We start from the raw sequence: 57,671 nt of genomic DNA, 5'->3' as shown, positions 1-57,671 counted from the left end.
ACGGGCAACCCATTTTTCCATTGTTTAAAAGTTATATAGGGACCTTTGTACTTGCTATATTTTTTATTGCAGCTGCGGCTGCGATTGAGGCGTATCTTTCTCCAACATTTATGAAATCAGTTATGAATTCAATAAATAATTTATAATTATTATTATATAATACAAGTTATTTATATTTGATGATAATAATTTTATTTTGAATCTCATTTGCCTTCTGTTATAATAAGATTTGATAGTGGGCGAGGGAGGTTCTTCGATATGGTCGATTTAGAAAACAGAATTGATAGAATAAAAAAACAGTTGCACTCATCTAGCTACAAGCTTACTCCGCAACGTGAAGCAACAGTAAGAGTGCTGTTAGAAAATGAAGAGGATCATTTAAGTGCAGAAGATGTGTACCTCCTGGTGAAAGATAAATCGCCTGAAATAGGTTTAGCAACTGTATATCGGACATTGGAATTACTAACAGAACTTAAAATAGTTGATAAAATTAATTTTGGTGACGGAGTATCAAGATATGACCTTCGACAAGAAGGGGCAGCACATTTCCATCATCATTTAGTTTGTATTGAATGTGGGGCTGTAGATGAAATACAAGACGACTTATTAGAAGACGTTGAAGCCATTGTTGAACGTGATTGGAATTTTAAAATTAAAGACCATCGTTTAACGTTCCATGGTATTTGTCATCGCTGCCAAGATAAAGTAGACGTAGAATAGTAAATGATATTATAAAAAGCCAAGTGTCTCATGGAATGCATTCGTGAGACTCTTGGCTTTTTTGTTAACAATTAATTCGCCCCTTTTAATTCTCTTTTTGATTGGAATAGGTATAAAACTCGTCCAAACTGGCATATCTTGTACTAGGTACGAAAGATGGAATTATGACATGTATGGGGGCAATAGGGATGGGTTCATTTTTTAAAATGCTCTTTCAATCTATGAAGGTGTTTATTATTTTTACAGGATGCACAATCCTTTTTTATTATGGTATCATTTGGTTAAATGAAGAGTATCAAGATTATCATCGATATGATGAGCCTGAAGGTTCAGCGGTAAAAGTTTCAACTACCGAAAGTACCGATGACATGTCAATGTTAGATAGATTAATCTTGTTTTACTTAAATGGGGAGTAATGCAACTTGATAGACAATCAATTGAAAGACTTTATTCACTTTCTGTTAGTCGAAAAAGGACTAGCACAAAACACGATTATCTCTTATGAAAGAGATTTAAAAAGTTATCTTCGTTATTTAAAAGATGTTGAAAATATAACTAATCTAAATGATATAAAACGTGTACAGATTATTCATTTTTTGGGTTATTTAAAGGACGAGAATAAATCGTCTAAAACGCTAGCTAGACACACTGCTTCCATTCGGGCTTTTCATCAATTTTTAATAAGAGAAAAAATAATGGAACATGACCCTACCGTACATATTGAATCACCACAGCTGGAACGTTCTCTGCCTAAAGTTTTATCGATGCAAGAGGTAGAAACCTTACTAGAGTCCCCAAAGTTAAATAATCATTTTGGTTACCGCGATAAAGCAATGTTAGAATTGCTTTATGCAACCGGTATGCGAGTAAGCGAGTTAATTGGATTAAACGTAGGTGATGTCCATTTAACAATGGGTTTTGTTCGATGTATTGGTAAAGGTAATAAAGAGAGAATCATTCCAATCGGAAACACCGCATCAACTATTATTCAAACTTACATTGAAAAAGCGCGTTATAAATTTTCATCAGGGAAACAAAGAGAAGAAGCTTTATTTTTAAACCATCATGGTAAAAGGTTAACTAGACAAGGATTTTGGAAAATATTAAAAAAACTAGTAGCTGAAGCAGGTATTGAGAAGGAATTAACACCCCACACATTAAGACATTCCTTTGCTACCCATTTATTAGAAAACGGGGCCGATTTACGTGCTGTTCAGGAAATGCTAGGTCACGCTGATATTTCAACGACACAGATTTATACCCATGTTACCAAGACTAGATTAAAAGAGGTATATACGAAATTTCATCCAAGAGCTTAATAGCTTCATAGAATTGTCATAAAAGCTGTCCTAATAGGATAGCTTTTATTCTTGAAATTTTGAAAAGTTGCAGTAAAATAGAGATGTCAGACTTCTGACATTGAAAAGGCTTTCTTCGATTGTAAGAAAGTACAAATAGACCTCTGATGAACAGTAACCATAATGGTTAATCCTTTCAGATGAGGGGAAATATAGATTAAAGGTATGGTATAGATTGTAAAAGGAGGATTTATTATGGCTTCGTATACATATAAAAGAATTTTTCTGATTGTTATGGACTCTGTAGGAATTGGAGAAGCACCTGATGCTGAAAAATTTGGAGATAAAGGTTCAGATACACTAGGACATATTGCTGAAAAAATGTACGGCTTAAAAATGCCGAACATGGGACAATTAGGACTAAGTAATATACGAGTAATTAAAGGGATTGAAAAGTCAGCAAAACCGTTAGCTTTCTATACAAAAATGCAAGAAGCATCAAATGGTAAAGATACGATGACAGGACATTGGGAAATCATGGGACTTAATATTCGAACACCTTTCAAAGTTTTCCCAGAAGGTTTTCCACCAGAATTAGTTTCTGAGCTGGAGTCAAGAACAGGAAGAAAAATAATCGGAAACAAACCAGCAAGCGGAACAGAGATTTTGGATGAACTTGGTGAAGAACATATGAAAACTGGCGCATTAATCGTTTATACATCCGCTGATTCTGTTCTACAAATTGCTGCACATGAAGAAATAATTCCAATTGAAGAACAATATAAAATTTGTAAGATTGCCAGAGAACTGACTTTAGATGAAAAATACATGGTAGGTCGCGTTATTGCTCGACCATTTATCGGTGAACCTGGAAGCTTTAAACGTACATCTAATAGACATGATTACGCACTAAAACCATTTGACCGAACAGTAATGAATGAGTTAGCTGATTCAGGATTAGACGTCATTGCAATTGGGAAAATTTCCGATATTTATGATGGCGAAGGGGTAACAGAATCCTTACGAACCGTTTCGAATATGGATGGAATGGATAAATTAGTTCAAACCTTGGATATGGATTTTACAGGTTTAAGCTTTTTAAATTTAGTTGATTTCGATGCACTTTATGGCCACCGTCGAGATCCAATAGGGTATGGTAAAGCGTTAGAAGAATACGATGCAAGACTTCCTGAGGTTTTTGAAAAGATGCAAGAAGATGATTTATTAATCATTACAGCAGATCATGGTAACGATCCCATTCATCCAGGCACGGATCATACCAGAGAATACGTTCCACTATTGGTATATTCTAAGGGAATGACAGAGGGGAAAGAACTGCCTATAAGAGATACCTTTGCCGATATTGGTGCTACAGTAGCTGATAATTTTAATGTGAAGCTACCGAACTATGGTACTAGTTTTATGAGTGAACTAACAAGTAAATAATTTTAGAATAGAAGGAGTAAGAAGATGGATTTTGCAAAAATTCAAAATGCTGCATCATTTTTAAAAGGAAAATACAATAATGTTCCAAAAATAGGATTAATCCTAGGTTCAGGGCTAGGAGTTCTTGCTGAGGAAATTAAAGATGCAGTAAAAATTCCATACAATGAAATACCTGATTTTCCAGTTTCTACAGTGGAAGGGCACGCTGGACAACTTGTTTTTGGTTCAGTTAATGACGTGAAAGTAGTTGCGATGCAAGGGAGATTTCATTACTACGAAGGTTATTCATTTGAAAAAGTAACATTCCCTGTTCGAGTTATGAAGGAATTAGGTGTCGATATTTTAATCGTTACTAATGCAGCAGGTGGGGTAAACGAAAGTTATTCTCCTGGTGACTTAATGATCATTTCTGATCATATAAACAATATGGGAACGAATCCGTTAATTGGTCCGAATGACTCTCGATTAGGGGTGCGTTTCCCGGATATGTCGGAAGGATATTCAAAACAATTAAGAACAATTGCTAGAGAAGTTGCCAAGAATTTATCTATTAAAGTTCAGGAAGGGGTTTATGTTGGTAATACAGGACCATCTTATGAAACCCCTGCTGAAGTTCGTATGCTACGTACTTTAGGTGGCGATGCAGTAGGAATGTCTACAGTTCCAGAGGTCATTGTAGCAAGACATGCAGGTTTAGAAGTAATGGGGATTTCATGTATCTCCAATATGGCAGCTGGAATTCTAGATCAGCCATTAAATCATGAAGAGGTCATTGAAACTACTGAAAAGGTAAAAGCAAACTTTCTATTATTTGTAAAAGAATTAATTAAAAAATATGGTGCTTTGTAAGCGAATTTAGAAAACGGGTGATTATTCATGAGAATGGTAGATTTAATTGAAAAGAAACGTGACGGTTTAGAATTAACAAAAGAAGAAATTCAATTTATTATCAACGGATATACAAATGGGTCCATTCCAGATTACCAAGTAAGTGCTTTTACCATGGCGGTATTTTTTAATGGTATGACTGAAACTGAGAGAGCAGAACTTACAATGGCAATGGTCGAATCAGGAGATCAAATTGACTTATCTCAAATTGAAGGTGTAAAGGTAGATAAACACTCAACTGGTGGCGTAGGAGATACAACAACCTTAGTTTTAGGACCATTAGTGGCAGCAGTTGGAGTACCCGTTGCGAAAATGTCCGGCAGAGGACTAGGGCATACTGGCGGAACAATCGATAAATTAGAATCAGTAGAAGGATTTCATGTTGAAATTGAAAATCAAGAATTTATTGATCTCGTGAACAAAAATAAAATTGCCGTTATTGGACAAAGTGGCAATTTAACACCAGCCGATAAAAAGCTATATGCCCTAAGAGATGTGACTGCAACGGTTGATAGTATTCCGCTAATTGCAAGTTCCATTATGAGTAAAAAAATTGCTGCGGGTGCAGATGCTATTGTACTTGATGTAAAAACAGGTGCAGGGGCATTTATGAAAACGTTAGAAGATTCAAGAGAACTTGCACGTGCAATGGTGCGTATCGGAAATAATGTAGGACGCCGAACAATGGCTATTATTTCTGATATGAGCCAACCATTGGGTTATGCAATTGGAAACTCTTTGGAAGTGAAAGAAGCAATCGATACACTAAGAGGAGAAGGTCCAGAAGATTTAAAAGAACTTTGTTTAGTACTAGGAAGCCAAATGGTATATCTAGCTAAAAAAGCAAATTCTTTACAGGAAGCAAGACAATTATTAGAGGATGCCATAAAAGATGGATCAGCCCTTGAAAAGTTAAAAGAGTTTTTAAGCTCTCAAGGTGGAGATGCTTCTGTTGTAGACGATCCTTCCAAACTGCCTCAAGCTAAATTCATTCTCGAATTAGAAGCAAAAGAGGATGGCTATGTGAAGGAAATTGTCGCAGATGAGATTGGAACCGCAGCTATGTTACTTGGAGCTGGAAGAGCAACCAAGGAGTCATCTATCGATTTAGCGGTTGGTCTTGTATTAAGAAAGAAAATTGGAGATCAAGTCCGTAAAGGTGAATCTCTTGCTACAATTTATAGCAACTTTGAAAATGTGGAAGAAGTAAAAGATATGTTATATAAAAATATCACCATAACATCAGAACCAACAAAAGCTCCTACTCTTGTATATGAAGAAATAACGGAATAAATGGAATGAAAAAACGTCTTAGGCAGAATTCAAAAGCAAACGCTTTAGGTTCACACCTAAGGCGTTTTTTTATTTAGTAAATTTTGTATAAAAGTATTTTATTTGGAAAAAATGGAAGCTATATAAGATAGGAGGGGTATGTTAATGAAACGATTTATTTCAATGATGATTTTAACATTTTTATTATTTTCCTTGATTAGCCCAGTTGCGATGGCGGAGGAGAAAAATAAAACAGACTTAGTTAATGAAGTAAAGTCCGCTATTTTAATTGAACGAGATACTGGTACTGTCATATATGAAAAGAACAGTCAAGAACAACTGCCACCAGCAAGTATGACCAAAATCATGACAATGCTTCTCATTATGGAAGCGATTGATGAAGGTAGATTGTCTTGGGAGGAAAAGGTAAGAGCAAGTGAATATGCGGCCTCTATGGGTGGATCTCAAATTTTCCTTGAGCCTGGAGAAGAAATGACGGTAAAAGAATTATTAAAGGGAATAGCCATTGGTTCTGGTAATGATGCATCTGTCGCGATGGCAGAAAGAATTGGCGGTTCCGAAGAAGCGTTTGTTGAAATGATGAATAAAAAAGCGAAAGAACTAGGATTAAAAAATACAAAGTTTCAAAATACGACTGGATTGCCCGCAAGTGATCATTATAGTACAGCATACGATATGGCAATGATGGCAAAGGAACTACTCAAATATGACAAAATTACGCAATTCACAGGTCAATATGAAGATTATCTAAGGGAAACAACAGATAAAAAGTTTTGGCTTGTAAATACAAATAAATTAGTTCGATTCTATCCTGGTGTAGATGGATTAAAAACAGGATTTACAAGAGAGGCAAAGTATTGTTTAACAGCTACTGCTGAAAAAAATGGTATGCGCGTAATAGCTGTTGTGTTTGGAGCGCCAACTTCAAAGGAACGAAATGCACAGGTAACTAAGCTTTTGGATTACGCTTACAGTCAATATCAAACACATCCAATGTATAAAAGAGGGCATGCCCTTGGAAAAGCAGCTATTAGTAAAGGTGATAAAAAGACAATTGATGCTGTTACTAGCGAACCCATTTCCTTACTAACCAAAAAAGGTGAAAACATTGAAAAAGTGAAAAAGGAAATCACTTTAAAGAAAAACTTAAAGGCTCCTGTTAATAAAGGAGATCAAGTTGGTACGATTAAACTTATTAAGGATGGAAAAGTATTAACTGAAAGTCCTTTAGTAGCGAATGTAGATGTGAAAAAAGCTGGTTGGTGGAAGCTATTTAAGCGTTCTTTTGGAATGTTTACAAAAACAAATTAACCTTTTGTCGAATAGCAAAAATTCTTTTCTACTTTTAGCGAATAAACACTAGTTTTGTCTATATAGAAGGATAATAAAGTGACCACATCGAATTGACTCACTATACCAGATTAAGGAGGCTGAGGATAGTGAGTCTTAACATTGACATGGAAGTGAAAAATGATGTTCTTTGTATTCGCTTAACAGGTGAACTAGACCATCATACCGCAGAAGACTTGCGTGAACTCGCTACAACCGCAATTGAAAAATATAATATTCGTCACATTCTATTAAATTTAGAGCATCTTACTTTTATGGATAGCTCTGGATTGGGAGTTATTTTAGGTAGATACAAGCAAATCAAACAACTTCATGGAGAAATGGTTGTTTGTGCGATCTCCCCTGTAATTCAAAGGTTATTTGACATGTCCGGTCTTTTCAAAATTATTCGTTTAGAACCGACAGAACAATTTGCTTTGGAAAGTTTGGGGGTGGCGTAGAGTTGAAAAACGAAATGAATTTACAGTTTAGTGCATTAAGTCAAAATGAGTCTTTTGCTCGTGTGACAGTAGCCGCATTTGTTGCACAACTTGACCCAACAATGGATGAGCTAACTGAAATAAAAACAGTTGTTTCTGAAGCTGTAACAAATTCGATTATACATGGATATGAAAATAATCCAGATGGAATCGTTTATATTAATGTCACGATTGAAGATGGCTTTATTGATATGACTATTAAAGATAAAGGAATCGGAATTTCTGACGTAGAAGAAGCTATGCAGCCATTATTCACTACAAAACCAGACTTAGAAAGATCTGGAATGGGATTCACGATTATGGAGAATTTCATGGATGAAGTGGAAGTATTTTCACAACCAGGTCGAGGAACCGAGATCAGATTACGAAAGCATTTACTAAACAGCAAAATGCTATGCAATTAAGGAGACTTGCCGATGGATGTGGAGGTCAAAAACGAAAAAACAACACAAACCTATTTAAAAGATCATGAAGTAAAAGAATTGATTAAGAAAAGTCAAGACGGAGACCAAGAAGCAAGGGATATGATTGTTCAAAAAAACATGCGCCTTGTTTGGTCCGTTGTGCAGCGTTTTATCAATCGCGGTTATGAACCGGATGACCTATTCCAAATTGGCTGCATTGGCTTATTAAAGTCAGTTGATAAGTTTGATTTGTCATATGATGTGAAATTTTCTACTTATGCCGTACCTATGATTATTGGAGAAATTCAGCGTTTTATACGTGATGATGGAACGGTAAAGGTTAGTCGTTCTTTAAAAGAAATGGGAAATAAAATACGCAAGGCCAAAGATGAGTTATCCAAAAATCTAGGCAGAATTCCGACAGTTTCAGAATTATCGGAGTATCTTGAGCTTTCACCAGAAGATATTATCCTTGCCCAAGAAGCAAGCCGAACCCCATCATCCATTCATGAGACAGTGTATGAAAATGATGGTGACCCTATTACCTTATTAGATCAAATTGACGATGGAAATGAAGGGAAATGGTTCGATAAAATCGCATTGAAAGAAGCAATTAGAGAATTAGATGAACGTGAAAGGCTAATTGTGTACTTAAGATATTATAAAGATCAAACACAATCAGAAGTAGCCGCTCGTTTAGGCATATCACAAGTTCAGGTATCAAGATTGGAAAAAAAGATACTTCAGCAAATGAAAGACCGTATGGATCTATAAGATTCATACGGTTTTTTTTTTTTAGGCTCTGTTACCAATCCACTATCGTTAATCAGCAAGGTTTTTTCCGTTCCCACTTTAATTAGCAATTATTGGACTTCATGAAAAAAATGTCCTCGAGAAATAATACTTATACAAGGAAATCAATGTGTAGGAAGTGAATGTTTTGGAAAAAACAATTTACATTCGCATGAGACATCGTGTCATTGTACATCCGTTTATTACTGTCAAATTAGGAGACATTGCTCAAGTAATTACTGACGATGAGGTTTATCAAGAAATAATCGCCATTCCTATACACACGATTACGAAGCAGGATAACAATATTATTATTATCGATGTTATGCAGGTAATAAACTTGATTGCTTCATCTTATGAGACGGCTGATATTCAAATAGTGGGTCCCTCACAAACGATTATTGAAGTTGCCTATAAGAAAAGAGGAGTGTCCGCACCACTTTTTATTTTAATTTGGTTATTACTCTTCTTTGGAGCAGCGCTGACCATTATGAACTTCCATGAAGATGTAAGTATGAAAGCTGTACACCAAAATCTTTATACCATCATTACGGGAGAAAAAAATCCGCATCCACTTATTTTTCAAATTCCATATTCTATTGGTCTAGGCTTAGGAATGGTCCTTTTTTTTAATCATATTTTTCGTAAGAGAATTAATGAAGAGCCTAGCCCATTAGAAGTTGAAATGTTCAACTACCAGCAAAATTTAGACCATTATGTCATCATGAATGAAAACAGAGAAAGTTTGAAAAAAGTTGATAAGCATTAAAATACTTATTGTTCTATTTATTGGTTTAGCTGGTGGGTTGGCAGTGGGAACAGGATTTGTAGCTTTTTTAACCGTATTAGGTGTGATTCCGAGATTAACACAATTAAGTAAAACGATGAAAATGATTCATTGGTACGAATGGTCAGTTGTATTAGGTGCATTAGCAGGAACAATTGTGAGCTTAGAGGATGTAATTTTACATTTAACAAAATTTATTTTAATTCCAATTGGATTGGCGGTAGGAATATTTATCGGAATGATCGCTGCAGCATTGACAGAGGTTTTAAATGTATTACCTATATTAGCAAAAAGAGTGGGAGTAGATGGGAAGATAACAAATTTGATAATGGCAATCGTATTAGGTAAAATTTTCGGCTCACTTTTTCATTGGATCTACTTTGTCAAACTCTAGAGGATACGAATCCCCAATGAAAGGACATCAATATGGAAGAGAGAAGACAAGTGATTTTAATAACGGATGGCGATGATTATGCAAGAAGAACAATTGAAAAAGTAGCCAAGGATATAGGCGGACGCTGTATTTCAATGTCTCACGGGAATCCGTCACATTTAACTGGGCCTGAAATCGTAAAGCTCATTAAAAAAGCCGCAAATGACCCTGTTTTAGTTATGTTTGATGATAGCGGTTTTATGGGGGAAGGAGCAGGGGAAAAAGCCCTTAAATATGTAGCTAACCACCAAGACATCAATGTATTAGGTGTCATAGCTGTTGCTTCTAATACACACCAACATGAATGGACTAGAGTGGATGTGTGTATTGACCGTGAAGGGAATTTAACCCCATTTGGTGTCGATAAGCATGGTTTACCTGATTTAGAAATCGGACGAATGAATGGGGATACGGTTTATTGTTTAGATGAGTTAAATATTCCTATCATCGTTGGTATAGGGGATATTGGTAAAATGTCAAAGCATGACCATATAGATAATGGCTCTCCAATTACTAAAAAGGCAGTTGAAATTATCATAGAAAGGAGCGGTTTAAATGTCACAGAAAATGAAGGATAAAAAATCAATCCCGGAGTCATTAGAAGCTATTGAACAGTATATGAAAAATAGGGTTGGCTTAGGTAAAAGTTTTGATTTAGGTGTGAGAAAACTAAAAATACTTAGAAAAGATGTACACCTATACTATGTAAACGGGCTATGTGATACACAGTTCATTATTGAATTATTAGAAGAACTTGTGGAGATCAATGATCACGAAAAGTTATCCACTAATCTTTTTAGTATCGTAGAAAATCGTCTTGTTCACCAGTCGGTTAATCGGATAAAAACATTAGATGAATTAGTAGACCAGGTATTATCAGGGCTAATGGTAGCGGTAGTTGAAGGAGAAACAGAAGGTTTAGTTATTGATGTACGAAGTTATCCTGGACGTCAACCACAAGAACCAGATACCGAAAAAGTAGTACGTGGGGCTCGTGATGGCTATACCGAAAATATTATTGTTAATACTGCACTTACAAGAAGACGAATTCGAGATGAAAAACTGCGGTTTGAAATCATGAAGGTAGGGGAACGTTCTAAAACTGATATAGCAATCGGATATATTGAGGATGTAGCTGATCCAGACCTAGTGGAAGTTATAAAAAAAGAACTAAAGGCTATTGAAACAGACGGATTAACAATGGCTGATAAAACCGTAGAGGAATTTTTAGTGAAACAGGGTTATAATCCATTTCCACTTGTAAGGTATTCGGAACGCCCTGATGTCGTTTCAGCACATATTTTAGAGGGCCATGTCATTATCTTTGTAGACACTTCACCGAGTGTCATGATTACACCAACAACCTTTTTCCATCATGTTCAACATGCTGAGGAATACCGTCAATCACCTGCCGTTGGTACATTTGTAAGATGGGTTCGATTTATAGGTATTTTCACATCCATTTTTCTTTTACCACTATGGTTTTTATTTATTTTAGAACCAGATTTATTGCCGGAACGTTTAGCCTTTATTGGTCCAAATAAAGAAACGAATATTCCAGTTATTGCCCAATTGTTATTTGCAGATTTGGGGATAGAGTTCCTTAGAATGGCGGCTGTTCATACACCCACTTCGCTTTCAACTGCTATGGGTTTAATTGCCGCCGTATTAATTGGACAAATTGCTATTGATGTAGGTTTGTTTGTACCAGAAGTTATCTTATATGTAGCGGTTGCAGGTATAGGTAATTTTATGACACCGAGTTATGAATTAGGAATTGCAAATAAAATCGTAAGGCTATTCCTTCTCATAATCGTAGCTATTTTCCATGTCCCTGGATATGTAGCAGGTGTAACCTTGTTTATTCTATTGCTTGCAAGTATTCGTTCCTTAAATATTCGTTATTTTTGGCCATTTTTACCTTTCCAGCCCATTGCTTTTTTCAAAATCTTAGTTCGCCAATCCGTTCCTGGAGCGAAAATGAGACCAAGCATTACACATGCTAGAAATCGTTACCGTCAGCCGACAAATTGATGTTGAAAACCAATTGCAGATTCCCTTTACTTATGATAAAGTTTTTAATTAAATAAAGCGTTACAGTTTTAAATAGACAGTTTCGTAAAGATTCTGTCTATTTTATATCCTTGAGGTTATATAGGAATGAGGGACATGGAATGCATTTTTATGGAACGGCAAAAATTAATTCTCAGCGCCACTTAGAAATAGGCGGTGTTGATACCGTTGATTTAGTGGAAAAGTATGGAACACCTCTTTACGTATATGATGTGGCGTTAATTCGTGAACGAGCACGTGGTTTTAAAACCACTTTTGAAAATTTAGAAGTGAAGGCGCAAGTTGCATATGCTAGTAAAGCATTTTCAACTATAGGAATGGTACAACTTGTCCATGAAGAAGGTCTCTCTTTGGATGTGGTATCTGGTGGAGAATTATATACTGCGCTTGCTGCAAAATTTCCGACGGAAAAAATTCACTTCCATGGAAATAATAAAAGTTTAGAAGAACTTGAAATGGCACTAGAGCATCAAATTGGCTGCATAGTAGTGGATAACTTTTTTGAATTAGAACAGCTTATTCATTTATGTGAGGCGAAAAATACGAAAGCAAAGATATTACTTCGTGTTACACCTGGAATTGAAGCACATACTCATGATTATATTCTTACCGGTCAAGAAGATTCTAAGTTTGGCTTTGATCTACAAAATGGACAAGCAGAAACGGCGTTAAAAATGGCCCTTAAATATGAAAGATTAGAGGTACTAGGCATCCACTGTCACATTGGATCGCAAATTTTTGATACAACTGGTTTTATTCTTGCAACACAAAAGATCTTTGAAAAGCTAAACCAATGGAGATCAGATTTTGGATATACTTCTACGGTTTTAAATCTCGGTGGGGGCTTTGGTATTCGTTACACCAGTGAAGACGAACCTATTCCGCCAGCAAAATATGTAGAAGAAATTATTTTGGAAGTAAAGAGACAAATCGAAAAATTTAAAATGGAACTTCCCGAAATTTGGATAGAACCTGGCCGGTCTTTAGTTGCAGATGCTGGAACAACTCTGTATAAAATTGGGTCACAAAAGGAAGTTCCAAATGTTAGAAAGTATGTAGCAGTTGACGGAGGAATGAGCGATAATATTCGTCCGGCTCTCTATCAAGCTAAATACGAAGCTGTTCTCGCTAATCGCCCTCTAGACGAAGTGGAGGAAACGGTGGCTATCTCAGGGAAATGCTGTGAATCTGGAGATATGTTAATTTGGGACTTACCTCTTCCAAAATCGGACAACAATGATATTTTGGCTGTTTTCTGTACTGGGGCATACGGTTATTCTATGGCGAATAATTATAATAGAATACCTAGACCACCAGTTGTTTTTGTAGAAGATGGAATGGTAGAATTAGTTGTAAAACGTGAAACCTTTGAAGATTTAGTACGTTTAGATTTATCATTAAAGAAAAAAGTGGAAATATAAATGATTATGAGGTTAACCCTTTATATAGTATGGTTAACCTCTTTTTCTTACCTCTCTTTTTTGCTAAACTTAAATTAGGATTGAAGTCTAATACTTTATGTAATATGATAACCATTAGATATATGCAACAAACGTATTACTTATACATATAATATGAAGAAAAAGTTTAAGCATTTAAGTATTTGGAGAAACTAGAACATTAGTGAGAACAATTTAGATCTGTTCACTTTATTCGAATACAGCCTTTACTTAAATTAATGAGGGATATATATGTTAATTCGCTATAAAAAAACATTTGAAAAAATAGCCATGGGGTTATTGTCCTTTATGCCAAATGAAAAGGACCTTAAGAAACTGCAGCAATCCATGAAAAACTATGAACATGAAGATTCATGGCAACTTTTTTTATGGAAAGAAGAAGATATCATTGGATTAATAGGACTAACCTTTCGCGATGAACATTCCTACGAGATTCAGCATATATCTGTCAATCCGTCTCATCGAAATCAAGGTATAGGAAAAAAGATGGTTCAAGCAATTAAAGAGTTGTATCCAGACAAGATGCTGGTTACTAATACGTTGACAGAAGCTTTTATTCAAAAGTGTGAAACAGAAGATTGTTAACCAGTTGAACAAAAAGACAGTTATTCACTGTCTTTTTTTTTGCGATTATAAATGGCCTTTTCTCTTTCCTTAATTACATCTGAACGATCCCGAAGCTTATGCCGATTTACAAGATATTCATTAGACAAATCACTTTTCTTGCCCCATGAACATGGATCATAATGAGGGAAATAATCGATGAACACCTGACGAAATAGAGGTAGTGAATAGCTTTCATAAAATTCTTTTTTTCTAATCCTTGTTAAATGAGTATCTAATTGTTCAAAAAATAATTGGGAATCAATTCCTAAAGCCGTTAGCTCGGTTTCTTTAGCATACAGAATATTTATTGCTTTTTCTAAGGTTCTGATAGCACCTGGAAAATTTTGACGACGGTGATGATAATTCGCGACAGCTAGCAAAATCAGACCCACCCATATCGAGTTTTTTTCCTGGTTCGTTTCTTGTTTCCAAAAGTCTTCAAGAATTTCATGACATTCAAAATAATCCCGATCAACATGAAAGTGATATAAATACTTTACAAAAGCATTAGGTAACAATATAATTCCTCCAATCCACAACTCCTTTTATTATACTATTCAAATTTGAAAGCTAAAAATACTTTCCTCCTTTATCTAGGAAAAGGGGATATTTTCTAGATGTTTTCCTATAGTAAACTCTATACTAAAACGAAATTATTCAGTAAAATGAAGGTATTACTGGATGAAAAAGAAATTTTGGTGAGAATATGCAACAATATAATGTAAAAATTGATACCTTTGAAGGACCATTAGATTTACTGCTTCATTTAATAAACAGATTAGAAATTGATATATATGATATACCGGTGGCGGAAGTAACGGAACAGTATTTAATATATATTCATACGATGAAAGAACTGCATTTAGATATGGCAAGTGAATATTTAGTAATGGCAGCTACGTTGCTTGCCATTAAGAGTAAGATGCTTCTCCCTAAGCATGAGGAAGAAGTACTTGGTGATGAGTTAGAATATCACTTGGAGGAAGACCCGCGCGACGAACTGGTCGAGAGACTAATAGAATATCGTAAATATAAAGAAGCAGCCCAGGATTTAAAAACGTTAGAAGAAGAAAGAAGCTTAATGTTTTCAAAACCTCCAAGCGATCTATCTGAGCTATCAAAAGAGATAGTAATGGATCGTGTAGAGTTAAATGTTTCTCTTTATGACATGCTCGGAGCTTTTCAGAAGTTAATGAGAAGAAAGAAGCTTCAAAAGCCGCTTTCAACTAAAATTGCAAGGCAAGAAGTTTCCATTGAAAAGAGGATGGAAGAAATATTATTGGATTTAAAGAATTTTAGAGGTAAAAAAAGCTTTTATGATCTCTTTCCATTCCCACAAAAGGAACAAATGGTTGTTAGCTTCTTAGCCATTTTAGAATTAATGAAACGAAAAGAAATAAGAATAGAACAGGAAGGGAATTTTGCGGAGATTTATGTAATGTCTTTGGAAGGAGCAGAATTAATTGGAAATCATTAATTGGACAGGCATTGTGGAAAGTCTTTTGTTTGCTGCCGGGGATGAAGGCCTTTCCTTAAAGCAAATATCCAGCGTGCTTGAAGTAGATGAGCAAATAGCAGAAGATATTATTCAAAATCTACAAGCTGAGTATGAAAATAAAAATCGTGGAATCTCGATTGTTGAACTGGCTGGAACCTTTCAATTAGCTACTAAAAAGGAGAATGCTTCTTATTTAAAAAAGCTAGTGGAAGCCCCATCAAACTCAAGTTTATCCCAGGCAGCATTAGAAACTTTAGCGATTATCGCTTATAAGCAGCCTATTACACGATTGGAAATAGAGGAAATTAGAGGTGTGAAAACGGAACGTCCACTTCAAACTTTAATGAGTAAAGTGTTAATTAAGGAAGTCGGGAGATCAGAAGGAACGGGAAGAGCTTACCTTTATGGTACAACTAAGGAGTTTTTAGAATCCTTTGGACTTAAAAGTCTTGAGGAATTACCGCCTTTACCTGAAAAATTCGAAGAGGACTTTGTTCAAGAAGAAGCCGATTTATTTTTCGAAAAATTTCAAGAAACAATGGGTTCTAACGGCTAACTCTTTGGATAATATGCTAATATATGTATGTAATGTACAATCAGGAGGGTTAATATGATAATAAAAGAATGTAAAGGTTATGAACTTGAAAAAGAAAAGCCGAATACATCCGAAGACTACTTTAATCGGAGTGAGATTACATACGTTGAAGATGGAGTAGAAAAAAGTCTTCATGTACTATATGTACGTTACTATGAAGAACATTTTAAACAATATACTCCGTTTGAAGAAAATCCATTTTTTAATGTGAATGGAACAGATATTTATATTAAAGATATTGTTGCACTTGTTTGCTTATTAAAGAATCCAGGACTAAGACATCGCAAACGTCTATATATTAATACGGAAAAAGAATTTCAATTTTGTTTCCAAGATATGAATATTGAAAAATTGAAAGAGCTTTTAACAGACTTAAACGGAAAAAATCAAGTTGAGATCAAATCACCACTTCAATATGTTGTTCAACCCAACTAAGAAAGGGGAAAATGGATGGCTAACACGATTGTAGAATCGCAGCTAGAAGATGTAAAGAATCATTTAGATAAAACCGTCATGCTTCTTGAAAAGTTTTTAAATGAAACTACACTTCATCATTTAGTTCAGGAAGATAAAGATTTGGTCGATTATTATAAGAAATTATTATCACAATGCCGGCGATTACTGGTATATAGTGAAGAAGGATTAGAAGCTTCTCAAATGATTCTTAAAACATCCCCATTTCCTAAGGCATTGGCAGAAAAAATCTTATATAAAATATATCATCAGTGTATTGAAGAGTTCTTTTCACCAAAAAGCGATGTGTGGTATGAAGACAGTAGAGCTGCCTACACGGGGAAAAATGCGATATGTTTTCGAGATGATGTTTCCGCATCTATTCAGCTATTGTTTCAGCAATTAGAAGGCGGGTTCCAACATTTACGTGAAGAACTTGAATATTATGAAACGGATTATAAAACTAAATTACTGCAATCCAAATGAGTGGTTCATTGAACCACTCATTTTTTTCGAATTATATCCTTTTCTTGGAATCGTTAGAGTCATAGATTCATACGATGTAGATTGAATCAATGAAAACGAAAGAAGGGGACTTTATGACTGAATTTGAAAATTACGTAAAGGACTTATTCGGTTGGAATGAAGAAATGAAATCTTTTTTGCAATCAGAAAATGTACAACATGGGGAAGGAATATGGAAAAGCTTAGACCAATTTTCAAAAATTATAGAAACGGTTAAAGATCCTACAAATCAAGAAGAAATCATTAATATTCAAAGAAAGGCGGAAGCACTGCATCAAGAGGTAGAAGAATATTTTTCAGAAAGACAGCATCTAGGTTCTATTTGGATGAAAAAAACGGCAGTCGAAGCTGGGAAGCATAAGCTTCCAGTTTTAACCTATCCTTACAATGGACTGGAGCCTTACATTTCTGAAGAAATTATGAAATTGCATCATGATACACATCATCGTGCTTATGTAGAGGGATTAAATAAAGCTGAATTAAAGTTAAAGGATGCACGAGAAAAAAATGATTTTTCTCTTGTTAAACATTGGTCAAGGGAATTAGCTTTTCATGGGTCGGGTCATTATTTACACACCATATTTTGGAATAATATGATGCCAAATGGTGGAGGAAAGCCCTCTGGTAAACTTTTAAAAGAGATTAATGACTATTTTGGAAGCTTTGAAGCTTTTCAAATGCATTTTACAGAAGCGGCAAAACAGGTAGAGGGAGTTGGCTGGGCATTACTGGTTTGGTCACCTCGTGCCCATCATCTTGAAATATTACAGTCTGAGCGTCACATGCTTTTGACTCAATGGGATACGATCCCTCTTTTAGTACTAGATGTTTGGGAACACGCTTATTACTTGCAATATAAGTCAAATAGGCAGGAATACGTAAAAAATTGGTGGAATGTAGTGAATTGGGAAGATGTGGAGGAACGGTTTGAAAAAGCCATGGAATTAAAATGGAATCCGTTTTAATAACTAAAACAATACCTGTCCTTTTTTAGTCATAAGCACCCCCTTATCTTGCATAAACTTGTACAAACTAGATAAGGAGACGGAGTGACCTAATGAAACGTTTTGTAAAGTTAAGTATCATTTTCCTTGCAGTCTCGCTACTAATCATGAATTTTCCGCAGAAGTCACGAGCTTCTGTTTCAGTTAGTGCAAGTAGTGCTGTGCTTATGGACCAAGAATCAGGACGTGTATTATTTGAAAAAGGAGCACATGACAAAAAAAGAATTGCCAGTATTACAAAAATAATGACAGCGATACTCGCAATTGAATCTGGAAAACTAGACGATATGGTAAAAGTAAGTGCTAACGCAACAAAAACGGAAGGCTCTTCTGTATATTTAAAGCCAAATGAAAAAATTAAGTTAGAGGATCTAGTCTATGGACTGATGCTTAGATCGGGAAATGACACGGCTGTTGCAATTGCGGAATCTGTAGGCGGAAGTCTAGATGGTTTTGTTTACTTAATGAATCAAAAAGCACAAGAGATTGGTATGGCCAATACTCATTTTGCTAATCCTCATGGATTGGATAACTATGAAAATCATTATTCAACGGCTTATGATATGGCTTTACTTACAAGATATGCGATGCAGAATGAGACTTATCGATTAATTTCAGGCACAAAGGTGCACCGAGCACCAAACCCTGAAGAAAAGTGGGATCGAGTATGGCGAAATAAAAATCGCATGCTAACAAAATATAAGTTTAGTACAGGTGGAAAAACAGGTTATACAAAAAGAGCAAAACGTACTTTGGTTTCTACAGCAACAAAAGGAGATATGAATTTAATTGCTGTTACATTAAATGCTCCAGACGATTGGAATGACCATATCTCCATGTTCGAATATGGATTTGATCAATATGATTTAGTCGAAGTAGTGCCTAAGGGAAATATTGATTCGATTAAGGATAAGTTATACCAAAACCATATCTATTTTAAAAGGGGATTTTCTTATCCAGCTACAAAAGAAGAAAAAGATTTGTTTACTGTAAAGTACAAGTTGAAAAAGCCTAACGAGGAATGGCTAAGATCAGACCCTGAGGTAGTAGGAAAAGCAACTGTTTATCTGGATCAGAAACCAATTGAAGAAATATCCATTTTTTATAATCCGGAGAAAAATGAAGAAAAAGTAGGCTGGTTGAGTTACGTTAAAAATCTCTTTTTTTCTGTAATAAGTGTGGGCGGACCAAATGGTTAATTATATTTGGGTTGGATTAACCATGATTGGATTCATTTTTGCAGCAGTAAACGGAACCATGAATGAAGTGAATGAAGCCATCTTTAAAGGGGCAAAAGAAGCCGTAACTCTATGTATTGGTTTAATAAGTATACTAGTTTTCTGGTTAGGAATGATGAGAATAGCGGAGGATTCTGGTCTATTAAAAAAGTTGTCTTCCCTATTTGAACCATTAGTGAAACGCCTATTTCCTGAAGTACCAAAAAATCATCCAGCCTTAGGCTATATCCTTTCGAATATGATTGCTAATATGTTTGGTTTAGGAAATGCAGCTACACCATTAGGAATTAAAGCTATGGAGCAATTGAAAGAATTAAATGGTGGAAAGACTGAAGCCAGTAGGTCGATGGTAACCTTCTTAGCAATCAACACGGCAAGTATTACCATTATTCCAACAACCGTAATTGCCATACGAATGAATTATCATTCTAAATCACCTACTGAAATCGTAGGACCGACGCTGATTGCGACTATTCTTTCAGCAATTGCAGCCATTCTAATTGACCGTTATTTCTATTATCGCCGTACTCGAAAAGGATGAATAAATGATGGAACTTATTTCTGGTATTTCAATATGGATTATTCCAGTTCTTATTGGTTTCATATTAATCTATGGAACAATAAAGAAGGTCCCTACCTATGAAAGTTTTGTAGAAGGTGGGAAGGAAGGCATTAAAATTGCTGTTTCGATCATCCCATTTTTAGTTGGTATGCTAGTTGCGATTACTGTTTTTCGGGCTTCTGGTGCATTAGAATATATGATGGATTGGATTCGTCCGGGACTGGAAGCAATTGGAATTCCCCCTGAAATTGTTCCACTAGCTATTATTCGTCCCATTTCAGGTACGGCTGCTTTAGGAATGACGAGTGACTTGATTGCTACACATGGCCCAGATTCTTTTGTAGGTAGATTAGCTTCTGTTCTACAAGGTAGTACAGATACAACCTTTTATGTGTTAACTGTTTATTTTGGAGCGGTTGGAATTCGTAAGATGGGGGACGCACTTAAAGTTGGATTATGGGCTGATCTAGTAGGAATTATCGTATCCATATTCGTGGTCATGTTTATTTTTGGAACAAACTAAATAACAAAGGTGTAAGGGTCCATAATAAATGGATCCTTTTTTCTATTTGACAACCTGTTTTTTGACTCGATTATTAATTTGAAGATTCTAATGGACAAGACTGCGTTAAAAGGAAGATGAAATGTCCAATAGGAAGACTCTAATGGTCAAGACTACCTTTAGAGAGTATTTTTCTCTTTCATCAATCTCTAAATATACCACCTCATTTTTTAAATTATTAGAAATTAATTTAGTAGTCCACATTCTTCAATTGCTTACTTTGAAAATGTATCAACTTGTGTCATAATTCAAATGAATGTAAAAAAGTATTTGTCGAGTTTTGTCGTTTACTTAAAAATAGAATTCTTCGAGGTGACATATGGAAAGACTGCAAAAAGTGATTGCCCACGCTGGTGTTACATCACGACGAAAGGCAGAGGAATGGATAAAAGAAGGAAGAGTAAAGGTTAATGGAAAGGTAGTAACGGAATTAGGAATCAAGGTTTCATCCAATGATAAGGTTGAGGTTAATGAAATACCAATTCATCGGGAAGCACCTGTTTATTTCCTATTCTATAAGCCTAGAGGGGTTATCTCCAGTGTAAAGGATGATAAAGGAAGAAAAGTAGTTACTGATTTTTTCCCTAACTATGATAAAAGAATCTACCCCGTTGGACGATTGGATTACGACACTTCAGGTCTTCTTCTATTAACCAATGACGGGGAGTTTGCAAACCTACTTATCCATCCAAAACATAATATAGATAAAACGTATGTAGCAAAAGTAAAAGGAATTCCCACTCGTGAATCATTAAGAAAGTTAGAGAAGGGAATTAAGTTAGAGGATGGTTTAACGGCCCCGGCTAAAACCAAACTTCTTTCTGTCGATAAAAAGAAACAAACATCCATTGTTGAGATTGTTATTCATGAAGGTAAAAATCGCCAAGTAAGAAGAATGTTCGATGCAATTGGTCATGAAGTGTTAAAGCTGAAACGAGAAAAATTTGCCTTCCTAACACTACAAGGTCTTAGAACGGGTGAAATTAGAGAATTAACACCTCACGAAGTAAAACAACTTCGAACAGCAGCTCAAAAAAGTTCATAAAATTGTCATATTTAATGAAATCTGTTAACAATGTGAATATGATGATAAATGATATAATATTAGATAGCTTGTAGAATAGGTAGGGGGGTACATATGAAGCGGAATCGACTTTGGGTGAGAACAGTTATTTTAATTCTCTTAGCTGCAGCGGTTGCCTATACTTTATACGCCAATTTTAATAAAGATAAAATCCAAAAAGTATCGGTTGGATCCCAGGCACCAGATTTTATGTTAGTAGACATGGATGGCCAAAAACATAAGTTATCTGATTACAAAGGTCAAGGTGTATTTTTAAATTTCTGGGGAACTTGGTGTAAACCATGTGAAAAGGAAATGCCATATATCGATAATCAGTATAGTCATTTTAAAGATAAAGGTGTTCAAGTACTAGCTGTTAATGTAGGAGAGTCTGACTTAGCTGTAACTAAATTTGCTGAACGTCATCAATTAGACTTTCCAATATTAATCGACAAGGATTCGCAAGTCCAAACGGCCTATGGGGTAAATCCTTTGCCAGTTACTTTTCTGATTGATCCAACAGGAAAAGTAATAAAAATTCATACAGGTACATTAACCGAATCAATGGTAAATGATTTTATGACAAAAATTCAACCTTAAGAAATAGGGAGTTATTCTTATGAAAGATTCTAAATGTGAGTGTGGACATATTAATCCACACGGAACAGTATTCTGTGAAGCTTGTGGGAAAGATACAGGTGAAAACGGGGAAGATAAACAACTATTAGACATGAGGTATGAGGGAAGTGCACGTCGTTCCCAAACCTATAGTAAAACGTTTATTGATAAAATCTGGAACTTTTTTTCATCTGTTAAAGTTGGTGTGTGGCTAATCATTATTACTCTAGCTGCTTCTGCTGTAGGGACTATACTTCCACAGCAAATGTATATACCAACCAATGTATTGCCAGCTGATTATTATAAAGATACGTATGGTTGGGTAGGAAAGTTATATTATCAATTAGGTTTTAATAACTTATATAGTTCATGGTGGTACTTAGTTTTAATAGCATCTATTGGTGTTTCCTTAGTCATTTGTAGTTTAGACCGTGTGATACCGCTATATAAAGCCTTAAAGCGCCAACGTGTTACAAGACATGAAGGATTTTTAAAACGTCAGCGTCTCTTTGGACAATCAGCTTCTTTGACACAAGAAGAAGTGATAAGTTTAAAACAGAAATTAATAGCTAAACGATATCATGTAAGAGAAGAAAATGGAAACCTACTTGCTGAGAAAAATAGATTTTCTCGATGGGGTCCATATGTAAACCATATAGGACTTATTATCTTTTTATTTGGTGCAATGCTTAGATTTGTTCCAGGGATGTATGTGGACAAAGTGTTATGGGTTCGTGAGGGAGAAACAAAAGTTATACCTGAAACGAATGGTGAATATTACTTAAAAAATGAAAAATTCACTTTGGATATTTACGATAAAAATAAAGAAAATCAAGCTTTTAAGCAAGCCTTGGATCGAGTGGGTAGTGTAGTGAAAAATTACCAATCGGACGTTGTTTTATATAAAAAGGTTGGGGATGCACTTCCTGGGGAAAAGCCTAAGCTAGAAAAAGTTCAAGAATATCCAATCCAAGTAAATAAACCGTTAAAGTTTGACAACTTTGCTTTATATCAAGTGGATTATAAGCTAGACGAGCTAAATAAAATGTCGTTTAAACTTACAAATAAAAAATCAGAGAAGACTTTTGGCGATATTACGTTAAGTTTAAGTGAGCCAGAAAAAAAATATGATTTAGGAAACGGATATTCAGTGGAGTTAATGAGTTACTTCCCAGATTTTGAGTTTGATGAAAATGGAGAACCAACTACTAAAACTCGAATTCCTAATAATCCAGCATTTGTATTTAAAATGATTTCTCCAGAAAAACCTGAGGGTGAGGTTAGCTTTGTTGCTATACGACAAACCATAGAGCCTTTTGGAGATAATCTATATAAGATGGCGTTTAATGGTATTGAAACAAAAAATGTTTCTGCTTTGACATTAAAAAAAGATATGACAATATGGGTAATCATATTCGGTGGAATATTGTTTATGATTGGAGTAATGCAAGGAGCTTACTGGAACCATCGAAGAATATGGATTCAGCAAGTACAAGGAAATACTTGGATATCTGCACATACTAATAAAAACTGGTATGGTTTAAAACGGGAAATCCATTCGATTATTGAAGACACGAAATTGGAAGACCCTCAAGATCAGATAAATAATGAGAAAGAAGAATAGGGGGATTTAGGTTTGGTAGAATTAAGTTCAAATTTACTATACATTGCTTTTATCCTGTACCTAGTTGCAACATTGTTTTTTGGTGGTGCAATAAAGGCGAAAAAACAGGATGAAGAAAAACAAACAAATGGATGGGGTAAAATTGCCATTCTAATTACCGTAATTGGATTTGCATCCCAAGTGGGATATTTTATTACAAGATGGATTGCATCAGGGCATGCTCCAGTAAGTAATTTATTTGAATTTACAACATTCTTTGGTATGGCATTAGTAGGATCGTTTATTGTTATTTATTCTATGTATAAGACTCCATTACTTGGATTATTTACACTACCTGTCGCGATATTAGTTATTGCCTATGCAAGTATGTTCCCAAGAGATATTACTCCCTTGATTCCAGCACTTCAAAGTGATTGGCTTCATATACATGTAACTACTGCTGCTCTTGGAGAGTCAATATTAGCTATAAGTTTTGCAGCAGGCTTAATTTATTTAATTAAGTTTGTCGATCAAACTAAATCGAGTAAAAGAACTTTTTGGTTAGAGTTTGTTCTATTTGGGTTAATTAGTACTCTAGGTTTTGTGTTAATTTCTTCAACATTTTCTGCTTTAGATTATAAGGCGGAATTCTCTTGGGTGGATAAAGGTGGAAATGAAATGGCAGTTGAATATCAATTACCTGCTATCACTGGTCCACATAATTGGGAATTGAAAACAGCTGATGCTTTTGAACCAATAGCAGCAATGCCTGCTATGGTTAACGCAAAAAAATTAAATACCGTAATATGGTCTTTATTATCCGGTTTGGTATTATATTTCCTTATCAGATTAATTTTAAGAAAAAGAATTTCTGCAGCACTTAAGCCGCTAGTTAGAAACATTAACCTAGATTTAGTAGATGAAATTGGCTATCGTTCGGTATTAATTGGATTTCCAGTATTTACTTTAGGGGCTTTAATTTTTGCCATGATTTGGGCACAAATTGCTTGGACTCGTTTCTGGGGTTGGGATCCTAAAGAGGTCTGGGCACTTATAACTTGGCTATTCTATGCAGCATTCTTACATTTAAGGCTTTCAAAAGGATGGCATGGAGAAAAATCTGCTTGGTTAGCTGTAATCGGATTTGCGATCATTATGTTTAATTTAGTAGCTGTCAACCTAGTCATTGCTGGCTTACATTCATACGCAGGTTAATACTATTTAAATATGAACTCAACTTTTGTTTATAACCTTCACACAATAAGTCGTGAAGGTTTTTTTAAAATAATTGACTTGTATATAGTTGATTGAAGTGGTAAAGGTGTAAAACAATTAGTAAGTTTAGTGAAGCTTACATTTTGGGAAAAATAAAGTTACCAATTTTGCAACATATTCAACTGAAAAAGCATAGTAATTTATATTTGAATTTTGTAAAATTACCGCATAGGGGGAATATTAATGGATAAAGACGTTAGAATTTTAGTCGTTGATGATGAGGAAAGAATTCGCCGTTTACTTAAAATGTATTTAGAGCGTGAAGAATATATAATAGATGAGGCAGAAGACGGAAATGAAGCTTTAGCAAAAGCGATTAATAACGACTATGATGTCATATTGCTTGACCTAATGATGCCTGGTAAAGACGGTGTAGAGGTTTGCCGTGAGCTAAGGGAGAAAAAATCTACTCCTGTTATCATGCTTACAGCTAAAGGTGAGGAAATCAATCGTGTTCAAGGTTTTGAAGTTGGTACGGACGACTATATTGTAAAACCGTTTAGCCCGCGTGAAGTTGTTCTTCGTGTAAAGGCACTGCTTCGTCGTTCTTCTAAAACAAGTTTTTTACAAGCAGAAACATCTACAAAGGACGTTATTGTGTTTCCACATTTAACAATTGATAATGATGCACATCGAGTAACAGCTGACGGTAAGGAAGTAGGTCTTACTCCTAAAGAATATGAATTATTATACTTCCTTGCAAAGGCACCGGATAAAGTCTTTGATCGTGAACAATTATTAAAAGAGGTTTGGCATTATGAGTTTTTTGGAGATTTAAGAACAGTTGATACTCATGTTAAACGATTAAGAGAAAAATTAAATAAGGTGTCAGAACAAGCGGCTAGAATGATAGTAACAGTTTGGGGAGTGGGTTACAAATTCGAGGTCGTAAATGAATGATCTTTTTAAGAAGTGTTGTTGGTAAATTATGGTTAACCATACTATTGCTTGTTTCGTTCATTCTATTTATTCTAACTGTAATGCTCCTAGAGTTTTTTGAAAACTATCATATTACAGAGACTGAAAAGGGTTTATTAAATACAGCCAATAAAATAGCTAGTATTTTAGAGGAACATAACGAGGATGAATTACCACTTGGACTTGAAGTCTCATGGAAATTAGCAGACGAAGTCACCAATGTTTTAATCGTTGAAGGTGAAAATGAAATCTATTACTCACCTAATACAGAGGAGAAGAAAAGACTTACTGTCTTTGATATTCAAAAGGACGCATTATTGTCAAAGGTACTTTCTGAGGGAGAGGTAGAAAAGAAAATTTCTACTCTTCCTCTTTCCTCCTTAAAACAGAATAAAGAGTTAAAGCATGTAATTATCGGTGTTCCCTTTAAAAAATTAAATGGCAATTATGGTGCAGTATTTATTTATCAGTCTTTAGAAGTAATGGAAGAAACAACTAGCTCTACAACAAAGTTCATTTTATTAGTTGCTGGTGTAGCTATTATTTTAACTACAATATTTGCCTTCTTTTTATCGACTAGGATTACTGCCCCTTTAAGAAAGATGCGGGAAGCTGCATTTGAGGTGGCTAGAGGGAAATTTGATACGAAGGTTCCTATCCTCACTCATGATGAAATTGGTGAACTGGCTACTGCTTTTAACCAAATGGGAAGACAATTAAAGTTTAATATGCATGCATTAAGCCAGGAAAAAGAACAGTTATCTAGTATATTAAGTAGTATGGCAGATGGAGTTATCACATTTAATCGTGATGGAACGATTTTAATTACCAATCCACCTGCTGATCGATTATTACAAAATTGGTATTTTGAACAAGGAGATTTCCATAGACAAACAGAAGCGATTCCTCCAAAAGTAAAGGAATTATTCCAATTAGCAGTAAGTACAGAGCAGGAACAAATTGGTGAGGTATCCTTACAAGGAAGGTACTGGGTAGTCATTATGACTCCTCTTTACAATAATAAGTTCATTCGTGGCGTCGTAGCTGTCATTCGAGACATGACAGAGGAAAGACAATTGGATAAACTTAGAAAAGATTTTATTGCAAATGTTTCACATGAACTTCGTACACCTATCGCGATGTTGCAAGGTTACAGTGAGGCAATTGTTGATGATATCGCCCAAACCAATGAAGAAAAGAAAGAAATGGCAAAGGTCATTTACGATGAGTCCCTTAGAATGGGAAGACTAGTAAATGAACTTTTGGATTTAGCAAGAATGGAAGCCGGTCATTTGTTATTATCTATTGATAAAGTAGATATCCAAGGATACCTGCAAAGAATTATTCGGAAATTTCAAGGATTGGCTAAAGAGAAAGAAATTGATTTACATCTATCAATACCAGAGACAAGTCAGTTCTTTGCTTTTGATCCAGACCGAATCGAACAGGTTTTAACTAACCTAATAGACAATGCTATTCGTCATACTCCTGATAGGGGAAGTGTGATCGTGAAAGAGTTTACGGACGAAAAAGGGATTTATTTTGAAGTGAAGGACTCTGGGTCTGGTATACCTGAGGAGGACTTACCATTTGTTTTTGAACGTTTCTATAAAGCAGATAAAGCTCGGACGCGAGGAAGATCTGGTACAGGTTTAGGACTTGCGATTGCTAAAAATATCGTAGATGCCCATAAAGGCCATATCTCAGTTCAAAGTAAAACAGGACAAGGTACGACATTTTCTTTCTTTCTTCCTCGAAAAAACGAAGAAAAGTAAGATATATGCCGATTGTTCTTGATTCATATGAAACACCGAAAAGCGGAGCCGACTGTTAAGCCCCGACAAGCAAATGTTCTCAAAGCTAAGAAGTCGTATTTTGACTTCATAGCTTTGAGGTTATTTGACCTCGAGGGGCTAGGAGGCGGAGCTAGACAAACCGAAAAGCGGAGCCGACTGTTAAGCCCCGACAAGCAAATGTTCTCAAAGCTAAGAAGTCGTATTTTGACTTCATAGCTTTGAGGTTATTTGACCTCGAGGGGCTAGGAGGCGGAGCTAGACATAGGTAGGAAGGCGTTTTTACAATAAATGCCTTCCTTTTTTTTACGAAAAAGTCTATATTAAAAAGTAAACATGTAACTTTTTAGATAATACATACGACTAATATTATGAACGGGGAGGGGAAACTAATGGACTCCGTTTTCAATGATCTCTATGAAAAGTACCATCAAGATGTTTTTCAATTTTTATTTTACATGGTGAGGAGTAGGGAGCAAGCGGAAGATTTAATGCAAGAGGTTTATATTCGGGTTTTAAAATCGTATCAGCATTTTGAAGGGAAAAGCAGCGAAAAAACTTGGCTATTTTCTATAGCCCGAAATGTTGCTATTGATTCGTTTCGAAAGGAAAAAGGCTGGAAACAACGAATTTTAGAAAAATTTGATTGGTCTACTCAACAGGTCAAAGATGAGTATCCAATTCCCGAAGAGATTACTTTACAAAGAGAAGAAATTCAATTGATGTATAAGGGATTAGATAACTGCACGGTTGATCAAAAAATGGTTATTATCATGAGATATATTCAAGAATTATCCATTTCTGAAACTGCTGAAGCACTTGGGTGGACAGAAAGTAAGGTAAAAACAACGCAACATCGTGCACTGAAAATATTGAAAAAGAACATGGAAGATTTGCTTGGAAAGGAGGAATACACCAATGAGAAAGTCAGAGTGGAGCGATAACGAACTTGAACAACTTTTAAAAGAAATGCCAAAAATTAAAGATCATCGCGATCCTCGTGACATCTATCAAAGTCTTTCCATAAAAGCGAAAAAACGAAGACGTCCAGTATGGGTGATTCCTTCAATCGCTACGGCGGCTGCTGCTGTTCTAATGTTATTATTAATATCTCCTAATATTTTGCAAAATATTGGTCAAAACTCAGACAAGAGTTCTAAAAGTGAAGTAGCAAGCCAGGATAATAGTAAGGAAATGAGACAGGCAAAAAAGGTTGATGAAGGTCAAATGAACTCCCTCGATGCAAATCCAGGAGTAGACAATAATAATACCGGATTTGCTGCAGACCATTCCCTTATGGCTATAGCTACTCCAGAAACGGCGGTTTATGCAGAAGATGTACTAGACCAGGAAGTAATTACCTACCTAGTACCTGATCAAAATGCTCAGTTATTAGTACCTGTTTCAGTGATTGTGCCAAAGGAAAATAAAACTTGGTTGGATATGTTTCAAGCAAATTCAGAAAAGTTAACGGAAGATCAATGGGGGCTTAGTGACTATTATCCACTGAATGCCAAAATATCAATAGTTGATAAACAAACGATTAACATTGATGTTCCGGAAGACCATTATTATGGGATGGGATCTGCAAATGAAACCTCCTTCCTTACCATTATTCAGCAAACCTTAAATCATCAGGACCAGGTACAAAAGGTTACTTTTAGTACAAACGGAAAACCAGGTATCATGCTAGGCAACACTGGAGAAAAAGAGGAATTACAGCGTTCTGAAGAAAAAGAAAAGCATGGATATTTCCTATTTATGCCTAATACAAGTAATATGCCTTTCCTTGTACCTTCCATCGAAGAATTTAATGACATTGAATCAGCACTTGAGTCAATGAGAACCGAAAATGAAGTTTATGGGCTAAAGTCAGCGCTAAGTTTTGATTTTGAAATTATTGAAAAAGCAGGAGAATTGCTTACAATAAAAATAAAAGATAATAGCCCATTAACGGATGAGCCAAAAAATGTTTATGCGATTGAATCTATATTATTAACCGCAAAAGAATTTGGTTTTACTTCTGTAAAATTTGAGAATGCTTCAATAGCTCAAATTGGAAGATTTGATTTACAAAATGAAATAAAAGTCCCGATTGCGCCAAATAAAGTGTCTGTTCAATAAGGAAAAAGTCATAAAGAATCTGATTAATTAGTCAGATTCTTTTTTTATTCCATTAATTTTTGCATAAATTTTGTATAAAGTAGGAATTTCTGTCCTATTCTAACAAATGTGTTTAAAAGTACTTTCCCTTTAGAATCGTTCTAAAAGTTTTCTCTTATTCATAAGGTGATTAGGGGAGTACATGTAATAAGGAGGATTTAAATGCTTGACTATTTAAAGCGGCTTTTAATCGCGGGAATAATGGCAATATGTGTAAGTTTACTCTTTTTTGGAGGAAAGCCTCAAGCAGCAGAGTTAAATAATAACGTAGATTGGATATGGCCAACAGAAGGGATCATTTCTGATACTTATGGGACAAGATTTGGTCACCATAAAGGTGTAGATATTGCTTCACATTTAAATACACCTATTTTTTCAGTGGATGATGGGACGGTAACAAAGTCCTATTATTCCGATACATATGGACAAGTTATCTTTATTAAACATAATAACAACTTTGAAACGGTGTATGCCCATTTAAATAAAAGATTGGTTAAAGAAGGCGATCAAGTTAAAAAAGGTGAAAAAATCGGACAAATGGGTAATACTGGAAGTTCGACAGGTGTCCATCTTCACTTTGAGGTTCATCAAAATGAATGGACCTTTGAGAAGGAAAATGCATTAAATCCTACTGTTGTTTTAGGAGATGTACAAATTGGATATTCTGTACAAAGTGCAAACGAAGGACAGGCAGAATATGTGGTTAAGAACATATCCCCCCTTACCACGGAATCGGGGAATGACGTCTCTTCAAACGAAAAAAGTGTTCTAACCTTGCATACAGTTAAGACTGGAGAATCTTTATGGTCTATCGCAAAGAAATATTCTACAACTATTGAAGCGATTCAAGGTATTAATTTATTAAAAGATTCACAGATAGTTGAAAATCAAACCCTAAAAGTACCCCTTAATGTAAAAGATTCCTATATTGTTCAAGCTGGAGATACTCTAAGTCAAATTTCTATCAAGACTAACATTTCAGTTCAGGAAATTAAAAGCTTTAATAGACTTCAAACAGACCAAATATTTCCTTTGCAAATTTTAAATATTCCGAAACATCATTGATCATTCATTGTAAAAAAAGTATAATAACCTAAAATTAAACTGGAGTCGTGAATATGTTAACAGATTATCATAGCCATTTGGAAAAAGGATCTTTAACATTGGAATACCTTAAGCAGTTTATTCAGGTTGCAGAGCAAAAAAAAATTCACGAGTTTGGAATATCAGAACACGCCTATCATTTTTATCAAACTGCAGATATTCTTCAAAATCAATGGGTGAATCCACGGCGATATTATGATATGGATGATTACCTAGCATTATTTAATTCTGCGTGGAATAACAATCTCAATGTTAAAATGTCTATTGAAATGGATTATACACCCGAAAAACATACTGAAATGAAGGCATTTATTCAACAGTATCCGTTTGATTATGTAATTGGGTCTATTCATTGGATTGGTGATTTTGGGATTGATCTTGTGGAATACCAAGATGAATGGGATAAGAGGGACCTTTTTGAAATTTACAGAAAGTATTTTGATCAGGTAGTAACGCTAGCAGAGTCTAATTTATTTGATATTATTGGGCATATTGATTTAGTAAAAATTTTCAAGTACATACCTAATGATGAAGAATTTTTATTGGAACAATATGACCGAGCAACAGATGCGTTAGCTAAATCGAAAACGTGTGTAGAAATAAGTACAGCAGGATTAAGAAAGCCAATCATGGAGATTTATCCAGACAAAAGATTATTGCAAATGTGTTTTAACAAAAAATTCCGATTGTGTTATCCTCTGATGCTCATTATCCGAAGGATGTTGGAGCTAATTACAAGGATGCTATTCAATTGGCTAAAGAAATTGGATATAAGACCATCATGACCTTTAACAAAGGTGAAAGAAAAGAATTTCCACTTGGTTAATAAAAGGCTATACTCGTTTGTCGAGTATAGCCTATTTATTTTATAAATTAAAAACCTGTATAGAAATAATATCTTCTATTAATTTTAGTTTATTGGTAATCTCTTCTTTCACTGGTTCATCAAAAGAAAGGACCATAATTGCTTCACCGCCGAGTTCTTTGCGTCCAACTTGCATGGTTGCGATATTCACTTCATGATCTCCTAAAATCTTGCCTACTTTGCCAATTACACCTGGTCGGTCCATATGCTGAAGGTAGAGAAGGTTTCCTTCAGGCAGAAAATCAATGTTAAAACCGTTAAGATTAACGATTCGAGGACCATAGTACTCTATATAAGTACCTCTTAAATAATACACACTTTTTTCGCCTTTAATGGTAACGGTTAAACAGTTGGAATAACCATAAGATTGATCGGTATTTTTTTCTACAAGGGATATACCTCTTTCTTTTGCAATGACAAAAGCATTCACTTCATTAATATAATTCGCCATTCGATTTTGTAAAAAGCCTGATACCATTGCTTTTGTGACATATGCAGTTTCTAAGTTCGCCACAACTCCGGAATAGGTCATCTCTATTTCTTGAACAGGTTCTTGAACCTGTTGTGATAATAGTACTCCCATTTTTTTAGCTAATGAATGGTAGGGCTTTAACTTTTCCAAAATTTCATCCGTCAAAGAAGAAAGGTTAATAGCGTTTTTAACCGATTTACCTTTAAAAAATAAACAGATTTCATTTGCCACCTGGCTAGCGACATTTACCTGTGCTTCTTTGGTGGATGCACCTAAATGAGGAGTTGCGATAACATTTTCGTGTTGCAATAAGGGGTGGTTTCCCGGTGGTTCATTTTCAAATACATCAAGTGCTACGCCTGAAATATGTCCATTTTCTACATATTTTAATAACGCTTTTTCTTCTATAATTCCTCCTCTTGCACAATTAATTAAATAAACTCCCTTCTTGGTAAGCGCAAGAGTTTTATCGTTTAATAAATATTTAGTATCAGAAGTTAATGGTGTATGAACGGTAATAATATCGGAGCTTGAAAGTAAATTATTTAAGTCTGTTGAATGGATTCCAAGAGTATCAGCTTTTGTTTTTGATAAAAAGGGGTCAAAAACAGTGATTGACATCCCAAACGCTTTAGCTCGTTTTGCGATCTCTGTTCCAATTCTACCAAAACCGATTATGCCAAGTTGCTTTCCGAAAAGTTCATTACCTATAAAACGATTTCTTTCCCATTTCATTATCTTTAAAGACTGATTGGCTTGGGGAATATTACGTAACATAGATGCCATCATGGCAAAGGTGTGTTCAGCTGTTGAAATGGTGTTCCCATCTGGAGCATTCACTACTATTATTCCTTTACGAGTTGCCGCGGGAACATCGATATTATCAACTCCAACACCTGCACGTGCAATAATCTTTAGGTTGGGCATCTGTTGCATCAACTCTTCATTTACCATAGTGGAACTTCTTACTAGGAGAGCGTCGATCTTGTTTAGAGGAATAAGGGGGTTATCTATGTTTGATTCGATTATTTCTAATTCATTTTCTTCTTGTAAGGGGTACAAACCTTCTTTACTAATCGAGTCAGCTACTAAAATTCGAAACAATCAGAACACCCTCTCTTGGTAAATATGTAATATTCTGATAATACTAATAAGAAGATAAAAGTATGTCAATTTATATATAAATACTTTTGAACCTCTTTATTTAGTAATTTTATTTGTAACGAATTTTTTAAATGATGTCTGTAACCTTAATATTCTCAATTTCGTTAACTTAATAAAGGAGTGGAAGATATGAAACTAAAAAGGTTTTTAGCTATCGCTATGATTTTAATTTTGGGTGTTAGATTAGAAACTGCCTTTGCAGCACCAGAGCCATCGGAAGTAAAGAAAATAAAAGACAAAGCACCTGTGCATTTAAAAGCAACTGTTTTGCAGGATGAACTTTTTAAAGACTTGACGAAAGAAAAGGGAAGCTATTATCAAATAAGAAAAATGAAACTAAAAGTAAATCACTTTATCATAAATTTAACAAATGAAGCCCAGGATTTGGACATATATTATTCTTATATTCCAGCATGGCAGGCAGACAAATGGGTTGGTGGAAAAAATGTAGATATTGCAGTTGGCGATGAAGTAGAAATATGGTTAGAGAAAGGTGAATATGGATTAGAACCTGCTTTAGGTGGTTATACAGTGGAACATCTTAAATATGCCTCGAAACGAAAGGAGCCAATACCAGAGCCCTTAAATCATATGATAAGTAGAAAAGTGCATGAAACTTGGGTAAAGCACTCTAGTTTAATGGTTATTGGGGTGATGCTCCTAATTTTATCTATTATCAGTTTTAATGCTTTACATAAAAAAATTTAAATACTTAATGAAAAACCCCTTCCATAAGGAAGGGGTTAGTAGCTTAACAAATTTAAAATTATTCGAATTTAGTAGGGTTGCCGTCAAATGGTTCGTCAGCAACTTTAATAGAATCTGTTGGACATCCTTCAAATGCGTCCATCATGTCATCAATTAAAACATCTGGAATTTCAACAATACCAGCATTATCATCAAGTGTTACGAATGCAATACCTTCATCATCATAATCATAAATGTCTGGTGCAGCCGCTCCGCATGCTCCACAAGCAATACAAGTTTCTTTGTCAACAATTGTGTACTTAGCCATGAAAAAAACCTCCCAATAATTTAAACAATTATTCTCAAAAAACATTCCCATATATTTTTAAATGAATATGGAAACGTATTCCTCATTCCTATTGTAAAACTGAATGCCTAACTTTTCAATAGTAAATGTAATGAGAATGCTTATCAAATAAGGGTTTCCTATAACAGGACATCCCTTTTTTCATCATTTTTTATCACCTTATGTTATTCAATCGTGGTAAAATAAAAGTAAGTTTTTGTCGAGCGGTAGGGATAAAAGTATTCTTTAACCATTATTTGAATGGTAGGTAGGTGAAATTTGCATTGGAAAATTATCTTTCTTTCGTTATTCTTTCTGCTTTACACAAAATTAATACGGAAAGAACGATCTATTCTATTTACCATTTACTCAAAGGCAAGAAGTCCTCTCAAACCATTCAAGATGCACATTTATTTCAATTAACGAATATTTTTCATACCTTCCCTCATTTAAGCCGAATATTTTTTGAAGAAACGGTTCAAGAATTCGAACAGTTGAGGCTTGTGAAAAGACTTGATGGAGACCGGTATGAAATCACTGATCGTGGTTTAGAAATACTTTCCAATAAAGTATACATTCCGAAATTTGTGAATGGATGGAAATTTTATTCGATTCAAGATCATTTTTGGAAAAGATTATCTCTTATTGTACAGGTAGGATCCAATTTAATTAACCATGAATCTTCGTATATCCCGATACAAAATGATATGAAGGTTGTTGATTGGTTAAAGAGTACATTATCTAAAGTCCAGTTAAGCCGTGAATATTTGGCGAAAGGTTTATTAAATGAACTAGGAACTTGTTTGTCATCAGAAAATGATATTAATCCCAATGTTTTGGTTTTGAGGCTTTCGGGATATAAAAATATTGGTTTAACACCTCTTCAAGTTGCGGAAGCATTAGAAATGGATCCATCTTACTTACAAATTGAATTTTTAAATGTTATTCATTATATGATAGAAAAAATCTTGTCTAATACAAGTGAATATCCTATATTACAAAATCTTTTAGTTGATTTTCATAAGCCTGTTATCTTAACTCAATCTTCTTCCATCACATATAAATATTTATCAATGGGCTATACAATAGATGAAATTGCGGCTGCTAGAAATTTAAAAAGCAATACAATAGAGGATCATATAGTTGAAATTGCTCTTAATGACCCAAGTCTTTCATTAGAACCATTTGTTAAATTAGATATACAAAACTCAATAAAAACTTCTATAAAAAGATTATCAAGTAAACAACTAAAAAAAATACGTCAGGACTTGAATAATACGGTTTCTTATTTTCAAATACGACTTGTCCTAGCAAGATTTGGTGACCAATTATGATGTATCTTGAAGAAATATTAAATCGTTCCTATGGTTTTAATACGTTTAGGTCAGGACAAAAGGAAGTCATTTCCTCACTCTTCGCTAAAAAAAATACTGTAGGAGTTTTACCTACAGGTACGGGAAAATCACTTTGCTACCAATTTGTTGGTGATAATCTTGAGGGGAATGTTCTCATTGTCTCTCCATTATTATCGCTCATGCAGGATCAAGTAGAACAAATGAAAGCAAAAGGGTACAAACATGTTATTGCTATTAATTCATTTTTAACATCAGCGCAAAAAAGAAGTGTTTTTCAATCCTTAAATAAATTTAAATATATCTTTATATCACCGGAAATGTTACAAGTTGATTATATACTTAACCTATTAACCCAGTTGCGTATATCCCTATTTGTTGTCGATGAAGCACATTGTATTTCGCAATGGGGTTATGATTTTCGTACGGATTACCAAAAACTTGGAGAAATCCGAAGTAAATTAGGTCATCCCTTGACTTTGGCATTAACCGCAACAGCGACGGCTGAGGTTATTAAAGATATTACTGATACATTGGATATCAAAGATGCAACCATATATGAAACAAGTGTGGATCGCGAAAATATCTCGTTGAAAATTGAAGCATCTTATGATGATTTAAAAGATAAGCAAAAAAGCGTACTAAATCACCTTCAAACGCTTCAAGGACCAGGGATCATATATTTTTCTAGTAAGAAATTAGCTGAACAAACAGCTGATTTTCTAAAATTAAATGGAATTCCAAGAGTAATGGCATATCATGGTGGAATGACTCAAGAAGATCGAATACTGATACAACAGCAATTTATTCATGGGCAAATTGACTATATATGTGCAACAAGTGCCTTTGGAATGGGTATCAATAAAGAAGATATTCGCTTTGTCATCCATTTTCACATGCCTCTCCAAATGGAATCATACCTTCAAGAAATTGGTCGTGCAGGAAGAGATGGAAAACAAAGTTTAGCCATTCTCTTTTACAGCCCAGGAGATGAAAATCTTGCTTTTCAGTTAGTTGAAGGTGAGCTACCCTCTATTCCACAAATCGACTGGTTGTATATGCAAATTTCTCAACAGGAGGGAAAACAAAGTATCGACAGTCTTCTGAATGATCAATTAGGTGAAATGGGAGCATTTTCGGAAAACCAATGGAGGGTAACGAGAGATTATATTTTGACCCAATTAGTTCAGCAAGTAACATTGAGACAAATAATAGAAGACTTTAAAACCTTTGTCATACAAAGAAAAAATCATAAATTTAAAAAGGTTTACGAATTAGTCCATTTTATTAAGTCTTCTGAATGTAGAAGAAGAACCATATTAAATTACTTTGAGGAGCCAAGTAAACCAGCAAAGATGATCAATTGTTGTGATCAATGTGGTCTGGATATAACTGAATTTTTTGCTAAAGAGAAGCATGAAGTTTTGGATGATGAATTACATGATTGGATGAGGAAACTTTCAAATCTACTATCCCCAGTAGCAAAAGAAAACGTAGGTGAGTGAACCAAAACATGAAAAATCGATATGAAGATCTAATTAAAGACTTAACTGAAAAAGAACTACTTTTTCATTTGTATGCTACTCAAATTATCCTATTAACGGTAAGTATGGTTTTAGGTATGATATTTTATAGGGATATTTGGTTTTTTGTGTCACTATTTGACTGGAGAGACCATAAAATCTTTACGATCGGGATAACTTCAGGTGTATTAGTTGTTCTACTTGATTTGTTTTTAATGAAAGTACTTCCCAAATCGTATTATGACGATGGAGGTTTAAACGAAAAGATTTTTCGTAACCGAAATTTTTTTCATATAGCTTTTATTGCTCTAGTAGTGGCATTTAGTGAAGAATTGTTATTTAGGGGAATCATTCAAACAAAGCTTGGATTAATCATTGCGAGTATTATTTTTGCTATTATTCATTATCGTTATTTATTTAACTGGTTTTTATTTATTAATATTATCGTTTTAAGCTTTGTTATAGGGTCCATATATCAATGGACAGGCAATCTTGCAGTAACATTTGTTATGCACTTTGTCGTCGATTTTTTATTGGGACTTTCCTTAATGAAAACAAATAAAATTTAAAAATCACCAAAAAGGGGTAGTGATTTTTCGTGAATAAAGAAGAACCATTCCGTGACCAGGCAGAGCGGTTGCGACAAAAAATTGAACGGGTTAATAAAAATTCAGAAACCAAAATTAATTTACCTAGCAGAAGTGATGTGCATCGAAATAAAAAAAATAAAACGAAATGGAAGGTAAAGTATCCCGTTATTCGTATTCTTGTACTTTTCTTTACTTTATTACCAATAACCATCTTTAGTGTTTATTCTTATCTTGGGGATAACAAACCTGGTAAGAGTGAAAAAGCCAGCAGTGAGCAAAATGGTTATGAAGAAATAAATTTTGAGTCAAACGACAAAGAAGAAGATCTGGTTAGTGATTCGGAAGCTACTAAAATGGATGATGAAGTTATAATTGAAGATAAAGTAGACAAGGTAAATGAGCAGACAAATCAATCAACTAATAAGGTAGACGGTGAATCAACTCTTCCTTCAACCGATAAGGACCAAACGCAAAATGAAGATCAAGGTAAGAGTGACCCAACATCTGAGACCATGATTTATCATACTGTGCAGTCTAATGAAACATTATTTAGAATTGCGATGAAATATTATAACTCTCAAAATGGAATTGACATTATTAAAAAAGCGAATGGCATAATGGGAAATGAAATACAGGCAGGTCAAGTGTTGAAAATCCCAAAATAATTCTTCCATATCCTTTCAATCAATATCATATAATGTGGGACAAGAACATATTAATGTGATAGGTGAGGGGGGCCAAAAATGGAAGAATCTATATTAATGCTTGACGATAGAACCGACAAAGCTACAAGACAAATGTTGGAAAATGTGGTAAAAAGAAAAAGGAAATTTGATGATTTTAAATATACACATAATATAACGGTAATGATCACTTTATTAATGACCACTTTTTTCTTTTATTATTTATATAAGACGATTGTAGTGTCATACTCTTATTCATTTATGGCAATGTTTTCTGCTTTTTTGCAGAAAGAAATCAATTTAGCTTTTTTAGTCATTACAATTGGAATGTATGGGATGATGAATCTTTTAAAAGCAAAGCGTGAAAAAGCAGAAAAAGAGTACCATGCATTGAGATGTGAAATTGTGGATAGAAGTAAGGATTTATGGAAAAAAGAAGAGGAATGGAAAAGTCGCCATAAAGTATTTGAAATGATGAAAGAAAAATATGATATCAATTTATTTCATGAAAGTAAATAAGGTTTGGTCCTTTTTAGGTCCAAACCTTATTTTTTATCCTAGAAAATTTTCTTTCGATCACGTTCTTCTTTTAGAATCTCAACTGCTTCTCTAAATCTTTGTGAATGGATGATTTCTCTTTCACGTAGGAAGCGTAAACCATCATTTAAGTCAGGATCATCACTCATATTAATAATCCATTGGTAGGTTGCTCGAGCTTTTTCTTCTGCTGCGATATCCTCATATAAGTCCGCAATCGGGTCACCTTTTGCTTGAATATATGATGCTGTCCAAGGTACTCCAGCGGCATTCTGATAAAATAAAGCGTTATCGTGGTTTACATAATGATCTTCTAAGCCAGCTGCCTTTAACATATCAGGTGTTGCGTCTTTCGTAAGTTTATAAATCATAGTGGCAATCATTTCCAGATGGGCAAATTCCTCAGTACCAATATCTGTTAAAAGTCCTACCACTTTATCTGGTATGGAATATCGTTGGTTAATATATCTTAGCGCGGCGGCAAGTTCCCCATCTGCTCCACCGTACTGTTCAATTAAGTACTTAGCAAGTCGTGGATTGCAAGTGCTTACTTTTACGGGATACTGTAATTTTTTCTCATATATCCACATCTGTAAAAATTCCTCCCCCTATTTTAAAAATTGAATTAAGTGAACTTAAACCCATCATTCGTCTTAATTCAAATCTGCCAAGGCCATGGAGAGTCATTCCAGTTCCATGGGTATGCTGAATAGCTATTTCCATACTGTTGAAGAGGACCGTAAATACTTTCTACCGCTTTTTTTAGCTTTTTTCTTTCCTTTGCATAATGATTAAACTGGTTAATGGCTTCTAAATCATCCGGATGTGTATCCAGATATAAAGTGAGTTCAACTAATACAAAATCGACTGCTTGGAGTTGTTCCATTAATGGATAGAATTCTTCAGGCAGAGTCTTCATGAAGGTAGTACCCCCTTAGCAGCTAGTTCATGGGTATTGTAATAGGGATCATAAAAAGGTTTCCAAAGAGTCCCTGCACGTAGCGCCTCTTGTGGTGAAAACTGTGGAAGGTTCGGTGGTTGAAATCCAACATATAAATTAGGTGGTGTGGAGTATGTTTTTACCAAAATTGGCTTACAAGGATCAAAAGGACTGACATACGGATTATACGTCTTGTGATGTGTAAACATAATAGCCCTCCCTTATAAGAACATCATTGATAAATATGATTAGAAGGCAAACATTATTACAGGATGAGTGTAAATAGTTTTATATAAAAAAAAGAGGTTTTTTTATAAATATACAGAATATATTAGGAGATGATATTTATTTGCTAGAGGTGATGGAGATGTTTGTTAAAAGTATTATGCTTCCAAAACACTATTGTGTGACTCTTCAAGAAAATGAAAACCTAAAAGTTGCATTGTCAAAATTAGAAGAACATTCGATTGATGGGTTACCAGTACTCGAAGGTGAGAAGTATGTTGGTGTAGTTACCAGATTCGGAATTTATGAAAGTTTTTTTGCTTCTAGTAAACCAAAAGAGGAATTTTTAGAATCAACCAATGTAAAGGAAATTTTAAAAAATCAAGATAAATATCTTGAAGGAAATGAAATATTCGAAAAGACATTAGTTGATTTGAAAGATTTCCCTTTACTTGCAGTTGTTGGAGAAAATAAAAGATTTTTAGGAATCGTGACACGTTTTGATGTATTAGAGCAATTCCAAAGTGCATTTGGTATGAATAAACCTGGTGTCAGAATTGCCTTTACTTCAGTTGAAACAGAAGGGCGCATAGCTCGTCTTGCTGAAATTGCCCATCACTTCCATGAACATATTATCTCTCTAGTAACTTTTGACGAAACAGATAAATTAGTTCGCAGGATTGTTATGAAGATTCAAAAGAAAGATAATATTGACAAATTTATTAGTAAATTAGAAGAGTCAGGCTTTAGAATCTTAAATATTGATGAAATTTAAATAGGAAAAAAGAAATGAAAAAAAATCCCTTTCATACATTGGTATGGGAGGGATTTTTTTATGCGAAACGTTTTATTATTAATGATAACAGTTATAAGTGCTTATTTATTTATTAATTGGTTACCTATACCGGATCCTCTCAATTTATCCAATCTAATTTTGGAATTTGTGTTTAACCCAGTAAAGGTTTTTGCGGCTGCTATTTCCTTTTTTGTTGGGTTTATTTCAACCGGAATTCTTCTTCGTGATCTAATTGTATATATGAAAAAAACAAATGCCAAAAACAGATATTATCTTTTAAATATAATAAATATGATACTATTTATAATGGTCATTTTTCTGCTTTTTAAGAATGGGTTTCTACATATGGTACTGTTTTTTAGTTTTGCTTTTCTCTATGGTATGATGACTATGAGTAATAATAAATAGTTGTTTTCGTATAGATTGGTGTTTTCGTAAAAATCCCTAAAGTCGGATTTTTACAGGCTCTCTTAATAAGTAATCAGCTCTTTTCTTCATTTTCATATGAGTTTAACACCCTTTATGATGAAATGCCTATTTATTAGTTACAAAAGGCAACAAAGTTTCAGAAAAGAGCCTAATAAATAAACAATTTCAATTTTAGGAGGAAAAATGGGGTTATTTTGGATTTTAATAACGATTATTATTGGTTTGATTATATATATGATAAAAGAAGCATTTACCAATCGAGTCATAATAAATGAACTGCCATTTAAAGATTTTCCAGAAACATTAGGAGAAGTTTCTATTTTTTTTATTTCCGATATTCATCGAAGAGCTATTTCTCGAAAAATAATAGAAAAAGTAAAGGGAAAAGCTGATATGGTAATCATCGGAGGGGATTTAACGGAAAAAGGTGTCCCTTTTGACCGAACGAAAGAAAATATTATACTGTTAAAAGAATTAGGCCCAGTCTATTTTGTATGGGGGAATAATGATTATGAAATAGATTATCATGAACTCGATGCTTTGTTGCTTTCTTTAGGTGTGAAAATATTAGATAATACTGCTGTCACATTTGAGTCACGCGAAGGTGAAAAACTAGTTTTATTAGGTGTAGACGATATGAATGAAAAAAGGGACCGGCTTGATTATGCGATATCAGATGCAGGTCAAGATGGATTTAGAATCCTTGCTGCCCATAATCCTAGGATATCTACCAAAATTAAAGAGTCACACAATATACGTTTAACCTTAACTGGGCATACTCATGGCGGTCAGATCCATATTTTGGGGTATAGTCCTTATGAAAAAGGAAAGATAAAAAGATTACCTCAAACTACTTTACTCATTAGTAATGGGTATGGGACTACTGCGATTCCGATGCGATTGGGTGCTCGAGCTGAAACACATCTAATTATTCTCAGGAAGAGCTAATTAATGAACAACCATTCAAATGTTTGGTAAAGACAAATCACCATCCTGCATTATAATCATACACTGTTTATAAGTTTAATGATAAAAATCAATCATTACTGAACATATCTCAAAATAGAGAATCTGAAGTAATCAAAACAGTGAAGGGTTATGTCATAGCAGGAGGCATTAACATGCGCTTAGAGCGAATTACTTTTAATAAAATTAAAGTTTCTCTTAGTTCCGATGATCTTTTTCATCGTGGTATTTCTAATGAGGATATTTGGAAGGATTCAAATAAATGGCATCAGCTGTTCCATGAAATGGTGGATGAAGCTTCAGATGAGTTTGGGGTCGATATACGGGGGCAAGTAGCAGTAGAAGTATTTTCTCTCCAAACACAAGGGATGATTATGATCATAACCCTAGAAGATGATGATGTGGACGAAGAAGATGTATATGCCGATAATTTTATTGAAATGCAGGTTACAGTTGGCGGATGTGAAGATTGTTTATTTGAATTCAATAACTTTGAAGATATTATACAATTATCACAACGGTTAATATCCAAAAATGTAGTTGACGGAAAAATCTATTTCAAAGACGATAAGTATTTCTTACTGTTTGACCATACATGTAATCCATTAACCATTAGCAGCATTGCTTTTATTCTTTCAGAATACGGTGCCCCATCTTTGGTTACCTCACACGTTTTGCAAGAATATGGAACAGTGATAATGGAAAATAAAGCCATTGAGCGGGTTAGTCAATATTTCAAATAGGAATAGATCAGTGAACGAAAAGTTATGTAAAAATAGCATTTAATAGAGGTGGATTCCGCCTCTATTTTTATGGGGGTTAATTGATAACTGTTTTCAATTAATAATTTTGATAGCGGTTACATAAGTTAATCAAAAAATGCTGAAAAGTTCATTTTTCATCTTGCATAAAAATAACAAAAGTGTATACTATGTCATGAAAGCGGACAATAAAAGTTATAGTGTTTTTAGGAGGGTTTACAAATGGTAGCCGACAAGGGTACTGAAAATAAACACAATGAAGACAAACATGATGTTTTAAAGTCAACACAAACTGTTATTCATAAGGCCTTAGAGAAACTTGGATATCCGGAAGAGGTATACGAGCTTTTAAAAGAGCCTCTTCGCATGATGACGGTGAAAATTCCTGTGCGTATGGATGACGGGACAGTGAAAGTCTTTACAGGCTACCGTGCTCAGCATAACGATGCTGTGGGACCTACAAAGGGAGGAATACGCTTCCATCCTGGTGTAACAGAAAAAGAAGTGAAAGCCCTTTCAATATGGATGAGTTTAAAATGTGGAATTGTTGATTTACCTTATGGTGGCGGTAAAGGTGGTATAGTTTGTGATCCACGTGATATGTCTTTTAGAGAACTTGAAAGATTAAGTCGTGGTTATGTTCGTGCGATAAGTCAAATTGTTGGACCTACTAAAGATATACCTGCACCAGATGTATTCACAAACTCTCAAATCATGGCATGGATGATGGATGAATACAGTCGTATTGACGAGTTTAATTCACCAGGTTTTATAACAGGTAAACCGCTTGTTTTAGGTGGTTCCCATGGCCGTGAATCTGCAACAGCAAAAGGAGTAACAATCTGTATTCATGAAGCAGCTAAAAAGAGAGGAATTGAACTAAAAGGTGCTCGTGTAGTCGTACAAGGATTTGGAAATGCTGGTAGTTATTTATCCAAATTCATGCATGATGAAGGTGCAAAGGTTGTAGGAATTTCCGATGCTTATGGTGCTTTATATGACCCAAATGGGCTAGATATAGATTATTTATTAGACCGTCGTGATAGTTTCGGTACAGTAACTAAGTTATTTGATAATACCATAACAAATAAAGAATTACTTGAACTGGATTGTGATATTTTAGTTCCTGCTGCAATTGAAAATCAGATTACAGAAGAAAATGCTCACAATATTAAAGCGAAAATTGTAGTAGAAGCAGCAAACGGACCTACAACATTAGAAGCTACACAGATTTTAACTGAACGTGGGATCCTTCTTGTTCCAGACGTATTAGCATCAGCTGGCGGTGTAACCGTTTCTTATTTTGAATGGGTTCAAAATAATCAAGGTTACTATTGGACAGAAGAAGAAGTTGAGGAAAAATTAGAAAAAGTGATGGTTAAATCCTTTAATAATATTTATGATACGTCACAGACCCGCCGCATTGATATGCGTTTAGCTGCTTATATGGTGGGCGTGCGTAAAATGGCAGAAGCAAGTCGATTCAGAGGCTGGATTTAAAGTCGCCTTGGATTGTCTTTATTGAAGGCTCTTTTCTGAAACTTTGTTGCTTTTATAACTAATAAATAGGCATTTCACCATATAGGGTAATAAACTCATATGAAAATGAAGAAAAGAGCTGAACTCTTATTAAGAGAGCCTGTAAAAATCCGGCTTTAGGGATTTTTACGAAAACTCTATACGAAAACAGCTTTATTGAAATGAAGCGCTAAATCTCCTATCATAAGATAGGAGATTTTTTTTGGAAGGAGTATGATTGTTTTGGAGGATGTTATTATTGTTGGCGGTGGCCCTTGTGGTTTAGCTGCTGCTATTGCATTAAAGGAAATAGGTAAAAATCCATTAATTATAGAAAAAGGAAATATCGTAAACGCTCTTTATCATTATCCAACTCATCAAACCTTTTTTAGTACAAGTGAAAAATTAGAGATTGGAAATATGCCTTTTGTAACAGAGGAATATAAACCTAAACGAAATCAGGCATTAGTTTATTATCGTGAAGTAGCTAAGAGAAAGGATCTTAGAATTCACTCTTATGAAAAAGTGAATCAGGTAGTAAAGAAGGATGAAAGCTTCGAGGTTTACACTGATAAAAATAACTACAAAGCAAAATACGTCGTTATTGCTACTGGATACTATGATCATCCTAATTTTATGAATGTTCCTGGGGAAAATTCGTCTAAAGTTTTTCATTATTTTAAAGAAGCACATCCGTATTATAATCTGGATGTCTGTGTCATAGGTGGGAAAAATTCAAGTGTTGACGCGGCTATTGAGCTTGTAAAAGCAGGAGCAAGAGTGACAGTATTGTATAGAGGTAATGCCTATTCACCTAGTATTAAACCTTGGATTCTGCCTGAATTTGAATCTTTAGTTAGAAATGGGATTATTAAAATGGAATTCAATGCTCATGTAAAGGAAATTACTGATAACGAAGTAGTTTACGTAGTTAATGATGAAGAAAAAAGAATTAAAAATGATTTTGTTTTTGCTATGATAGGTTATCACCCTGATCATACTTTTTTGAAGGATATGGAGATAAAAATTGATACTGAAACTGGTCGACCATTTTTTAATATGGAAACGATGGAGACCAACGTAAGTGGGATATATATTGCTGGCGTCATCGCGGCAGGGAATAATGCCAATGAAATTTTCATTGAAAATGGTCGTTTCCATGGTGGGTTGATTGCTCAACATATTCTTAAAAAAGAAAAGGCTCAGGGTTAATATTCCCTGAGCTAATGTAAAAAGATTTCTTCTACTTCTTTTATATTAGATGTATAGGAAAGAGCAATTAGCAGCTTTAGTCTTGCTTTTTGTCCGTTAAGACCATTTGAAAAAATAACTCCTAATTCTTTTAACTTTTTTCCACCGCCATCATATCCGTAAATATCTTGTACAATTCCGTTAAAACATCTCGAAACGAGAACCACAGGTACTTGATTATCGATTAATCTCTTTACACCATCAACCGCTGCTGGTGGTAAATTACCTTGTCCTAAGGCTTCGATGACAACTCCATCATACTTTAAATCCTTAATAGCGTCCAAAAGAGTAGAATCCATACCGGCATATGCCTTCATTAAGGCTACCCTTTTGGTAATGGTGCTTATATTATAACATTCTTGATTGGTTGGGGCATGGTGAAAAACAATCCCTCTTTTAGTAATAATCCCAATGGGTCCATATTGAGGACTTTGAAAGGTTGAAACATTACTTGTATGGGTTTTTGTCACATTTTTTGCTGTGTGAATCTCATCGTTTAAAACCACGAGTACCCCTTTGCTTTTTGCTTCATCATTGCTAGCGACACGAATGGACTCTATTAAGTTGTATAATCCATCTGAGCCAATTTCATTACTTGAACGCATTGCGCCTGTAACAATAATGGGAATATCGATATGAACGGTTAAATCTAAAAAATAGGCCGTTTCTTCTAAAGTATCTGTACCATGAGTAATGACAACCCCATCAATTTGGCTCTTATGGAAATGCATTTCAATTAAATTTTTTAATACAAGCATTTCAGTCGTTGTAATATGTGGGGATGGAAGGTTAAATGGTTCTTCAACAATGATATTGGCTAATTCCGTTAGTGCTTTTGTTTTTTCGGTTAAAGGGTTATGTTCTCCAGGTTTAACGGCTCCAGTAACAGCATCTTCACTCATTGAAATCGTTCCGCCTGTATGAATAATTAAGATTGTTTTCTTCATGTTTTCCTCCATCATATGATAATGCTTCTGGTAATTATACAATCATCATTTTCATTCTTTCTATTACATGATACGATTAAGAAAACAGATTGAAAAGAGGATCGCAACATGTTAGCGATATTATCTGCTGGGATTGCACCTGGTCTAGCATTATTGAGCTACTTTTATTTAAAAGATGAATACGAAACGGAACCTATTTCAGTGGTTTTCAAGACTTTTATATTTGGTGCCTTACTGGTATTTCCTTTGATGTTTATTCAATATATTTTTGAAGCCGAGATGGTATTTCAATCTAAATGGATGCATGCCTTTTTCACTTCAAGTTTACTTGAGGAATTCTTTAAATGGTTTATCCTCTTTTATACAGTATATAAACATGTTTCTTTTGACGAACCTTATGATGGTATTGTTTATGGGGCTGCCGTTTCTTTAGGATTTGCTACCGTAGAAAATATTCTTTATTTACTTGCCAATGGATTTGGTCATGCAATTGGCAGAGCATTACTACCCGTCTCTAGCCATGCTATTTTTGGAGTCATAATGGGTTTTTATTTAGGAAAAGGGAAGTTTTCTACTTATCCAAATAGAAAATGGCTATTTTTCTCTTTGTTTATCCCGTTTATTCTTCATGGAACGTATGACTTTATTTTACTTTTAGAATCGAATTGGATACAGTACATTATTCCGTTTATGATCTTTCTATGGTGGTTAGGTTTAAGAAAGGTGAAAAAAGCTAGATTATTATCCTCGAAACATATTGAAAATAACATGAGCATTTCAAAAACTCTTCCTTTTTAATTTTATAAGGAAGGGTTTTTATTTTTGTTCTGTAAAATTAGTTGTTGATTTCCTAAACCAAAGTTTCTTAATGAATGAATAAAATCCCATTTCCTACAAAAAATAGGGTTAATGTTAATTCATCTTTTAAATGGAGGTTTAGTTCCATGGGTAAGCTTTCTCGACTAGTTAAAGGAATATTAATTGTGTTTCTTTCTATGCTCCTATTTTTTAGCAGCGGAAGTTATTTAAATGCCAGTGCTTTCTCAAACCAAGTGATACAACAGGGAGCAGTAGGGGACGATGTAATAGAATTACAATCTAGACTACAGTATATAGGTTTCTACAATGGGAAAATTGATGGGGTTTTTGGATGGGGGACCTATTGGGCTCTTCGAAACTTTCAATATGAATTTGCTTTACCTATTGATGGTCTAGCTGGAGCGGAAACAAAAGCTAAGCTAGTAAAAGCAACCAAATATGATAAGGCATATGTAAAACAGCAAATTAGCCAAGGAAAAGACTTTACCCATTACGGTGGGGTACCAAACAGTCAACAAAGCAAAAATAACAACAATACAAAAGCAACACCTGCACCTAAAAAAACCACAACAGCCACTAAAGCTAAACCGACAGCTGCCAATGTTCCTAGTGGATTTTCTCAAAATGATATTCAATTAATGGCCAATGCTGTGTATGGGGAATCCAGAGGTGAGCCCTATACCGGTCAAGTAGCTGTAGCTGCAGTTATTCTAAATCGTGTGCAAAGTGCTTCATTTCCTAATACGGTATCTGGGGTTATTTTTGAACCAGGAGCATTTACCGCTGTTGCTGATGGACAAATATGGTTGACACCGAATGAGAATGCAAAAAAGGCTGTCTTAGACGCCATGAATGGATGGGACCCAACGGGTAATGCACTATACTATTTTAATCCAGCTACTGCAACTAGCTCATGGATTTGGGGCAGACCACAGATCAAACGAATCGGTAAACATATTTTTTGTAAATAAAGGGGTGAAGAGAATTGGTAAGAGGGATATTAATAGCCATATTATCCTTAGGAGTAGCAGGGACTGCCTTTTGGGGATATCAAGAGCATCGTGAAAAAAATGCAGTTTTATTAAACGCTGAAAACAACTATCAAAGGGCTTTTCATGACTTAAGTTTTCAAGTCGATCTATTAAACGATAAAATTGGGGCTACCTTGGCAATGAATTCAAGAAACTCACTGTCTCCAGCATTAGCGGAGGTTTGGAGAATCACTTCAGAAGCGCACAGTGATGTGGGACAATTGCCTCTTACTTTATTACCATTTAATAAAACGGAAGAATTTTTAGCAAAGATCGGTGACTTTAGTTATCGTACAGCAATTAGGGATCTTGATAAGGAGCCCCTTTCTGAAAAAGAATACGCGGCATTAAAGACTTTATATAAACAGTCTGGTGATATTCAGAAAGAGCTTAGAAAGGTTCAGCATTTAGTTTTAGAAAATAATCTAAGATGGATGGATGTAGAACTGGCATTAGCCACCCAAAAGGAATCAGCGGACAATACCATTATTGATGGGTTTAAAACAGTTGAAAAAACGGTTTCGGAATATGATGAAACAGATTTTGGACCAGCCTTTACAAATATGCAGGAAAAAGATGAAAACTTTCAAAAATTGCAGGGACCAATGATTAACAAAGGTGATGCAGCTGCTATTGCTCAAAAATACGCAAAATTTAATAAAAATTCAAAAGTAAAAGTAGTTGAAAACGGAGAAGGCTCTGATTATGGATTTTATAGTGTTTCTATTCAAGATAATAAATCAGGTCTTGAAGCAAATATGGATATTACCAAAAAAGGGGGTTATCCGATTTGGTTTATCTTATCGAGAGATGTAAAGGATCAGAAAATAAGCTTAAATCAAGCCTCTAATGATGCTATTCAATTTTTAAAAGAAAATGGATTTAAAGACCTTGATTTATTTGAGAGCTCTCAATATGATCATATCGGAGTATTTACTTTTGTAGCTAAACAAAAGGATGTACGAATTTATCCGGATTCAATTAAAGTAAAGGTTGCTTTAGATACAGGGGACATGATTGGTCTTTCTGCTAGTGATTACCTAAAATCACATTACACCCGTGATATTCCAAAACCTTCGATAACCGAAAAAGAGGCACGAACAAAGGTAAATCCAAATTTAAAGGTTCAAGAGAATCGCTTAGCTGTGATTTTAAATGATCTTAACCAAGAAGTACTTTGTCACGAATTCTTAGGTACACTAGGTGATGATACGTATCGGATCTATATCAATGCTGAAACTGGTATGGAAGAAAAAGTAGATAAACTGCACAATGCAGAACCAATTTATGAAGATGTATTGTAAAAGGAAAAGCGGCAACGCTTTTCCTTTTATCATTTTAAATGTTCCCATATACCCTAATCCATGGCATAATAAGGAAAGACAAGTATGCTTCATTATTTTAATTAAGTCTATGTTAAAGGGTAATAGTGGTTTTTTGATACTCTGGTTGATTGTAGTGGAAGCCGCTTGACTCCTGGGGGATTAGCGTTGCAGGCGAGACCTAGTAAAATGATCCACAAGGGGGATCATTTGTACCCCACAGGAGCTTAAGCGACGAGGAGGCTCGACGAACGCCCCCAAGGAAGAATTTGTTTTTTGAAAAAGCCGGCAGTAGGGCTTTTTCATAATTCTTCCCCGGAAAGCAAGCGGCTGGAGCGGAAATCAACAACCGAGATTAACAGAACTTTAATTTTATTGTTTCATCACGTAAAGAGCTTAATAGAAAGAGTGATTTGTATGTTAAGTATTGGGGATGTACTTACTCTCGAACCAAAATACTCAGATCAAATTGAAAAATATAAATGTAAATTAGTTGAACAAAAAGGTAATGACTTATTTATTGATTATCCAATTAATTTAAATACGAATCGAACGGTGTTTTTACTGGACGGAACTCAGATGAAAGCTTCATTTGTAAGTGCTGATGGATCCGTGTATCTGTTTGAAACAGAGGTAAAAGGGAGAACGAAACAAAATATTCCAATGCTTATTTTAGGTTTCCCTGGTAAAGAACAATTAATTAAAATTCAACGTCGTCAATTTGTTCGGGTTGAAACTCCGATGGATGTGGCTATTCATTCGTTGAATTCAGAATTTTCACCATTTACAGCCATAACCGAAGATATAAGTGCAGGTGGTGCATCTGTATTTATTCCGAAAAATGTGAATATTAAAGCTGATATGATTATAGATAACTGGTTTGTTCTTCCTATGCAAAATGGAGAATATCATTACTTGAACATAAAATGTAAAGTAGTTAGAGTCATTGAAAGCGAACCAAAAAATAAGATTTCTTTGCAATTTTTAGATATAACAAGTAATCAAAGACAATTCATTCTCCGATTTAGTTTTGAACGCCAACTTGCTATAAAAAAGAAAGGAATATTAGATTAAGAGAGGATAAAATAGGTAAATCCTTCCCATAATAGTATTAACGTTACTACTGGAGAGGGTTTTATGAACAAATTTGAACGAATTTTAATTAAATTAATTTTAGTTCAATTTATTTTCTTAATTTTATCGCAAATTGTATTCCACTCTTTTAATGCATTCCCTGAACTTAAAGAGATTACTCGATATGAAGGGGTAAGTAATAGTAATTATACAGATATTTTAGAAACTCTAGGCAGGTAATAGCACCTGCTTTTTTGTATTTTATCTGTAATTTTGTTTTTAAGTGATCGGCTTATGAATTTATGCGGAAAAATTGATGAAAACGGAGAGAGATTTTCTTAATTTATGATAAAATAAAAGAAATGACCATAGAATTAATTTAGGTTTTTGAAACAGGAGGACTTATGACTAAAAAAATATCTATTGCGATTGATGGGCCAGCTGCAGCTGGAAAGAGTACAGTTGCCAAGATTGTCGCTGAAAAGTTTTCATACATATATATTGATACAGGTGCAATGTACCGTGCCATTACTTACAAAGCACAACAAAATAATATTAACCTAGAGGATGAAGATGCTCTTAATCATATTTTAAAGGAAACGACCATTAAATTAATGCCAGGTGAAAATGGTCAACTAGTCTATTTGGATGGAATAAATGTTTCTGAAGAGATTCGCTCCTCAAAGGTGACAAATTCCGTTTCCATCGTTGCGATACATAAAAAGGTTCGTGAAGAAATGGTAAAAAGGCAACAAGAATTTGCTGTCCATGGGGGAGTTGTGATGGATGGTAGAGATATTGGTACACATGTATTACCAAATGCAGAAGTAAAGATATTTCTATTAGCGAGTGTAGAAGAGAGAGCGCAGAGACGTCACTTAGAAAATACTCAAAAAGGATACCCATCCAATTTAGAACAATTAAAAGAAGAAATTGCTCTTCGTGATAAAATAGATTCAGAAAGAGAGACAGCTCCTTTACAAAAGGCAGAAGATGCTATTGAAATTGATACAACTTCCCTATCCATCAGTGAGGTTGTTGATAAAATTGTCACCCTTGCAGTAGAGAGGATTGAAACACTATGACAATCTACTCATTTGTAAGGTCAGTTGTAGGTGGAATACTTAAACCTACATATAGAATTAAGACTTTAGGTTTAGAGAATTTTCCACAAGAAGGTGGAGTATTATTATGTACAAACCATATACATAATTTTGATCCGCCGGTTGTTGGAATAACAGCACCTAGACCAGTGCATTTTATGGCCAAGGAAGAATTATTTTCAGTCCCAATTTTAGGAAAAGTAGTGCCTCATTTAAATGCATTTCCAGTAAAAAGAGGAATGAGTGACAGAGAGGCGCTAAGAAAAGGGTTAAATATTCTAAAAGAAGGAAAAGTTTTAGGTCTTTTTCCTGAAGGAACTAGAAGTAAAACTGGCGAATTAGGTAAAGGATTAGCTGGTGCAGGTTTTTTCGCCTTAAGAACAGATGCTAAAGTAGTTCCTTGTGCTATTATTGGCCCATATAAAACATTTCAAACATTAAAAGTTGTATATGGTAAACCAATTTCAATGGACGAATTAAGAAGCTCTAAGGCTTCAGTTGAAGAAGTAACTGATACTATTATGAATTCAATAAAACAACTTCTTGAAGAGCACAAGAAATAAATTCAATTGCTTGACAAACTTACCCGTTTATAAGAAGTTAGTAAAAAGAAGTTTTTTAAAAATTCTTATTTTAAGCAACAATATTTATAGATATTTAAGTAAATGATGCAATGGATAAGGAGGAATACATATGTCAGAGGATTTAAATCAAGTGCAAGTAAGAGAATTTCAGGTTGGGGACAGAGTAAGTGGAAAAGTAACAAAGGTGGAAGAAAAACAAGTTCTTGTTAGTATTGAAGATAGTAAACTTGATGGGATTGTACCAATCAGTGAGCTATCTAGTCTGCATGTTGAAAAGGCTTCAGATGTTGTATCTGAAGGAGATGACCTTGATTTAGAGGTAATTAAAGTCGAGGAAGATGCTTTAGTTTTATCAAAAAGAAAAATTGATGCTGAAAAAGCATGGGAAGAATTAGCAGCGAAGTTTGAAACAGGTGAAGTCTTTGAAGCACAGGTTAAAGAAGTAGTTAAAGGTGGACTTGTTGTTGACCTGGGGGTAAGAGGTTTTGTTCCTGCTTCCTTAGTAGAAGCTCACTTCGTTGAAGATTTCTCGGAATACATGGACCTAACCATGTCTTTTAAAATTGTAGAATTAGATAAGGAAAAAAATAGACTAATCTTATCTCACCGTGCTGTGGTTGAACAGGAAAAAGGTAAGCAAAAACAAGCGTTATTAGATAAGATACAGCCAGGAAAAATTCTAGAAGGTACCGTTCAGCGAATCACAGATTTTGGAGCATTTGTGGATATTGGCGGAATTGATGGTCTAGTCCATATTTCTCAATTATCACATCAGCATGTTGATAAACCAACTGATGTTGTAAAAGAAGGTCAAACTGTTACTGTTAAGGTTTTAAGTGTTGATAGAGACAATGAAAGAATTTCACTTTCCATTAAAGAAACACAACCAGGCCCATGGGCGAATATTAATGAAAAGGCATCAAAAGGCAGTGTATTAGAAGGAACAGTCAAAAGACTAGTATCCTATGGTGCATTTGTGGAGGTATTACCTGGAGTGGAAGGATTAGTTCACATCTCACAAATCTCTCACAAACATATTGCTACTCCTTTTGAAGTATTAAAGGAAGGACAGCAAGTGAAAGTGAAAGTGCTTGATGTAAACGAAAATGAACAACGTATTTCATTAAGTATTAAAGAATTAGAGGAAAATCCAGAAGAAGAATATAAAAATTATGAACTTCCTGAAGAACCAAAAGGTTTTCAGCTTGGAGAGTTATTTGGAGATAAATTAAAAAATTTTAAAAATTAAAATGGTGATACGATGACTAGATCTAAAAGAAAATGGGAACACATCCAGTATGCATTATTAGAATCAGACAAGAAATTCTCCCATGGGTTTAGTGATATTCATTTCGTTCATCAAAGTCTACCTAATCTGGCATTAAATGATGTTGTATTAGAACATTTTATTGGCGAACTTCCTTTAAGTTCGCCAATTTTTATAAATGCCATGACTGGAGGTGGAGGTGAACGCACTACCTATATTAATCAGAACCTTGCCATTTTGGCGAAGGAATTTGGAATGGCAATGGCTGTGGGTTCCCAAATGTCGGCTATAAAAGACCCAACCGAATTGAGTAGCTATCAAATTGTTCGTCAGGAAAATCCATCAGGGATGATCTTTGCTAATTTAGGCAGTGAAGCAACAATCGACCAGGCAAAACAAGCCGTACAAATGGTTTCTGCTAACGCCTTACAAATACACCTAAATGTAGTTCAAGAAATGACAATGCCTGAAGGCGATAGAGATTTTCGAGGAGCCATAAACCGAATAGAGCAACTTGTAAAAGCGGTAGAAGTTCCTGTCATTGTTAAAGAAGTGGGCTTTGGTATGTCTAAGGAATCAGTGGAACAATTGTATTCGATTGGGGTAGCTGCTGTGGATGTAGGCGGATACGGAGGGACAAATTTTGCAGCTATTGAGAATGCTAGGAGAAGTGAGCCCTTACCTTTTTTTAATGAATGGGGTATTCCAACTGCGATTTCTATTGTAGAAGCTAGAACAATTAGTTCTTCACTTCCGCTCATTGCTTCTGGTGGAATTAAATCAAGTTTAGATGTAATAAAATCGATCGCATTAGGTTCGGATGCTGTTGGAATGGCTGGTTTCTTCTTGAAGAATTTGCTAGAAAAAGGCTTGGAAGAAACGATAGTAGAAACAAACAGACTTCATGAAGATATTAAATATATGATGCTTGCACTAGGTGTGAAAAATATAATTGAACTTCAGTCTGTCCCACTTGTGATTTCAGGTTACACCCATCATTGGTTGACCGAACGTGGAATAGACACGAAAAAATTTGCGACAAAAAGACGTTAAAAAGCTCTCTAAATGCTAGAGAGCTTTTTCTATTTCCTCGTTTTAACTATATTTCCCGTCGTTAAGTGAACGTGCTTCTTCAGGGCTTTGAAGTTTTGTGGCGCCATCATAATGAAGTGCTTGATCGCGATCAGATTCCACTTTACCGCTCTTCTTTAGTTTTTGTTGCTGTCGATCTTTTCCCACCGTAACACCTCCCTATTTATAAGATGAATTAATCAAGACAAATTATTCAATAAAGGATTAAATTTCATAGCCTTTTCCCATAATGGAAATGATAGGAGTGATGTTATGGAAGGTCTTTATTTTTATTCTATATCCTGGTCCATATGGATTGTGTGTACATTCTTTCTCAATAAAAAATTTGAAAATAGGTTTCCCTTGGCATTTATTACTTTATTTATCATTATTCTTTCGCCGTATAACTTTACTTTACAAAACATTACGATTAGTTATGCTGCCGTTGGTTTGTTAATCATTTGTCTTTTTCAAATTTTATCTTTAGCACCTAAAGGTAAGTTTTATTTCTTCCTTACATCTTTAATTATTGCTGTTGGATATGTTGCTTTTCAGCTTTTTGAATTATTTGATCCCGTTTGGATAGTGATGAAAAGAGATTGGATGCTCAGTTTGTTACTTACTTACTTAATCTTAATGCTTCAATCAAAGTTGATCTGGAGAATAACGAGTGTCATTACAGGATGTATATACGGAGAGATTCTATTTGCTTTAGCCATCCGTCCCTATTCATTTCCGCAAGTGATTGGTTCAATGGTTTTTTTAGATGTTTGTTCCTTAACATTACTCATGCTTTTCGCGTGGACAAGTATAAAAGTAACTATCAGTTTCTTTGAAAATTACTATCAATCCATAGAAGGGGAGAAACAAAAAACAACATGAATGATTTTACCTATCCTATTATTTTTGGAGTAGTTGTTGGAACACTTGGACGCCTATATATGTTAAGAACAGATTACCGACAATATCCCACCTACCTACATGGAAAGATTATTCATCTTGCATTAGGGTTTATAGCAGCTGGCTTAGGGTCAGTTGCCATTCCATCTATTATGAAAGAGGAATTTACGGCAATTACTTTTTTGACATTAGCTGCTTCCCAGTTTCGTGAAGTTCGAAATATGGAACGTAATACACTAACACAGTTAGATGGTTTTGAACTTGTACCAAGGGGCAGTACCTATATCGAGGGGATAGCCATTGCTTTTGAAAGTAGAAATTATTTAGTTATTTTTATTTCCTTTGCTTCAACTTTTTCTTATATCGTTTTTAATATTTGGGTTGCCATAATAGTCGCTTTTAGTACTCTTTTAATTTCAAGAAAGCTGATGTCAGGTGGGAGATTGAAAGACATAGTAGATATTGAATATATAGAACCAAGGTTTGATGGAGCTGGTTTGTACGTTGATAATATTTATATTATGAATATTGGACTTCCACAGAGACAAGAAGAAGTTTTGCGATATGGAATGGGTTTTATTATCAAACCAAAGAATTTTAATGCACGAACAACTATTTCAAATTTAGGTCAGCGTCAGGCGATTCTTCATGATGTTTCTACAGCACTAGGAGTTTACCGTGATTCTGGAACACCTGCATTAGTGCCTTTAGCAAAGCGCGATTTAGATGATGGGAGAGTAGGCGTGTTTTTATTACCACAGGAAAAGAACATTGAAAAAGCATTAAAAATTATTGGAGAGGTCCCTACCTTGGAGAATGCCATTCGCATGCCAACAGAAAGGGAACCAGTCATAAAAGGGGATAATTCAAAATGACCTTGGAAAAATTTATATTAGCAGTCATCACAACCAATCCCAAAAAAGCACCGGTCGCATCAGCCGTTTTCCATTGTGATTCTAAAGAAGAAATGGAAATAGTTGCCTCGAACCTTGAAGCCATTTTAGATGGAATTGCCCACTCATTAACCGATGAGCTATATATTATTGTAAAACACTAATGATTGCATAGAAAGTAATTCATTGGTAAAATAATATAGTTGTGCCCTTCTATCATAGAAGGGTTTTATTTTACCCGAGTTTATGACCGATTATATTAAAAGTAGAATATTTACTTATTACATAGGATCAAAATATCACGGATAAAAGTTATGAATCATAAAAATAGTAGGAAAGGATGATCACTATGGTTAAACCGGTTATAGCCATTGTTGGAAGGCCTAATGTTGGGAAATCCACCATATTTAATAGAATTGTGGGAGAAAGAATTTCTATTGTAGAGGACATACCAGGAGTAACAAGAGACCGAATTTACAGTTCAGGTGATTGGCTAACACATGATTTTAATATTATTGATACTGGTGGTATTGATATTGGGGATGAGCCATT

General features: G+C 34.7%; 67 protein-coding genes and 1 pseudogene (2 of these 68 only partly in view). 60 read left to right on the top strand and 8 right to left on the bottom strand.

What is annotated here, in order from left to right; all coding sequences use genetic code 11:
• The 17 genes from spoIIM to ACSBPO_RS15030 all read left to right on the top strand — a co-directional run.
• A protein-coding gene (gene spoIIM, locus ACSBPO_RS15110; protein ID WP_442594684.1) for a stage II sporulation protein M crosses the window boundary here: on the top strand, positions 1–146 show its final stretch. The gene continues 502 nt to the left of window position 1, outside the view; 146 of the gene's 648 nt are visible here — the last part of the coding sequence; the start codon falls outside the window, past its left edge; its stop codon occupies positions 144–146.
• A gap of 112 nt (positions 147–258) precedes the next feature.
• A complete protein-coding gene (gene fur, locus ACSBPO_RS15105) occupies positions 259–720 on the top strand; it encodes a ferric iron uptake transcriptional regulator (protein WP_442594682.1) in 462 nt (153 codons plus the stop codon).
• 188 nt (positions 721–908) lie between these two features.
• On the top strand, positions 909–1,136 hold the full coding sequence (locus tag ACSBPO_RS15100) for a YqzK family protein (protein WP_442594680.1): 228 nt from the start codon (positions 909–911) through the stop codon (positions 1,134–1,136).
• Between the two features lie 9 nt (positions 1,137–1,145).
• The gene (xerD, locus tag ACSBPO_RS15095) at positions 1,146–2,039 is read left to right on the top strand and encodes a site-specific tyrosine recombinase XerD (protein ID WP_442600381.1); all 894 of its coding nucleotides are present in this window, start codon (positions 1,146–1,148) and stop codon (positions 2,037–2,039) included.
• Between the two features lie 234 nt (positions 2,040–2,273).
• On the top strand, positions 2,274–3,464 hold the full coding sequence (gene deoB / locus ACSBPO_RS15090; protein WP_442594678.1) for a phosphopentomutase: 1,191 nt from the start codon (positions 2,274–2,276) through the stop codon (positions 3,462–3,464).
• 24 nt (positions 3,465–3,488) lie between these two features.
• Positions 3,489–4,313 carry a purine-nucleoside phosphorylase gene (locus ACSBPO_RS15085; protein ID WP_442594676.1) on the top strand — a complete coding sequence of 275 codons (825 nt, stop codon included), beginning with the start codon at positions 3,489–3,491 and terminating at the stop codon, positions 4,311–4,313.
• 27 nt (positions 4,314–4,340) lie between these two features.
• Positions 4,341–5,645, top strand: a complete 1,305-nt coding sequence (locus ACSBPO_RS15080; protein ID WP_442594674.1) for a pyrimidine-nucleoside phosphorylase — start codon at positions 4,341–4,343, stop codon at positions 5,643–5,645.
• A 144-nt stretch (positions 5,646–5,789) separates the two neighbouring features.
• On the top strand, positions 5,790–6,956 hold the full coding sequence (locus tag ACSBPO_RS15075; protein WP_442594672.1) for a D-alanyl-D-alanine carboxypeptidase family protein: 1,167 nt from the start codon (positions 5,790–5,792) through the stop codon (positions 6,954–6,956).
• Between the two features lie 128 nt (positions 6,957–7,084).
• Positions 7,085–7,435: an anti-sigma F factor antagonist gene (gene spoIIAA / locus ACSBPO_RS15070; RefSeq protein ID WP_442594670.1), complete on the top strand. Its 351-nt coding sequence runs from the start codon at positions 7,085–7,087 to the stop codon at positions 7,433–7,435.
• 2 nt (positions 7,436–7,437) lie between these two features.
• Complete coding sequence (spoIIAB, locus tag ACSBPO_RS15065) at positions 7,438–7,878, top strand: anti-sigma F factor (protein ID WP_442594668.1); 441 nt, start codon at positions 7,438–7,440, stop codon at positions 7,876–7,878.
• 12 nt (positions 7,879–7,890) lie between these two features.
• Positions 7,891–8,652, top strand: coding sequence for an RNA polymerase sporulation sigma factor SigF (gene sigF / locus ACSBPO_RS15060; protein ID WP_442594666.1), 762 nt, complete (start codon positions 7,891–7,893; stop codon positions 8,650–8,652).
• A 166-nt stretch (positions 8,653–8,818) separates the two neighbouring features.
• Positions 8,819–9,439, top strand: coding sequence for a stage V sporulation protein AA (locus tag ACSBPO_RS15055; RefSeq protein WP_442594664.1), 621 nt, complete (start codon positions 8,819–8,821; stop codon positions 9,437–9,439).
• Positions 9,429–9,851 (top strand): stage V sporulation protein AB, encoded by a 423-nt coding sequence (locus tag ACSBPO_RS15050; protein ID WP_442600380.1) that lies wholly within the window; start codon positions 9,429–9,431, stop codon positions 9,849–9,851. The genes ACSBPO_RS15055 and ACSBPO_RS15050 overlap by 11 nt, the downstream gene beginning before the upstream one ends.
• 32 nt (positions 9,852–9,883) lie before the next feature.
• Positions 9,884–10,468, top strand: coding sequence for a stage V sporulation protein AE (locus ACSBPO_RS15045; RefSeq protein ID WP_442594658.1), 585 nt, complete (start codon positions 9,884–9,886; stop codon positions 10,466–10,468).
• Positions 10,446–11,924, top strand: coding sequence for a spore germination protein (locus tag ACSBPO_RS15040; RefSeq protein WP_442594656.1), 1,479 nt, complete (start codon positions 10,446–10,448; stop codon positions 11,922–11,924). The genes ACSBPO_RS15045 and ACSBPO_RS15040 overlap by 23 nt, the downstream gene beginning before the upstream one ends.
• A gap of 140 nt (positions 11,925–12,064) precedes the next feature.
• Positions 12,065–13,384: a diaminopimelate decarboxylase gene (gene lysA / locus ACSBPO_RS15035; protein ID WP_442594655.1), complete on the top strand. Its 1,320-nt coding sequence runs from the start codon at positions 12,065–12,067 to the stop codon at positions 13,382–13,384.
• Between the two features lie 270 nt (positions 13,385–13,654).
• The gene (locus ACSBPO_RS15030; protein ID WP_442594653.1) at positions 13,655–14,008 is read left to right on the top strand and encodes a GNAT family N-acetyltransferase; all 354 of its coding nucleotides are present in this window, start codon (positions 13,655–13,657) and stop codon (positions 14,006–14,008) included.
• Positions 14,009–14,028: 20 nt separating this feature from the next.
• On the opposite strand, the gene ACSBPO_RS15025 is transcribed toward ACSBPO_RS15030, so the two are convergent.
• On the bottom strand, positions 14,029–14,547 hold the full coding sequence (locus tag ACSBPO_RS15025) for a DUF309 domain-containing protein (RefSeq protein ID WP_442594651.1): 519 nt from the start codon (positions 14,545–14,547) through the stop codon (positions 14,029–14,031).
• Positions 14,548–14,735: 188 nt separating this feature from the next.
• Between ACSBPO_RS15025 and ACSBPO_RS15020 the strand changes: the two genes are divergently transcribed.
• The 18 genes and pseudogenes from ACSBPO_RS15020 to ACSBPO_RS14935 all read left to right on the top strand — a co-directional run bounded on the left by ACSBPO_RS15020 (position 14,736) and on the right by ACSBPO_RS14935 (position 31,829).
• Positions 14,736–15,506: a segregation/condensation protein A gene (locus ACSBPO_RS15020; protein WP_442594649.1), complete on the top strand. Its 771-nt coding sequence runs from the start codon at positions 14,736–14,738 to the stop codon at positions 15,504–15,506.
• On the top strand, positions 15,493–16,083 hold the full coding sequence (gene scpB / locus ACSBPO_RS15015) for an SMC-Scp complex subunit ScpB (RefSeq protein WP_442594647.1): 591 nt from the start codon (positions 15,493–15,495) through the stop codon (positions 16,081–16,083). Before ACSBPO_RS15020 ends, scpB begins: the two co-directional genes overlap by 14 nt.
• A gap of 54 nt (positions 16,084–16,137) precedes the next feature.
• On the top strand, positions 16,138–16,557 hold the full coding sequence (locus ACSBPO_RS15010) for a hypothetical protein (protein WP_442594645.1): 420 nt from the start codon (positions 16,138–16,140) through the stop codon (positions 16,555–16,557).
• 15 nt (positions 16,558–16,572) lie between these two features.
• Positions 16,573–17,061 (top strand): DUF3907 family protein, encoded by a 489-nt coding sequence (locus tag ACSBPO_RS15005; RefSeq protein WP_442594643.1) that lies wholly within the window; start codon positions 16,573–16,575, stop codon positions 17,059–17,061.
• Positions 17,062–17,174: 113 nt separating this feature from the next.
• On the top strand, positions 17,175–18,065 hold the full coding sequence (locus ACSBPO_RS15000) for a superoxide dismutase (protein WP_442594641.1): 891 nt from the start codon (positions 17,175–17,177) through the stop codon (positions 18,063–18,065).
• A 92-nt stretch (positions 18,066–18,157) separates the two neighbouring features.
• Entirely contained in the window at positions 18,158–19,303 is a 1,146-nt protein-coding gene (locus tag ACSBPO_RS14995; protein WP_442594639.1) for a D-alanyl-D-alanine carboxypeptidase family protein, read from the top strand.
• Positions 19,296–19,883 (top strand): nucleoside recognition domain-containing protein, encoded by a 588-nt coding sequence (locus tag ACSBPO_RS14990; RefSeq protein ID WP_442594637.1) that lies wholly within the window; start codon positions 19,296–19,298, stop codon positions 19,881–19,883. Before ACSBPO_RS14995 ends, ACSBPO_RS14990 begins: the two co-directional genes overlap by 8 nt.
• 7 nt (positions 19,884–19,890) lie before the next feature.
• Positions 19,891–20,427 carry a spore maturation protein gene (locus ACSBPO_RS14985; protein WP_442600379.1) on the top strand — a complete coding sequence of 179 codons (537 nt, stop codon included), beginning with the start codon at positions 19,891–19,893 and terminating at the stop codon, positions 20,425–20,427.
• 358 nt (positions 20,428–20,785) lie between these two features.
• Complete coding sequence (gene rluB, locus ACSBPO_RS14980; protein ID WP_442594635.1) at positions 20,786–21,511, top strand: 23S rRNA pseudouridine(2605) synthase RluB; 726 nt, start codon at positions 20,786–20,788, stop codon at positions 21,509–21,511.
• 93 nt (positions 21,512–21,604) lie between these two features.
• Complete coding sequence (gene resA / locus ACSBPO_RS14975; protein WP_442594633.1) at positions 21,605–22,129, top strand: thiol-disulfide oxidoreductase ResA; 525 nt, start codon at positions 21,605–21,607, stop codon at positions 22,127–22,129.
• 19 nt (positions 22,130–22,148) lie between these two features.
• A complete protein-coding gene (gene resB / locus ACSBPO_RS14970; RefSeq protein ID WP_442594631.1) occupies positions 22,149–23,771 on the top strand; it encodes a cytochrome c biogenesis protein ResB in 1,623 nt (540 codons plus the stop codon).
• A gap of 12 nt (positions 23,772–23,783) precedes the next feature.
• Positions 23,784–24,965, top strand: coding sequence for a c-type cytochrome biogenesis protein CcsB (gene ccsB, locus ACSBPO_RS14965; protein WP_442594629.1), 1,182 nt, complete (start codon positions 23,784–23,786; stop codon positions 24,963–24,965).
• A gap of 243 nt (positions 24,966–25,208) precedes the next feature.
• Positions 25,209–25,925: a response regulator transcription factor gene (locus ACSBPO_RS14960; RefSeq protein WP_442594627.1), complete on the top strand. Its 717-nt coding sequence runs from the start codon at positions 25,209–25,211 to the stop codon at positions 25,923–25,925.
• Positions 25,922–27,718 carry an ATP-binding protein gene (locus ACSBPO_RS14955; protein WP_442594625.1) on the top strand — a complete coding sequence of 599 codons (1,797 nt, stop codon included), beginning with the start codon at positions 25,922–25,924 and terminating at the stop codon, positions 27,716–27,718. The genes ACSBPO_RS14960 and ACSBPO_RS14955 overlap by 4 nt, the downstream gene beginning before the upstream one ends.
• Positions 27,719–28,128: 410 nt before the next feature.
• On the top strand, positions 28,129–28,680 hold the full coding sequence (sigX, locus tag ACSBPO_RS14950) for an RNA polymerase sigma factor SigX (protein ID WP_442594623.1): 552 nt from the start codon (positions 28,129–28,131) through the stop codon (positions 28,678–28,680).
• A complete protein-coding gene (locus ACSBPO_RS14945; protein WP_442594621.1) occupies positions 28,655–29,860 on the top strand; it encodes a negative regulator of sigma-X activity in 1,206 nt (401 codons plus the stop codon). The genes sigX and ACSBPO_RS14945 overlap by 26 nt, the downstream gene beginning before the upstream one ends.
• 201 nt (positions 29,861–30,061) lie before the next feature.
• A complete protein-coding gene (locus tag ACSBPO_RS14940; RefSeq protein WP_442594619.1) occupies positions 30,062–30,964 on the top strand; it encodes a peptidoglycan DD-metalloendopeptidase family protein in 903 nt (300 codons plus the stop codon).
• Positions 30,965–31,017: 53 nt separating this feature from the next.
• A pseudogene (locus ACSBPO_RS14935) lies at positions 31,018–31,829 on the top strand (histidinol-phosphatase).
• Positions 31,830–31,869: 40 nt separating this feature from the next.
• Here the strand turns inward: ACSBPO_RS14935 and serA are convergent.
• Positions 31,870–33,444, bottom strand: a complete 1,575-nt coding sequence (serA, locus tag ACSBPO_RS14930) for a phosphoglycerate dehydrogenase (RefSeq protein WP_442594617.1) — start codon at positions 33,442–33,444, stop codon at positions 31,870–31,872.
• 189 nt (positions 33,445–33,633) lie between these two features.
• On the opposite strand from serA, the gene ACSBPO_RS14925 reads away from it, so the two are divergent.
• The gene (locus tag ACSBPO_RS14925) at positions 33,634–34,212 is read left to right on the top strand and encodes a hypothetical protein (RefSeq protein ID WP_442594615.1); all 579 of its coding nucleotides are present in this window, start codon (positions 33,634–33,636) and stop codon (positions 34,210–34,212) included.
• A 58-nt stretch (positions 34,213–34,270) separates the two neighbouring features.
• Here the strand turns inward: ACSBPO_RS14925 and ACSBPO_RS14920 are convergent, their stop codons facing one another.
• Positions 34,271–34,519: a ferredoxin gene (locus ACSBPO_RS14920; RefSeq protein ID WP_442594613.1), complete on the bottom strand. Its 249-nt coding sequence runs from the start codon at positions 34,517–34,519 to the stop codon at positions 34,271–34,273.
• 302 nt (positions 34,520–34,821) lie between these two features.
• On the opposite strand from ACSBPO_RS14920, the gene ACSBPO_RS14915 reads away from it, so the two are divergent.
• From ACSBPO_RS14915 to ACSBPO_RS14895, 5 genes are all read left to right on the top strand, one after another.
• Positions 34,822–35,871 (top strand): helix-turn-helix domain-containing protein, encoded by a 1,050-nt coding sequence (locus ACSBPO_RS14915; RefSeq protein ID WP_442594611.1) that lies wholly within the window; start codon positions 34,822–34,824, stop codon positions 35,869–35,871.
• Positions 35,871–37,394 carry a RecQ family ATP-dependent DNA helicase gene (locus tag ACSBPO_RS14910; RefSeq protein ID WP_442600378.1) on the top strand — a complete coding sequence of 508 codons (1,524 nt, stop codon included), beginning with the start codon at positions 35,871–35,873 and terminating at the stop codon, positions 37,392–37,394. Before ACSBPO_RS14915 ends, ACSBPO_RS14910 begins: the two co-directional genes overlap by 1 nt.
• A gap of 8 nt (positions 37,395–37,402) precedes the next feature.
• Positions 37,403–37,981 carry a CPBP family intramembrane glutamic endopeptidase gene (locus ACSBPO_RS14905; RefSeq protein WP_442594609.1) on the top strand — a complete coding sequence of 193 codons (579 nt, stop codon included), beginning with the start codon at positions 37,403–37,405 and terminating at the stop codon, positions 37,979–37,981.
• Between the two features lie 29 nt (positions 37,982–38,010).
• Positions 38,011–38,667: a LysM peptidoglycan-binding domain-containing protein gene (locus tag ACSBPO_RS14900; RefSeq protein WP_442594607.1), complete on the top strand. Its 657-nt coding sequence runs from the start codon at positions 38,011–38,013 to the stop codon at positions 38,665–38,667.
• A gap of 78 nt (positions 38,668–38,745) precedes the next feature.
• On the top strand, positions 38,746–39,204 hold the full coding sequence (locus ACSBPO_RS14895; RefSeq protein WP_442594605.1) for a YpbF family protein: 459 nt from the start codon (positions 38,746–38,748) through the stop codon (positions 39,202–39,204).
• A gap of 38 nt (positions 39,205–39,242) precedes the next feature.
• On the opposite strand, the gene ACSBPO_RS14890 is transcribed toward ACSBPO_RS14895, so the two are convergent.
• The 3 genes from ACSBPO_RS14890 to ACSBPO_RS14880 form a co-directional block, all read right to left on the bottom strand.
• Positions 39,243–39,812, bottom strand: coding sequence for a manganese catalase family protein (locus ACSBPO_RS14890; RefSeq protein ID WP_442594603.1), 570 nt, complete (start codon positions 39,810–39,812; stop codon positions 39,243–39,245).
• A gap of 68 nt (positions 39,813–39,880) precedes the next feature.
• Positions 39,881–40,141: a spore coat protein CotJB gene (locus ACSBPO_RS14885; RefSeq protein ID WP_442594601.1), complete on the bottom strand. Its 261-nt coding sequence runs from the start codon at positions 40,139–40,141 to the stop codon at positions 39,881–39,883.
• Entirely contained in the window at positions 40,138–40,371 is a 234-nt protein-coding gene (locus tag ACSBPO_RS14880; RefSeq protein ID WP_442594599.1) for a spore coat associated protein CotJA, read from the bottom strand. Before ACSBPO_RS14880 ends, ACSBPO_RS14885 begins: the two co-directional genes overlap by 4 nt.
• Before the next feature lie 158 nt (positions 40,372–40,529).
• Between ACSBPO_RS14880 and ACSBPO_RS14875 the strand changes: the two genes are divergently transcribed.
• The 6 genes from ACSBPO_RS14875 to ACSBPO_RS14850 all read left to right on the top strand — a co-directional run bounded on the left by ACSBPO_RS14875 (position 40,530) and on the right by ACSBPO_RS14850 (position 46,069).
• Complete coding sequence (locus ACSBPO_RS14875; protein WP_442600377.1) at positions 40,530–41,162, top strand: CBS domain-containing protein; 633 nt, start codon at positions 40,530–40,532, stop codon at positions 41,160–41,162.
• Positions 41,163–41,222: 60 nt separating this feature from the next.
• A complete protein-coding gene (locus tag ACSBPO_RS14870; protein ID WP_442594597.1) occupies positions 41,223–41,591 on the top strand; it encodes a hypothetical protein in 369 nt (122 codons plus the stop codon).
• Positions 41,592–41,795: 204 nt separating this feature from the next.
• Entirely contained in the window at positions 41,796–42,560 is a 765-nt protein-coding gene (locus ACSBPO_RS14865; protein WP_442594595.1) for a metallophosphoesterase, read from the top strand.
• 173 nt (positions 42,561–42,733) lie between these two features.
• Positions 42,734–43,321 (top strand): genetic competence negative regulator, encoded by a 588-nt coding sequence (locus ACSBPO_RS14860; RefSeq protein WP_442594593.1) that lies wholly within the window; start codon positions 42,734–42,736, stop codon positions 43,319–43,321.
• A gap of 240 nt (positions 43,322–43,561) precedes the next feature.
• Positions 43,562–44,839 carry a Glu/Leu/Phe/Val family dehydrogenase gene (locus tag ACSBPO_RS14855; protein WP_442594591.1) on the top strand — a complete coding sequence of 426 codons (1,278 nt, stop codon included), beginning with the start codon at positions 43,562–43,564 and terminating at the stop codon, positions 44,837–44,839.
• 252 nt (positions 44,840–45,091) lie between these two features.
• Positions 45,092–46,069, top strand: a complete 978-nt coding sequence (locus tag ACSBPO_RS14850) for a YpdA family putative bacillithiol disulfide reductase (protein ID WP_442594589.1) — start codon at positions 45,092–45,094, stop codon at positions 46,067–46,069.
• Between the two features lie 11 nt (positions 46,070–46,080).
• On the opposite strand, the gene ACSBPO_RS14845 is transcribed toward ACSBPO_RS14850, so the two are convergent.
• Positions 46,081–47,055, bottom strand: a complete 975-nt coding sequence (locus tag ACSBPO_RS14845; protein WP_442594587.1) for an asparaginase — start codon at positions 47,053–47,055, stop codon at positions 46,081–46,083.
• A 108-nt stretch (positions 47,056–47,163) separates the two neighbouring features.
• Here ACSBPO_RS14845 and prsW point away from each other — a divergent pair, with 108 nt between their 5' ends.
• From prsW to fni, 9 genes are all read left to right on the top strand, one after another.
• Positions 47,164–47,853 carry a glutamic-type intramembrane protease PrsW gene (gene prsW / locus ACSBPO_RS14840; protein WP_442594585.1) on the top strand — a complete coding sequence of 230 codons (690 nt, stop codon included), beginning with the start codon at positions 47,164–47,166 and terminating at the stop codon, positions 47,851–47,853.
• A gap of 197 nt (positions 47,854–48,050) precedes the next feature.
• Positions 48,051–48,845 (top strand): spore cortex-lytic enzyme, encoded by a 795-nt coding sequence (gene sleB / locus ACSBPO_RS14835; RefSeq protein ID WP_442600376.1) that lies wholly within the window; start codon positions 48,051–48,053, stop codon positions 48,843–48,845.
• 14 nt (positions 48,846–48,859) lie between these two features.
• Positions 48,860–50,209 (top strand): germination protein YpeB, encoded by a 1,350-nt coding sequence (ypeB, locus tag ACSBPO_RS14830; protein ID WP_442594583.1) that lies wholly within the window; start codon positions 48,860–48,862, stop codon positions 50,207–50,209.
• 435 nt (positions 50,210–50,644) lie between these two features.
• Positions 50,645–51,301 carry a flagellar brake protein gene (locus ACSBPO_RS14825; RefSeq protein ID WP_442594581.1) on the top strand — a complete coding sequence of 219 codons (657 nt, stop codon included), beginning with the start codon at positions 50,645–50,647 and terminating at the stop codon, positions 51,299–51,301.
• A gap of 63 nt (positions 51,302–51,364) precedes the next feature.
• Entirely contained in the window at positions 51,365–51,541 is a 177-nt protein-coding gene (locus ACSBPO_RS14820; RefSeq protein WP_442594579.1) for a YpfB family protein, read from the top strand.
• 164 nt (positions 51,542–51,705) lie between these two features.
• Complete coding sequence (gene cmk, locus ACSBPO_RS14815) at positions 51,706–52,386, top strand: (d)CMP kinase (protein ID WP_442594577.1); 681 nt, start codon at positions 51,706–51,708, stop codon at positions 52,384–52,386.
• Positions 52,383–52,967, top strand: a complete 585-nt coding sequence (locus ACSBPO_RS14810) for a lysophospholipid acyltransferase family protein (RefSeq protein WP_442594575.1) — start codon at positions 52,383–52,385, stop codon at positions 52,965–52,967. Before cmk ends, ACSBPO_RS14810 begins: the two co-directional genes overlap by 4 nt.
• Positions 52,968–53,097: 130 nt before the next feature.
• Positions 53,098–54,237, top strand: coding sequence for a 30S ribosomal protein S1 (gene rpsA / locus ACSBPO_RS14805; protein ID WP_442594573.1), 1,140 nt, complete (start codon positions 53,098–53,100; stop codon positions 54,235–54,237).
• 12 nt (positions 54,238–54,249) lie between these two features.
• Entirely contained in the window at positions 54,250–55,308 is a 1,059-nt protein-coding gene (fni, locus tag ACSBPO_RS14800; RefSeq protein ID WP_442594571.1) for a type 2 isopentenyl-diphosphate Delta-isomerase, read from the top strand.
• 42 nt (positions 55,309–55,350) lie between these two features.
• Here the strand turns inward: fni and ACSBPO_RS14795 are convergent, their stop codons facing one another.
• Complete coding sequence (locus ACSBPO_RS14795) at positions 55,351–55,494, bottom strand: YpzI family protein (protein ID WP_442594569.1); 144 nt, start codon at positions 55,492–55,494, stop codon at positions 55,351–55,353.
• A 105-nt stretch (positions 55,495–55,599) separates the two neighbouring features.
• On the opposite strand from ACSBPO_RS14795, the gene ACSBPO_RS14790 reads away from it, so the two are divergent.
• From ACSBPO_RS14790 to der, 4 genes are all read left to right on the top strand, one after another.
• Positions 55,600–56,208 carry a YphA family membrane protein gene (locus ACSBPO_RS14790; protein ID WP_442594567.1) on the top strand — a complete coding sequence of 203 codons (609 nt, stop codon included), beginning with the start codon at positions 55,600–55,602 and terminating at the stop codon, positions 56,206–56,208.
• On the top strand, positions 56,205–57,101 hold the full coding sequence (locus ACSBPO_RS14785; protein WP_442594565.1) for a YIEGIA family protein: 897 nt from the start codon (positions 56,205–56,207) through the stop codon (positions 57,099–57,101). The genes ACSBPO_RS14790 and ACSBPO_RS14785 overlap by 4 nt, the downstream gene beginning before the upstream one ends.
• Positions 57,098–57,283, top strand: coding sequence for a capping complex subunit for YIEGIA (locus tag ACSBPO_RS14780; protein WP_442594563.1), 186 nt, complete (start codon positions 57,098–57,100; stop codon positions 57,281–57,283). Before ACSBPO_RS14785 ends, ACSBPO_RS14780 begins: the two co-directional genes overlap by 4 nt.
• 185 nt (positions 57,284–57,468) lie before the next feature.
• A protein-coding gene (der, locus tag ACSBPO_RS14775) for a ribosome biogenesis GTPase Der (RefSeq protein ID WP_442594561.1) crosses the window boundary here: on the top strand, positions 57,469–57,671 show its beginning. It continues 1,108 nt past the right edge of the window; the window shows 203 of its 1,311 coding nt (coding positions 1–203); its start codon is at positions 57,469–57,471; the stop codon falls past the right edge of the window.

It is taken from the genome of Neobacillus sp. D3-1R (assembly GCF_052180215.1).
Classification (GTDB): domain Bacteria; phylum Bacillota; class Bacilli; order Bacillales; family Cytobacillaceae; genus Pseudoneobacillus.
The sequence above is the reverse complement of the archived record's forward strand: the minus strand, read 5'-3'. Positions and strand labels throughout refer to the sequence as shown.

Bases quoted from the DNA above. Each gene is read 5' to 3' on its own strand.
- prsW (WP_442594585.1), top strand. From the start codon at position 47,164: ATGTTAGCGATATTATCTGCTGGGATTGCACCTGGTCTAGCATTATTG.
- deoB (WP_442594678.1), top strand. From the start codon at position 2,274: ATGGCTTCGTATACATATAAAAGAATTTTTCTGATTGTTATGGACTCT.
- ACSBPO_RS14985 (WP_442600379.1), top strand. From the start codon at position 19,891: ATGGAACTTATTTCTGGTATTTCAATATGGATTATTCCAGTTCTTATT.
- ACSBPO_RS15040 (WP_442594656.1), top strand. From the start codon at position 10,446: ATGTCACAGAAAATGAAGGATAAAAAATCAATCCCGGAGTCATTAGAA.
- ACSBPO_RS14905 (WP_442594609.1), top strand. From the start codon at position 37,403: ATGAAAAATCGATATGAAGATCTAATTAAAGACTTAACTGAAAAAGAA.
- ACSBPO_RS14785 (WP_442594565.1), top strand. From the start codon at position 56,205: ATGAATGATTTTACCTATCCTATTATTTTTGGAGTAGTTGTTGGAACA.
- ACSBPO_RS14940 (WP_442594619.1), top strand. From the start codon at position 30,062: ATGCTTGACTATTTAAAGCGGCTTTTAATCGCGGGAATAATGGCAATA.
- ACSBPO_RS14955 (WP_442594625.1), top strand. From the start codon at position 25,922: ATGATCTTTTTAAGAAGTGTTGTTGGTAAATTATGGTTAACCATACTA.
- ACSBPO_RS14845 (WP_442594587.1), bottom strand. From the start codon at position 47,055: ATGAAGAAAACAATCTTAATTATTCATACAGGCGGAACGATTTCAATG.
- rpsA (WP_442594573.1), top strand. From the start codon at position 53,098: ATGTCAGAGGATTTAAATCAAGTGCAAGTAAGAGAATTTCAGGTTGGG.
- resB (WP_442594631.1), top strand. From the start codon at position 22,149: ATGAAAGATTCTAAATGTGAGTGTGGACATATTAATCCACACGGAACA.
- ACSBPO_RS14820 (WP_442594579.1), top strand. From the start codon at position 51,365: ATGAACAAATTTGAACGAATTTTAATTAAATTAATTTTAGTTCAATTT.
- ACSBPO_RS14885 (WP_442594601.1), bottom strand. From the start codon at position 40,141: ATGAAGACTCTGCCTGAAGAATTCTATCCATTAATGGAACAACTCCAA.
- ACSBPO_RS15080 (WP_442594674.1), top strand. From the start codon at position 4,341: ATGAGAATGGTAGATTTAATTGAAAAGAAACGTGACGGTTTAGAATTA.
- ACSBPO_RS14790 (WP_442594567.1), top strand. From the start codon at position 55,600: ATGGAAGGTCTTTATTTTTATTCTATATCCTGGTCCATATGGATTGTG.
- resA (WP_442594633.1), top strand. From the start codon at position 21,605: ATGAAGCGGAATCGACTTTGGGTGAGAACAGTTATTTTAATTCTCTTA.
- ACSBPO_RS14870 (WP_442594597.1), top strand. From the start codon at position 41,223: ATGCGAAACGTTTTATTATTAATGATAACAGTTATAAGTGCTTATTTA.
- ACSBPO_RS14920 (WP_442594613.1), bottom strand. From the start codon at position 34,519: ATGGCTAAGTACACAATTGTTGACAAAGAAACTTGTATTGCTTGTGGA.
- ACSBPO_RS14880 (WP_442594599.1), bottom strand. From the start codon at position 40,371: ATGTTTACACATCACAAGACGTATAATCCGTATGTCAGTCCTTTTGAT.
- lysA (WP_442594655.1), top strand. From the start codon at position 12,065: ATGCATTTTTATGGAACGGCAAAAATTAATTCTCAGCGCCACTTAGAA.
- ACSBPO_RS14995 (WP_442594639.1), top strand. From the start codon at position 18,158: ATGAAACGTTTTGTAAAGTTAAGTATCATTTTCCTTGCAGTCTCGCTA.
- ACSBPO_RS14910 (WP_442600378.1), top strand. From the start codon at position 35,871: ATGTATCTTGAAGAAATATTAAATCGTTCCTATGGTTTTAATACGTTT.
- ACSBPO_RS14825 (WP_442594581.1), top strand. From the start codon at position 50,645: ATGTTAAGTATTGGGGATGTACTTACTCTCGAACCAAAATACTCAGAT.
- sleB (WP_442600376.1), top strand. From the start codon at position 48,051: ATGCTCCTATTTTTTAGCAGCGGAAGTTATTTAAATGCCAGTGCTTTC.
- ACSBPO_RS14945 (WP_442594621.1), top strand. From the start codon at position 28,655: ATGAGAAAGTCAGAGTGGAGCGATAACGAACTTGAACAACTTTTAAAA.
- ACSBPO_RS15020 (WP_442594649.1), top strand. From the start codon at position 14,736: ATGCAACAATATAATGTAAAAATTGATACCTTTGAAGGACCATTAGAT.
- ACSBPO_RS14780 (WP_442594563.1), top strand. From the start codon at position 57,098: ATGACCTTGGAAAAATTTATATTAGCAGTCATCACAACCAATCCCAAA.
- ACSBPO_RS14855 (WP_442594591.1), top strand. From the start codon at position 43,562: ATGGTAGCCGACAAGGGTACTGAAAATAAACACAATGAAGACAAACAT.
- ACSBPO_RS14865 (WP_442594595.1), top strand. From the start codon at position 41,796: ATGGGGTTATTTTGGATTTTAATAACGATTATTATTGGTTTGATTATA.
- ACSBPO_RS15075 (WP_442594672.1), top strand. From the start codon at position 5,790: ATGAAACGATTTATTTCAATGATGATTTTAACATTTTTATTATTTTCC.
- rluB (WP_442594635.1), top strand. From the start codon at position 20,786: ATGGAAAGACTGCAAAAAGTGATTGCCCACGCTGGTGTTACATCACGA.
- ACSBPO_RS14850 (WP_442594589.1), top strand. From the start codon at position 45,092: ATGATTGTTTTGGAGGATGTTATTATTGTTGGCGGTGGCCCTTGTGGT.
- sigX (WP_442594623.1), top strand. From the start codon at position 28,129: ATGGACTCCGTTTTCAATGATCTCTATGAAAAGTACCATCAAGATGTT.
- ACSBPO_RS15000 (WP_442594641.1), top strand. From the start codon at position 17,175: ATGACTGAATTTGAAAATTACGTAAAGGACTTATTCGGTTGGAATGAA.
- ACSBPO_RS15085 (WP_442594676.1), top strand. From the start codon at position 3,489: ATGGATTTTGCAAAAATTCAAAATGCTGCATCATTTTTAAAAGGAAAA.
- fur (WP_442594682.1), top strand. From the start codon at position 259: ATGGTCGATTTAGAAAACAGAATTGATAGAATAAAAAAACAGTTGCAC.
- cmk (WP_442594577.1), top strand. From the start codon at position 51,706: ATGACTAAAAAAATATCTATTGCGATTGATGGGCCAGCTGCAGCTGGA.
- ACSBPO_RS15030 (WP_442594653.1), top strand. From the start codon at position 13,655: ATGTTAATTCGCTATAAAAAAACATTTGAAAAAATAGCCATGGGGTTA.
- ACSBPO_RS15005 (WP_442594643.1), top strand. From the start codon at position 16,573: ATGGCTAACACGATTGTAGAATCGCAGCTAGAAGATGTAAAGAATCAT.
- fni (WP_442594571.1), top strand. From the start codon at position 54,250: ATGACTAGATCTAAAAGAAAATGGGAACACATCCAGTATGCATTATTA.
- ACSBPO_RS14990 (WP_442594637.1), top strand. From the start codon at position 19,296: ATGGTTAATTATATTTGGGTTGGATTAACCATGATTGGATTCATTTTT.
- ACSBPO_RS14810 (WP_442594575.1), top strand. From the start codon at position 52,383: ATGACAATCTACTCATTTGTAAGGTCAGTTGTAGGTGGAATACTTAAA.
- ACSBPO_RS14925 (WP_442594615.1), top strand. From the start codon at position 33,634: ATGAAACTAAAAAGGTTTTTAGCTATCGCTATGATTTTAATTTTGGGT.
- ACSBPO_RS15010 (WP_442594645.1), top strand. From the start codon at position 16,138: ATGATAATAAAAGAATGTAAAGGTTATGAACTTGAAAAAGAAAAGCCG.
- ACSBPO_RS14860 (WP_442594593.1), top strand. From the start codon at position 42,734: ATGCGCTTAGAGCGAATTACTTTTAATAAAATTAAAGTTTCTCTTAGT.
- ACSBPO_RS14960 (WP_442594627.1), top strand. From the start codon at position 25,209: ATGGATAAAGACGTTAGAATTTTAGTCGTTGATGATGAGGAAAGAATT.
- ACSBPO_RS14895 (WP_442594605.1), top strand. From the start codon at position 38,746: ATGGAAGAATCTATATTAATGCTTGACGATAGAACCGACAAAGCTACA.
- ACSBPO_RS15045 (WP_442594658.1), top strand. From the start codon at position 9,884: ATGGAAGAGAGAAGACAAGTGATTTTAATAACGGATGGCGATGATTAT.
- ACSBPO_RS15100 (WP_442594680.1), top strand. From the start codon at position 909: ATGGGTTCATTTTTTAAAATGCTCTTTCAATCTATGAAGGTGTTTATT.
- ACSBPO_RS14875 (WP_442600377.1), top strand. From the start codon at position 40,530: ATGTTTGTTAAAAGTATTATGCTTCCAAAACACTATTGTGTGACTCTT.
- sigF (WP_442594666.1), top strand. From the start codon at position 7,891: ATGGATGTGGAGGTCAAAAACGAAAAAACAACACAAACCTATTTAAAA.
- ACSBPO_RS14890 (WP_442594603.1), bottom strand. From the start codon at position 39,812: ATGTGGATATATGAGAAAAAATTACAGTATCCCGTAAAAGTAAGCACT.